44 protein-coding genes (2 of these 44 cut by a window edge) are annotated in these 57671 nt (G+C 47.8%); 10 read left to right on the top strand and 34 right to left on the bottom strand.

Going from position 1 to position 57671, the window contains the following annotated elements; translation table 11 throughout:
* From AC3Y23_RS13820 to AC3Y23_RS13795, 6 genes are all read right to left on the bottom strand, one after another.
* Positions 1–753, bottom strand: the 5' portion of a protein-coding gene (locus AC3Y23_RS13820; RefSeq protein ID WP_379199775.1) for an MBL fold metallo-hydrolase. 99 nt of this gene lie to the left of the window's left edge; the window shows 753 of its 852 coding nt (coding positions 1–753); the start codon lies at positions 751–753; the stop codon falls past the left edge of the window.
* Positions 754–825: 72 nt separating this feature from the next.
* Positions 826–2076 carry a stalk domain-containing protein gene (locus AC3Y23_RS13815; RefSeq protein WP_379199773.1) on the bottom strand — a complete coding sequence of 417 codons (1251 nt, stop codon included), beginning with the start codon at positions 2074–2076 and terminating at the stop codon, positions 826–828.
* A 112-nt stretch (positions 2077–2188) separates the two neighbouring features.
* The gene (locus tag AC3Y23_RS13810; RefSeq protein ID WP_379199771.1) at positions 2189–3139 is read right to left on the bottom strand and encodes a nucleoside hydrolase; all 951 of its coding nucleotides are present in this window, start codon (positions 3137–3139) and stop codon (positions 2189–2191) included.
* Positions 3140–3168: 29 nt separating this feature from the next.
* The gene (locus tag AC3Y23_RS13805) at positions 3169–4350 is read right to left on the bottom strand and encodes a MalY/PatB family protein (protein ID WP_379199770.1); all 1182 of its coding nucleotides are present in this window, start codon (positions 4348–4350) and stop codon (positions 3169–3171) included.
* 120 nt (positions 4351–4470) lie between these two features.
* Positions 4471–5124 carry a deoxynucleoside kinase gene (locus AC3Y23_RS13800; protein ID WP_379199768.1) on the bottom strand — a complete coding sequence of 218 codons (654 nt, stop codon included), beginning with the start codon at positions 5122–5124 and terminating at the stop codon, positions 4471–4473.
* Entirely contained in the window at positions 5121–5744 is a 624-nt protein-coding gene (locus AC3Y23_RS13795; protein ID WP_379199766.1) for a deoxynucleoside kinase, read from the bottom strand. Before AC3Y23_RS13795 ends, AC3Y23_RS13800 begins: the two co-directional genes overlap by 4 nt.
* A 260-nt stretch (positions 5745–6004) precedes the next feature.
* On the opposite strand from AC3Y23_RS13795, the gene AC3Y23_RS13790 reads away from it, so the two are divergent.
* Positions 6005–7486 carry a stalk domain-containing protein gene (locus AC3Y23_RS13790; RefSeq protein ID WP_379199763.1) on the top strand — a complete coding sequence of 494 codons (1482 nt, stop codon included), beginning with the start codon at positions 6005–6007 and terminating at the stop codon, positions 7484–7486.
* A gap of 98 nt (positions 7487–7584) precedes the next feature.
* Here AC3Y23_RS13790 and nspC read toward each other — a convergent pair whose 3' ends face one another.
* The 8 genes from nspC to AC3Y23_RS13750 form a co-directional block, all read right to left on the bottom strand.
* Positions 7585–8721 carry a carboxynorspermidine decarboxylase gene (nspC, locus tag AC3Y23_RS13785; RefSeq protein ID WP_379199995.1) on the bottom strand — a complete coding sequence of 379 codons (1137 nt, stop codon included), beginning with the start codon at positions 8719–8721 and terminating at the stop codon, positions 7585–7587.
* A 14-nt stretch (positions 8722–8735) separates the two neighbouring features.
* Complete coding sequence (locus tag AC3Y23_RS13780) at positions 8736–9935, bottom strand: saccharopine dehydrogenase family protein (protein WP_175370424.1); 1200 nt, start codon at positions 9933–9935, stop codon at positions 8736–8738.
* A gap of 292 nt (positions 9936–10227) precedes the next feature.
* The gene (locus AC3Y23_RS13775; RefSeq protein ID WP_379199760.1) at positions 10228–11592 is read right to left on the bottom strand and encodes a DUF5808 domain-containing protein; all 1365 of its coding nucleotides are present in this window, start codon (positions 11590–11592) and stop codon (positions 10228–10230) included.
* 11 nt (positions 11593–11603) lie between these two features.
* Positions 11604–11999, bottom strand: coding sequence for a GntR family transcriptional regulator (locus AC3Y23_RS13770; protein ID WP_379199758.1), 396 nt, complete (start codon positions 11997–11999; stop codon positions 11604–11606).
* A gap of 637 nt (positions 12000–12636) precedes the next feature.
* Entirely contained in the window at positions 12637–16209 is a 3573-nt protein-coding gene (locus AC3Y23_RS13765; RefSeq protein WP_379199756.1) for a M14 family metallopeptidase, read from the bottom strand.
* A gap of 369 nt (positions 16210–16578) precedes the next feature.
* Positions 16579–16851, bottom strand: coding sequence for a hypothetical protein (locus AC3Y23_RS13760; protein ID WP_379199754.1), 273 nt, complete (start codon positions 16849–16851; stop codon positions 16579–16581).
* A 783-nt stretch (positions 16852–17634) separates the two neighbouring features.
* Positions 17635–22023, bottom strand: coding sequence for an S-layer homology domain-containing protein (locus AC3Y23_RS13755; protein WP_483874849.1), 4389 nt, complete (start codon positions 22021–22023; stop codon positions 17635–17637).
* Positions 22024–22257: 234 nt separating this feature from the next.
* On the bottom strand, positions 22258–24009 hold the full coding sequence (locus tag AC3Y23_RS13750) for a glycoside hydrolase family 13 protein (protein WP_379199752.1): 1752 nt from the start codon (positions 24007–24009) through the stop codon (positions 22258–22260).
* Positions 24010–24289: 280 nt separating this feature from the next.
* Between AC3Y23_RS13750 and AC3Y23_RS13745 the strand changes: the two genes are divergently transcribed.
* Positions 24290–25285, top strand: coding sequence for a LacI family DNA-binding transcriptional regulator (locus AC3Y23_RS13745; protein ID WP_379199750.1), 996 nt, complete (start codon positions 24290–24292; stop codon positions 25283–25285).
* A gap of 43 nt (positions 25286–25328) precedes the next feature.
* Here AC3Y23_RS13745 and AC3Y23_RS13740 read toward each other — a convergent pair whose 3' ends face one another.
* Both AC3Y23_RS13740 and clpP read right to left on the bottom strand, forming a co-directional pair.
* On the bottom strand, positions 25329–25535 hold the full coding sequence (locus AC3Y23_RS13740) for a hypothetical protein (protein WP_379199748.1): 207 nt from the start codon (positions 25533–25535) through the stop codon (positions 25329–25331).
* A 30-nt stretch (positions 25536–25565) separates the two neighbouring features.
* On the bottom strand, positions 25566–26147 hold the full coding sequence (gene clpP / locus AC3Y23_RS13735; RefSeq protein ID WP_379199745.1) for an ATP-dependent Clp endopeptidase proteolytic subunit ClpP: 582 nt from the start codon (positions 26145–26147) through the stop codon (positions 25566–25568).
* 185 nt (positions 26148–26332) lie between these two features.
* Between clpP and AC3Y23_RS13730 the strand changes: the two genes are divergently transcribed.
* Positions 26333–27064 (top strand): RNA polymerase sigma factor, encoded by a 732-nt coding sequence (locus tag AC3Y23_RS13730; protein ID WP_379199744.1) that lies wholly within the window; start codon positions 26333–26335, stop codon positions 27062–27064.
* Between the two features lie 35 nt (positions 27065–27099).
* Entirely contained in the window at positions 27100–27981 is an 882-nt protein-coding gene (locus AC3Y23_RS13725) for an NAD-dependent epimerase/dehydratase family protein (RefSeq protein ID WP_379199743.1), read from the top strand.
* Between the two features lie 221 nt (positions 27982–28202).
* Here the strand turns inward: AC3Y23_RS13725 and AC3Y23_RS13720 are convergent, their stop codons facing one another.
* The 9 genes from AC3Y23_RS13720 to AC3Y23_RS13680 form a co-directional block, all read right to left on the bottom strand.
* The gene (locus tag AC3Y23_RS13720) at positions 28203–30044 is read right to left on the bottom strand and encodes a methyl-accepting chemotaxis protein (RefSeq protein WP_379199741.1); all 1842 of its coding nucleotides are present in this window, start codon (positions 30042–30044) and stop codon (positions 28203–28205) included.
* Between the two features lie 580 nt (positions 30045–30624).
* Complete coding sequence (locus AC3Y23_RS13715) at positions 30625–31374, bottom strand: NADPH-dependent oxidoreductase (protein WP_379199739.1); 750 nt, start codon at positions 31372–31374, stop codon at positions 30625–30627.
* 40 nt (positions 31375–31414) lie between these two features.
* Positions 31415–32131 carry a trehalose operon repressor gene (treR, locus tag AC3Y23_RS13710; RefSeq protein WP_379199991.1) on the bottom strand — a complete coding sequence of 239 codons (717 nt, stop codon included), beginning with the start codon at positions 32129–32131 and terminating at the stop codon, positions 31415–31417.
* Positions 32132–32239: 108 nt separating this feature from the next.
* Entirely contained in the window at positions 32240–34330 is a 2091-nt protein-coding gene (treP, locus tag AC3Y23_RS13705; protein ID WP_379199736.1) for a PTS system trehalose-specific EIIBC component, read from the bottom strand.
* 39 nt (positions 34331–34369) lie between these two features.
* Positions 34370–36073, bottom strand: coding sequence for an alpha,alpha-phosphotrehalase (gene treC / locus AC3Y23_RS13700; RefSeq protein WP_379199733.1), 1704 nt, complete (start codon positions 36071–36073; stop codon positions 34370–34372).
* Between the two features lie 221 nt (positions 36074–36294).
* Positions 36295–37197 carry a LysR family transcriptional regulator gene (locus tag AC3Y23_RS13695; protein WP_175371320.1) on the bottom strand — a complete coding sequence of 301 codons (903 nt, stop codon included), beginning with the start codon at positions 37195–37197 and terminating at the stop codon, positions 36295–36297.
* A gap of 85 nt (positions 37198–37282) precedes the next feature.
* Positions 37283–38080 carry a helix-turn-helix domain-containing protein gene (locus tag AC3Y23_RS13690; RefSeq protein ID WP_379199730.1) on the bottom strand — a complete coding sequence of 266 codons (798 nt, stop codon included), beginning with the start codon at positions 38078–38080 and terminating at the stop codon, positions 37283–37285.
* Positions 38081–38201: 121 nt separating this feature from the next.
* Positions 38202–38768 (bottom strand): dihydrofolate reductase family protein, encoded by a 567-nt coding sequence (locus AC3Y23_RS13685; RefSeq protein ID WP_379199728.1) that lies wholly within the window; start codon positions 38766–38768, stop codon positions 38202–38204.
* 100 nt (positions 38769–38868) lie between these two features.
* Positions 38869–40098 carry a multidrug effflux MFS transporter gene (locus tag AC3Y23_RS13680; protein ID WP_379199726.1) on the bottom strand — a complete coding sequence of 410 codons (1230 nt, stop codon included), beginning with the start codon at positions 40096–40098 and terminating at the stop codon, positions 38869–38871.
* A 224-nt stretch (positions 40099–40322) separates the two neighbouring features.
* Here AC3Y23_RS13680 and AC3Y23_RS13675 point away from each other — a divergent pair, with 224 nt between their 5' ends.
* From AC3Y23_RS13675 to AC3Y23_RS13660, 4 genes are all read left to right on the top strand, one after another.
* A complete protein-coding gene (locus AC3Y23_RS13675; RefSeq protein WP_379199724.1) occupies positions 40323–40976 on the top strand; it encodes a helix-turn-helix transcriptional regulator in 654 nt (217 codons plus the stop codon).
* Between the two features lie 159 nt (positions 40977–41135).
* Positions 41136–42482 (top strand): spore germination protein, encoded by a 1347-nt coding sequence (locus AC3Y23_RS13670; protein ID WP_379199721.1) that lies wholly within the window; start codon positions 41136–41138, stop codon positions 42480–42482.
* The gene (locus AC3Y23_RS13665) at positions 42475–43539 is read left to right on the top strand and encodes a GerAB/ArcD/ProY family transporter (protein WP_379199719.1); all 1065 of its coding nucleotides are present in this window, start codon (positions 42475–42477) and stop codon (positions 43537–43539) included. The genes AC3Y23_RS13670 and AC3Y23_RS13665 overlap by 8 nt, the downstream gene beginning before the upstream one ends.
* Positions 43536–44615, top strand: a complete 1080-nt coding sequence (locus AC3Y23_RS13660; protein WP_379199717.1) for a Ger(x)C family spore germination protein — start codon at positions 43536–43538, stop codon at positions 44613–44615. The genes AC3Y23_RS13665 and AC3Y23_RS13660 overlap by 4 nt, the downstream gene beginning before the upstream one ends.
* Before the next feature lie 103 nt (positions 44616–44718).
* Here AC3Y23_RS13660 and AC3Y23_RS13655 read toward each other — a convergent pair whose 3' ends face one another.
* The 6 genes from AC3Y23_RS13655 to AC3Y23_RS13630 form a co-directional block, all read right to left on the bottom strand.
* Positions 44719–46599 (bottom strand): amidase family protein, encoded by a 1881-nt coding sequence (locus AC3Y23_RS13655; RefSeq protein ID WP_379199715.1) that lies wholly within the window; start codon positions 46597–46599, stop codon positions 44719–44721.
* Positions 46600–46964: 365 nt separating this feature from the next.
* Positions 46965–47861, bottom strand: a complete 897-nt coding sequence (locus AC3Y23_RS13650; protein WP_379199714.1) for an NAD-dependent epimerase/dehydratase family protein — start codon at positions 47859–47861, stop codon at positions 46965–46967.
* A 204-nt stretch (positions 47862–48065) separates the two neighbouring features.
* A complete protein-coding gene (locus AC3Y23_RS13645) occupies positions 48066–48935 on the bottom strand; it encodes a LysR family transcriptional regulator (protein ID WP_379199711.1) in 870 nt (289 codons plus the stop codon).
* Positions 48936–49004: 69 nt separating this feature from the next.
* A complete protein-coding gene (locus tag AC3Y23_RS13640) occupies positions 49005–49418 on the bottom strand; it encodes a VOC family protein (protein WP_379199709.1) in 414 nt (137 codons plus the stop codon).
* Between the two features lie 479 nt (positions 49419–49897).
* Entirely contained in the window at positions 49898–50590 is a 693-nt protein-coding gene (locus tag AC3Y23_RS13635) for an MBL fold metallo-hydrolase (RefSeq protein ID WP_379199707.1), read from the bottom strand.
* Positions 50591–50687: 97 nt separating this feature from the next.
* The gene (locus AC3Y23_RS13630) at positions 50688–51125 is read right to left on the bottom strand and encodes a MarR family winged helix-turn-helix transcriptional regulator (protein WP_379199705.1); all 438 of its coding nucleotides are present in this window, start codon (positions 51123–51125) and stop codon (positions 50688–50690) included.
* A 258-nt stretch (positions 51126–51383) separates the two neighbouring features.
* Between AC3Y23_RS13630 and AC3Y23_RS13625 the strand changes: the two genes are divergently transcribed.
* A complete protein-coding gene (locus AC3Y23_RS13625; RefSeq protein WP_379199703.1) occupies positions 51384–52265 on the top strand; it encodes a glycosyltransferase family 2 protein in 882 nt (293 codons plus the stop codon).
* A 211-nt stretch (positions 52266–52476) separates the two neighbouring features.
* On the opposite strand, the gene AC3Y23_RS13620 is transcribed toward AC3Y23_RS13625, so the two are convergent.
* Positions 52477–54318, bottom strand: coding sequence for a UbiD family decarboxylase (locus tag AC3Y23_RS13620; protein ID WP_379199701.1), 1842 nt, complete (start codon positions 54316–54318; stop codon positions 52477–52479).
* 384 nt (positions 54319–54702) lie between these two features.
* On the opposite strand from AC3Y23_RS13620, the gene AC3Y23_RS13615 reads away from it, so the two are divergent.
* Entirely contained in the window at positions 54703–55905 is a 1203-nt protein-coding gene (locus tag AC3Y23_RS13615) for an MFS transporter (protein WP_379199699.1), read from the top strand.
* A gap of 135 nt (positions 55906–56040) precedes the next feature.
* Here the strand turns inward: AC3Y23_RS13615 and AC3Y23_RS13610 are convergent, their stop codons facing one another.
* On the bottom strand, positions 56041–57300 hold the full coding sequence (locus AC3Y23_RS13610) for an MFS transporter (RefSeq protein WP_379199697.1): 1260 nt from the start codon (positions 57298–57300) through the stop codon (positions 56041–56043).
* A 120-nt stretch (positions 57301–57420) separates the two neighbouring features.
* Positions 57421–57671, bottom strand: partial view of a response regulator gene (locus AC3Y23_RS13605; protein ID WP_379199695.1) — the 3' end only. 427 nt of this gene lie beyond the right edge of the window; only the last 251 of its 678 coding nucleotides appear in the window; its start codon lies off the right edge, out of view — the gene reads right to left on this strand; the stop codon is at positions 57421–57423.

The raw sequence follows: 57671 nt of genomic DNA, 5'->3' as shown, positions 1-57671 counted from the left end.
ATCCACAAAGTAACCTGGATTCTCGGCATTTCCCGCAAAAATATCATAGTGCAGCGGAATAACCGTCTCGAATCCCGCTACGGCCGCAAACTCCGCAGCCTCCCGGTAATCCATATTTCCGGCAATGTCGCGCTGGTTGCGGAAATAATCACGCCCGTTGATCGGCAGCATCGCTAGATCAATCGACTGGCGGCTAACTGTCTCAATTAACTCTGGGAACAATACGGTGTCCCCTGCATGATAGAGTGTGACCCCGTTCAGCTGAAGAATGTATCCGACATAATGCGGAAGGCCTTCGCTGTCTCTGTCCAGCTGCTCATGCGAGGCTGTAACAGGCAATACCTTCAGCTTGGGTCCCATACTGATCCAGTTCTCCGGCTTCGCGGTCAACAACTGATCTTCCTTCACACCCAGTTCGTGCAATTGTGCTGCGCATACGGCCGGAGCCATAAAGCGGACATCACTATTGTTCTTCACAATAGAAGGAATCGAACCCGTATCCAGGTGGTCCAGATGATCATGTGTGATCAGGCAGATATCGGCATTCGTGATATCTTCAGGCCCGATCGGCGCGGGATAGGTACGATGCGGATTCTCGGAAACATAGGGATCTATGTAGACGGTAACCCCGTCCCCTTTGACAATGACGCTCTCCTGCCCAAGAAACCATACCGCCAGAGTACCGTAAGGAACCTCTGTTTCATTTACTTCCTGGATAATGCTTTGACCTTTACGCGAATTCTGTGTACTCATAGCTGTCTCCTGCCTTTCTGCTTCAAGCCTGCTGTGATCCTGTTCAACAGGGCGATTGTCGGATGCATATCCTTAGAATTCCACGGATTTGCTCATTTCAGCCAAGGCCGGCTGCCCGATAATGCCGATCCGCCAAATGGCAATGCCTTTGAGACCATATCGTTTGGCCAGCCCGATCTTGGCATTAACAGAGCTCTCATTCTCACTATATACGGAAATGCCGAGAATGAGTTTTTCTTTACTGACCTGCTGCAGGGCCAACCGGATGCCCTCATCGACCTTGTTAATTGGTTCAGGCCGGGATTCATCCTCATAGGCATAAGCCATGATGATCAGGTCATCCGCCAAGCTTCCGAGTGTCTTGTAATCATAACCTTTATAAGAGCTGTTAAGCGGGTGAAGAATAACGGTAAGCTTCAAGTCTGCTGCCTTGGCTTTGGCCGATAGGTTCTTGACAAAAGCATTGTACTCTCCTTGCACCTTCGCCTTGTCCCCGGTAAGTCCGAGTCCCTCTAAATCGAGTGCAATTCCTTTAAAACCTTTTTGGGACGCAGTATCCACAATCCCGTTAATAGTCTGCTCCTGAAGCACCTTGTCCTCCAGGTTCTTGGTCAACTCAAGCTTCCCATCCACGGAATAGACCATCAGGTAAGGTTCGGTTCCTCCGGCAGCCGCATTCAGAACAAGAGATTCCGGTGTCACATCTCCCGCTGGCTTCGGCCATCTGAAGTCATCACCTGAAGTTGTAAAGTTCCCACTGCGGTCAATCCGACTCCAGCCGAAAGCTACGGCGTCAAAGCTCGGGATCAGCGATACCTCTCCATAAGCCCCTTGCGCATAGAAGCCGAGCTTATACATGTCCGTCTTCGGCGAAGTGATAGAGACGGTCTTGGTGGCCTGATCCCAGGTCACCGCCGCACCGAACTGCCCACTGAAAAAGCTCAGCGGAATCATCGTGGTACCACGTACATTTTGCGGAGCGACGGCCAGTTTGACCGTTCCGCCATTCACGGTGGCATCCTTGCTACCGAGTGTAAGAACAACTACCTTGGCGTCAGCAGCACCCGCCTTGGTGGCTGTGATCTGCTTGGCACCTTGATTCCACTCCACCTTGATACCTAGCGCCTCAGATATCGCCCGGAAGGGCACCATAGTCGTTCCGTTCATCATAGCTGGTTCCACCGGAAAGGGTAACGGATATCCGTCCAGAATGATCTTAACCCCATCGGATACTGGGGCGGCCTCGGTAGTACTTGCCTGCAAGGCGGAGGCACTGCCCAAGGTGATAGCGAGGGATAATAAGAGTTTGCTGAACCGTTTCATAATGAGTCTCCAATCTAAGAGAATATGAATTTCAGTTTGCTATTCTATTTTTCTCCCTATCATTTTACCAAATATGATATATATAGCAAATTAAAGAAGACAATGTGGATATTTATATGAAGGCGCTGAGGAATACACCCACCGCACGCTCCGTATCAACCTCGACTGCTACCTCGATAAACTCCCCAACTTTAGGCTGTGGACGCAGGTCAGCAACGACCATTCCAGCCGTATGTTCACCCTTGCATTCCACCCGTACCTTCATCTGCCGAGTTGTGACTAGATCTGGTTGCAGAGCCACCATCAATGCCAAAGGATCATGCAGCGGCGCGCTTTCGATGAAATAGTTCACTTCTTGGTAGAATTTGAAGTAGTGAGTTAGCGACTCTTCCATGAACGCAATGATTTCCCGATTCTCTTCCCGTCCCTGGCGCTGTAGCAGGTTGAGGTGCTCCCGCGTAATAACTGTCTTCTGAGTGACATCCAGTCCTACCATCGTCAGCGGCAGACCCGAAGTGAAGACATGGTCGGCTGCTTCAGGATCACCCCAGATATTAGCTTCCGCCACTGGCGTTTTATTCCCCGGTCTGAAGACCGTTCCCCCCATCACAACAACCTTCTTCAACAGATTCTTCAGATTCGGTTCCAGCTCCAGCGCCTGGGACAGATTAGTCAGATGGGCCAGTGTGACCAGTACGATCTCGCCCGGATTCTCCTTGGCGATGCGAACAATAAACTCCGCTGCTGTTTCTTGGACTGGTTGCTGACTGGAGGAAGCCAGTTCCACCCCGCCGATCCCGTTCTCGCCATGAACACTAGTGGCATACCCTGCGGTTTTCTTCGCTAATGCTGTGCCTGCACCAACGGCCACCGGAATCTCATAACCAGGCTGTGCCAGTGACAGCAATCGAAGCGTATTCTCGGTAGCCTGCTCCACATCTACATTACCAAAAATCGTCGTAATCCCTTCAATCACCACATTCGGTGCTTTCAAGGCATATAAAATCGCGAGTGCATCGTCTATCCCTGTGTCTACATCTAAAATAAGTCTAGTTTGATCCATCTCTGTTTCCTCCTGTTAAATACATAATGTTATTGTGCGTTTATGGTTCCGACAGCTCTGACGAAGCGCTCCAGTGCTTCACGCAGCGTAGAACGCGGACAGGCCAGATTGATTCGCAGATAACCTTGGCCCTCGGTGCCGAAGATTGAGCCTTCATTGAAAGCTATTTTGGCTTCCTTGTACATTAGCTTCTTGAGGCCCGGAACATCAAGTCCAAGTGCACGGCAATCAATCCATAGCAGATATGTCCCATCCGAGCGGGTAATGACGATCTGCGGCAGATGACGTTCCAAATATTCGGTAGCATAGTGTACATTGCCGGCAATGTATTGAATTAGCTCTTCCAGCCAATCTTCACTTTCATTGTAAGCAGCCTTAACGACCTCTGCGACAAAATACCCAAGATTGTGCAGACCCAGCGCATCCAGTCTACGCTTGAATTTTCGCCGCAGCACCGGGTTGGAAGCCACGATAAAGGAGGTTTGCAGTCCTGGCAGATTGAAGGTCTTCGTCACAGACAATGCTGTCACCGTGATGTCCGCCAGCTCCGGAGACAAACCGGCAAACGAAAGGTATTTATGACCTTGAAACTCCATATCGCAATGAATGCCGTCCGAGATGACCGTCACTCCATACTGCAGGCACAACTCACCTAGACGCAGCAATTCATCACGTTCCCATATCCGGCCGACAGGATTATGCGGGCTGCACAGAATCATCAATTTTGCCCCGTCCTGCATTAGTCTTTCCAGACCTTCATAATCCATCTCATAACGGCCATCACGCTGCAACAACGGATTCTTGACAACCGTTCGGCCATTCATTTCTATCACATCATAGAATGGACCATAGACAGGAGTCTGTATAATCACTCCATCCCCCGGCTGACTGAACAGCTCCACGCATAACCCCAGGCTGACTACGACACCAGGCGAATTAACAATCCACTCCGGCTTCAATGCCCAATCATGCCTTCTCCCAAACCAGGAGATAATCGCTTCCTGATAGGAGTCATCACTGACGCTATATCCATAAAGTCCCTGCTCTGCACGGCGCAACAGCGCTTTTTTCACGGCAGGCGGGCTTTCAAAGTCCATATCAGCTACCCACAAGGGCAGAATATCTTCATTCCCAAACAGCTTTCCGCATTCGTCCCATTTGACGGAACCCGTATTGCGGCGGTTAATTACACGGTCAAAATCATATTTCAACTATCGTCACCTCATCATCTTGTTGTTCAAATATTGTACCATGGGCCGGGCAAATTAAACACGCATCCCTCTGCAGACAGCAAAAAGACGGCATCTGAAGCATGCCGCCTTTTCCAGAAATTATATTTTTGCTTTCGAGCCCGCTATGGTCCGGGCCACCTGCTCCAGAATATCCGACAGGGACGCCGGATTATGCACATCATAGTCGTCAATATTCAGACGCAGTACCGGACAAGCCTTAAACTCATCGATCCACACGGAATACCGGCGGTGCATCTGCTCCCAGTACGAAACATCCGTCTGAATCTCCATCTCGCGGCCGCGCTCATTAATCCGGGATAGGATGGATGGCAGACTGCCCTCAATGTAGATCAGCACATCTGGGTGCGGGAAATACGGCGTCATTACCATGGCTTCATAAAGACTGGTATAGGTCTCATAATCCGTCTTGGACATCGTCCCTTGATCCGCATGCATTTTGGCAAAAATACCAGTGTCCTCATAGATGGAACGATCCTGCACGAACCCTCCGCCCAGCTCGAACATCTTCTTCTGCTCCTTGAAGCGTTCCGCCAAGAAATAGATTTGCAGGTGGAAGCTCCACCGTTCAAAATCATGATAGAACTTCTCCAGGTAAGGATTATGATCCACCTGCTCCAGTGAGGTCTGGAAGCCAAGTCGGCTCGCGAGCGCACCTGTCAGTGTCGATTTACCTACACCCACGGTTCCGGCCACCGTTATGATTGCGTTCTCCGGGATTTGATATTGGTTCATTCTATAAGCTCCTTTACTTTTGCGGCAATTTCTTCATAATGGGTACGATTCTCCACAAAATCAACCGTATTACCATCTATGGTCATAATGATCGTGGACGGCTCACGAGCAGCCAGGGAACTCATCGCATCATCGTAATCCTCGATCAGCTGCTGCAGATAGGCCTTGTCCATGCCCTCTTCAAAAGAGCGGCCGCGCTTTGCAATTCTAGCCAGCAGGGTGTCGAGATCTGCTCTTATATATAGAATGATATCCGGCTTCGGCAGATCATCGGTAAGCACATGGTAGATTTGGCGGTACTTATCCCGCTTCGTCCCCTTCAATGTCCGCTCGCTAAAAATCAGATTCTTATAAATATGATAATCCGAAATCACCGGCTTGCCCTTCTCTATATACTGGGTAATCGTATCCTCCAACTGCTTGTACCGATTGCAGAGAAAGAACATCTCCAGCTGAAAGCTCCAATCGTCCATGTTCTGATAGAACTTGTCTAGGAACGGATTCTCTTCAACGATTTCCTTAATAATAGGAAGGTGCAAAGTCTCTGCCAGCATCGAAGACAACGTAGTTTTCCCTGCTCCGATCGGCCCTTCCACAGCAATAAATGGCGCTTTTCTCATTGATGCTGAATTCCTCCTCCAAATACGGACCCCTGCTCTAAAAACAGACTGAATTATTGTATCACAGCGGCGTCTATTTTCGCATAATAAAAATTTTAAATGATAACGGTAAACTGGATCTGCCCCGCACCGCTATTTGAGAGATGTACGACTTTCATACCGTTATATCCTAGAAGGAAACTTTTTGAAAAAAGATGCGTCTAACCTTGGAGTGATACATTCTATATTTTACCAATTAAAATATCCGAGGTGCAAAGTTAATGAAGACAAAATTCTTCCTTCTCAGTCTGATGTTGAGCCTTTCGCTGGCAGCGAGTGCTTCTATCGTCAGTGCAGATCCTGCTTCCACCGGTAAAATTACTTCCTACAGTCAAGAATCCCTGATCAAAAGCGATGGCAGTCTGTGGGTATGGAGCTACAATCAGCCTGTTCCTACCCAAATCTCTGGTTTATCGGATGTGCAGGCCATCTTTGACAACGGTTATGTTCTGAAGAAGGACGGCTCACTCTGGCTGTGGGAACGGAAAGGCCGTGATCTGATCATTGAACTGGTCCCTGTCAAAGGATTGGAACGGATTGTTGATGTCTTCCGCTATGGACACACCACACTGGCCCTGAATGAACAGGGCGATGTATTCGCCTCTATTCCGAATGAGGAGGTCTCAGACCCTGCCGCGTTCACTCCAGTAACTGGCATCGATAATGTCGCGGCTATACAGGGCTACTATGCATTTGAAGAGGAACAATATCTCTTTCTGAAGAAAGACGGGTCTGTCTGGAAGGATAATAATAGATTACAGTCCTTTGAGCCGGTTCAGGGGTTAAACGATGTCGTACAGATTGCCCACAATATGGCCCTTAAGGGGGACGGTACCGTCTGGACCTGGCCCGCCACCTTTGAACGAAAGAGCGCAAAACCAAAGGCCATGATCCCGGTGCAGCTTCAATCGCTAGCCAACATCAAAGCGATCAGGCATAATAGCTACTCCAACATTGCGATTGACGGCGAATCCCGTCTTTGGTTCTGGGGGGCGACCATCACGGGAGTCTCGGATGGAACTACATGGAATGATAATCCGGTACCTGTCCTCCTGAGCGGGATCAAGCATGTGCAGGATGCTTTTGTCGTGGAGAACTCTCTTCTTGCCCTGACCACGGACGGCAAGCTCTTCGCTGCCTCCACCTACCGCACCTCCATGCCTGCGGATGCCGAATTTGAACAGATTGTCTCGGAAGTACAATCCATCCGCAGCGGTCCGCGCCATATCATTATGCAGAAGCAGGACGGCACACTCTGGGGCTGGGGTGTGAACAAGCATGCTGAATTGGGTTATGGTGACTATGATTTCAGCCATTATAAGCCAGTACCTGTACAGAATCCGATCTCGGTCTCGCTAAACGGTGAGAATGTAGCGCTGACCAGCGGAGTCATTACAAAGAACGGACAGAATTTCATTCCCCTCCGTTCCGTGTTTGAGAAGCTGGGTGCTAAAGTGACCTATGATCAAATGAATAAGTTAGCAACTGTGGCCCGCACCGATGAAGGTAAACCTACCATTACCATCAATGTCAGTGCTACGAGTGGACAGACTAGGGTCAATAATGAGCTGGTTACACTCCAGAATAAACCGTTCAATACCAATGGAATCCTGTATCTGCCGCTGCGGTTTATCAGTGAAAAGCTGGGTGCAACCGTAGAATGGCTGCCGCAGGAGGATCGGATTGCCATCACCATGAAGTAAGCAGAGAAACACAGACGATTCATACGAGATAAAAACAACAAAGGAGCTTCCAAAAGCCGTAAACGGCTATTGGAAGCTCCTTTTAATGATGTATAAGATTAGGACAGACGACCACTGAAATCCTCGAATTGGAATTCGCGGATAACCTTGAGGCCCTCTTCTTCGTTGTAGGAAGCAATCGCTGGCAGATTCACACCGTTGAACATGTGATTCTTCACCATGGAGTAGTGCGCCATATCCAGGAACACGAGCTTATCGCCGTACTTCAGAGGCTCCTTGAAGGAGTAGTCGCCAATGACGTCTCCTGCGAGACAGGTCATGCCGCCCAATCTGTACGTGTACGGATGTTCACCCGGCTCACCGGCTCCGATAATACCAGGGCGGTAAGGCATAGCCAGAACGTCTGGCATATGACACTCTGCAGAGGTATCCAGAATGGCAATATCCATTCCGTTGTGCATCACGTCGAGAACAGTAGCTACCAGATATCCGGTGTTCAGAGCAACAGCTTCGCCCGGCTCCAGATAAATCTCGAGATCGTACTTCTCTTTCATGTACACAATACAGCGAACCAGAGTATCCAGATCATAATCCGGACGGGTAATATGATGTCCCCCGCCGAAGTTCAGCCATTTCATACCATGCAGGTATTCACCGAACTTCTCTTCAACGACCTTCAGCGTCCGCTCCAAGGTATCGGAGTTCTGCTCACACATCGTGTGGAAGTGTAGTCCATCAATGCCTTCCAGCTCTTCTGGACGGAAGTTAGGTAGCGTTACGCCCATTCTGGAGAAAGCGTAGCACGGATCATACAGCGGAATCTCAAGCTCTGAATATTCCGGGTTAACGCGGATACCGCAGCTGATCTTCTTCGGTGCACTCTGTACCCGATCCTTGAACCGGTTCCATTGATCGAAGGAGTTAAACACAATATGATCACTGTAGCTCATGATTTCGTCGAATTCACGGTCCATGTAGGCCGGAGCGTAGACATGAACTTCTTTGCCCATTTTCTCATAGCCAAGTCTGGCTTCGAACAAGGAGCTGGAAGTCACACCATGCAGGTACTTACCAACGAGCGGATACATGGAGTGCATGGAGAAACCTTTCTGGGCCAAGAGAATCTTGGCGCCAGAGCGTTCCTGCACAGAATTCAGAACTTCAAGGTTGCGAACCAGCAATCTCTCATCCACAAGATAGCTGGGCGACGGCAGGCTGCTGATATCAATACCGATTTCCTTCATTGGCCTTAGTCAAGCAGCGTTGGCGAGAAATCTTCTTGCCAAGGCAATCCTTGTTTGTTCAGTTGCTCCATGAATGGATCTGGATCGAACTCTTCAACGTTGTATACGCCCGGTTTGTTCCAGATGCCTTTCAGGATCATCATCGCACCGATCATCGCCGGAACGCCTGTTGTGTAAGAGATCGCTTGGGAGCCTACTTCTGCGTAGCACTCTTGGTGATCACACACGTTGTATACATAGTAAGTCTTAGGTTGGCCGTCTTTGGTACCTTGGATGATACAGCCAATGTTTGTTTTACCCTTAGTTCTTGGTCCCAGGGAAGCTGGATCTGGCAGAATCGCCTTCAGGAATTGCAAAGGAATGATTTCTTTGCCTTCGTAGACAATCGGCTCGATGGAAGTCATACCTACATTCTCAAGCACCTTCAGGTGGTTCAGGTAGTTCTGGGAGAAGGTCATCCAGAAGCGGATTTTCTTCACTCCCTTGATGTTAACCGCAAGGGATTCCAGTTCCTCATGGTACAACAGGTAAATGTCCTTCGGACCGATTTCCGGAAGGTCATATACTTTTTTCTCGGACAACGGTGGTGTTTCGATCCATTTGCCATCCTCGAAGTAACGTCCATTAGCAGTAATTTCACGAATATTTATTTCAGGATTGAAGTTGGTTGCGAACGGGTAACCGTGATCACCTGCATTGGCATCCACAATATCAATCGTATGAATTTCATCAAAATAGTGTTTTTGCGCATAAGCAGTGAACACGCCAGTCACACCTGGGTCAAAGCCGCTGCCCAGCAGCGCAGTAAGACCTGCTTTTTCGAATCTTTCCTTGTAAGCCCACTGCCAGGAGTACTCGAACTTCGCAGTATCCTGTGGTTCATAGTTTGCAGTATCCACATAGTGAACACCGGTTGCCAGACAGGCATCCATAATGGTCAGGTCCTGATAAGGGAGAGCCACATTAATGACAACATCCGGTCCGAAGCTCTTGATAAGCTCGATAACTTCCTCCGTATTGTCCGCATCAACTTGTGCCGTCTGAATCTTCGTACGGCCACCATCTAATTTATCTTTCAGCGCGTCGCACTTCGCAACCGTTCTGCTTGCAATACAAATCTCTTCGAACACATCCGGATTCTGGCAGCATTTATGAACAACAACACTGGAAACACCGCCAGCGCCAATAATTAACGCTTTTCCCAAATTAATAACCTCCTAAATTCCATATGCAAAATCAACAAGGCTGATTATACAGAATAGTTCCCAAATAATCAATAAAAACCGACAAAAAATGATATCTTTTGAGTAAAATCTTTGATTTTCTCCGTTAATACTCTGCAATTCACCGAAATACACTGAAATGCTCTGTTTTCCTGTGAATTATTCTTTTAATTTCAAAAAATCCATACGGAGAGAACTAAAATTAGACAACTAGATTATTGTATCACAGCAACCCCTCAGTGGATACAAATTTTTCACAAATCAATGATATAACTCACCTTCCCTGCAACTCGGCAAAAATCCTTTCCGTTTCGGACGGATTCTTAGTGTTGTACACCACATAGATATCTGGCAATTTGATCACAATATACGGCGGAGAATTTCTGTAGGTATACAGTTTGGTCTTCCCGTAGGTATCCAGCTTGAAGTTGCCTATAGCTACTGTATCCATTGAGATCCCATTTGTGCGCCTTGCGCGCGGCAAAAAGTTCACAAGTGTTATCTCCTCAGCATCCTTTAGATTGAACTTGTAGTTGTACAGCGGATATTCTATACTTACCCCTCCATTCCCGCCCACCGTAAGATGTGGAGTTGCAAATTCCGCCTGCACAGTCATCCAGCCCGTTCCGATAAGGACAACTGGCACAAATACAAAAAGACTGCGATATATACTTTTACCCACTTTTGTCCCGATGTTAATCGTTGTGCCAATCCCAACCCGCTTCGGTACCATAAGTGAGCTGTCGCTCGGGTTATTATATGTAGTCCCATTAATCCAATACTCATCATCATCGGTAAAAAAGACCTCTCCCAGCCGAGTGATGTTCGCCGATACTGTCTGCACTTTGTGGTGCACCAGCAGAATACCAAGCACAGCAAGAACGCTAACGATAATAACACCCGCTATCCATAGTGTATTCCCCGGGAAGCTCTCGCTCTGAATAACATAGACGAGCAAGACAGCACTGACACTGTTCAGAACGGCGAGCCCAAGCCAGAGCAGCGACCAGTACCGCAGGCTGATCCGGTTAAGCCTCACATTAAGTTCACTGTCTGTGCTGTACACCTTCGGCTTCATTTTGCCAAAAGCCCGGAATATGACAAGCATCAGCACTACCATCGCCAAGGCAGCCGCTCCGATCACCTGATTCTCTCCGTCTCCCTGATCCATCATGAATGGGATAGCTCCAATGATCGCAGGCATAATAAACCAATAAGGGGAGATCAGCATCCGCTCCTTGAGCAGGGAAAGCTTGGTATCCGCCCGGACAACCCTTTTCTCTCCTACAAACCATTCATTCCTCGCTTTGATCTCCTTGGCGGCATGGTGTGCTTTCAGGAAGGGGATTCGAAGTACATACATCATGACGGCTGTCCAGACCATCATGTAGATAAAGGACAATGAGAAATATTTCATTAGAAATAGAAGAGGAAGTAAAGCAAGTAGTACCCATACAGTGTAGACAGAGAACCTTTTTTTACTTGTCACCCGCAAGCGCGTCAGTTCTTCATCCTCCATCGCTTCAGGCGGCAGACTCACACCAAACCACAGGCTTTCCCTGGGCTTCAACGCAGCCAGATATACCCCGAGCACGATGGCACAGATAATAAGTGACAAGAACAAAAAAAACAGAGTCATTAAACTACCTCCTATTCGGAAATGGGTTTTGACCTAAAGGTTACAGCTTTAAAAATCCCTTCACACATCTGCATGAACTCATCGCGGGGAATTCCCTTCAAACTTGCTTCTGAGATGACCAGACGCAGCTCATTCTCAAGCTTCGTTTTAAACTCCACCTCTCCCTCCGCCAGCGGCATGACCGTAGCCCCGTGCCTGCGATCAATGGAGATAAATCCCTCATTCTTCAAAATGGCATAAGCCTTGTTCACAGTCATCGCGTTCACACCGAGGTCTTGTGCCATTTGCCTGACGGTTGGCAATTTCTCACCGTAAGCCAGTGCTCCCGAACCAATACCGATTACGATTTCGTTGCGGAGCTGGACATAGATCGGAAGCTCACTTTTAAAATCCAGAGTAATGATCATAGAGCCTCCTGTATAGCTGTTATTTGGGCATTTGTATTACATATACTAATACAGATAATACTTAAAGTAAAATTTTTCTATTATGTCAAGTGAAAATTAAGATTCAGACATAGAGACAGAACTCAGCGTTATTTTATTGAAGTTAGAGCTATAGCTCGCCAATCGCCAATCTCCCAATCCCTATACTTGTCTTGATAACGGCCAAAATGATGCATCTCCCCCAACTAAGAGCATTTTTGTACCTTAAATTTCTTGAAAAGAGGATAAAAAGGAAAATAAGATCATTTTTGTATCCTATTTCTCTAAAAATAACCTCAATAGTACTTATTCAGAAAATTTAATGTACAATATTGCCCTTAATTCCCACTAACCCTTGGCTACAGAATATTTAGGGTACAAAAATGCACTTAATTACACTTCGGTAATCACGATATCCTTCGTGAAGACTTGTTTCAGCAGCAACGCAGGAGCTTCCCAGGTCAGGTCTAACATTCTTACTACCCATTGTTCTAGTACTTCCCTTCCAGTTCGCCAACATTAGAGAGATTTCCTTACCAGGTAGCTTATACAAAAAAAAGGATGCCCCTCAGCCATAACTGGCCCCGGGACATCCCTTCGTTCGTATCTGTAGATGCTATTACTTCAGGTTAATCAGATTGCTGATGATAACCGCTGCCTGAGCGCGGTTGGCAACACCTTTCGGTCCGAACGTGTCGGCTGTTAAACCTTGTACAACACCTTCTTGGGCAAGCAGCGCTACCGCTTCTTTACCGTAGGAAGCAATACTTCCTTTATCCTTAAAGGTTGCAAGTGTCGCGTCAACGTCGCTTACAGACTTGCCTTTGAATTTCTTCAGGGCATTAGCGGCAATGATCGCCATTTCCTCACGTGTAATCGCACGCTTCGGATCGAATTTGCCTCCGCCTACACCGTTGATCAAGCCGTTGTTGACCCCGGACGCGATGTAGCTGTAAGACCAATCCGTTGCTTTCACATCGCTGAAGGAAGCCTCTGCCTTCTCGTCAAACAAATCAAAGGCACGCACGATCATAGTGATGAATTCAGCACGTGTAACTTCTTTCAGCGGCGCAAATGAATTCTCACTTACACCTTTAATAATACCTTTTTCCGTCAGTTCCTTAATGGCATCAGCTGCCCAAACCACTTTACCCAGGTCTGTGAAACTTGCCACAGGAGCAGACGGTTGAACTGTTGGAGCTGGTGTCGCTGTCGGTGCTGGGGTTGCAGTTGGTGCAGGAGTTACAACAGGTCCGCTGCCACCCGATGACACCGACGGTGGAGTCTCCAGGACACCATTATCCATACCGTCTGCTTCAGTCGCAGCCGGAGAAGAAGCATAGATCGCATTAGCCAACAAACGGAACTGGTTCTGCGGATGATATTTGTTCAACAGGTCATTTGCAAACAACGTTACATTCAAGTTCTTCTGCTTGTAGCTCAGAGCCAATACTTGGTCCTTAGCAGCACTACTATTCGGCCACCAGCCGGCTTTGAAGAAATCATCGCCGTTGCCGTATTTAGCCAGCACTTCTGCACCCTCTGGAACGGAAGTAATATAAGCCGCCGACACAGTATACAGGTATTCAGAAGCTGCGTAAGGTGCTGTGATTACGTTGTCCTGGGAGATAACGGCCTTGAACAATCCTTCATGAGCGTCAGATTTTCCAGCTGCATTGACTGGGTTAGAATAATCCAGACCAGGCAGAACCTTAAGATTTTTGACTGTGCTCAGCATACTTCTTCCGTATCCGATAAACGGTTTACCAGAAGTAATCAGATTGGTTCCCGAGTTCACAAGAACGTCCGCTGCTGCTGTATCTGTTGTTACTTTAAATCCAAGATCAGCCACAATGAAGCCAGGTGCACCGCCAATGGCGACACTTGGAGCCTTCAAGAGCTTGCCTGTCTTATCTCCATCCGGATTGAATGGTACAAGATCCAGCAGATATTTGGAAGCAACGGTTCTTAAGTTCGATCTGGAGACGAGGAAGCTTCCTTTTTCATATCCATATCCGTCTTTTTCGAGCAGAGTTACAGCTTTTTTGTTCGCCAGCAGCTCATTCACTGCTTTGATCGCATCATTGTTGCTGTTACGGATTACGTAGTTTTGCTCGAATGGATAACGATCCAGGTTGGTGCTAGGAATTGCAATACTTGTAACTTGCTTTGTTGCTCCCTTAAAAGCATCAGCAGTGCGGATAATGTGACGGTCGAAACCGCGCATGTCCGCGAAGTTCTGTACAGTATCGGAATACATTTCATTGAAGTCGGATACGTTGAGTCCATCATACAGGACCAGGTTCGCAAATCCGCGTTTGGCCTGATGCATGTTCACGACATAGGTTCCTGCTGGGTAAGTGACAGAACCCACAGTAACACTAGTGGTAGTCTGTTCTACTTTGATATTGTTACGGAGCAGGTACTGTACCATTTTGTACGTTTCCAGCTCATTTTTTTGCAGGTTCTTGTCAACTGGCAGCACGTAATACTCAGGGAAGAAGTTTGCATTCTCGCCCCGCGGACGGCCAATCGGCTCGTACTTCGCATTAATCAGGTTCTTATCAACAGCTCTGTTGTCTTCATTGGTGATGCCGCGTTTGAAAATTTCCAGCTGATTAAGGAACAGCTCTTCCTTGTTATCCACTACAAAGCTAGTAGCTCCAAGGGCTGCATAATAGAAAGCATCCAAAGAGTCTTCGTTCAGCTCAGGAACCTCGATCGTATGTCCCATTGCGCCTTGGTGCATGGCGTATACAGCCGTGTAAGCTGGGGAAGCGTCATCCCATCCTGTAGCATACGTGCCGGATTTATCTTTGTAATTCGGATCATTCTTTTTATCTTCACTTTCCAAGTAAGGAATATGATAGGAATCATATTTAGTATTCGAAATCGCTGCGTTACCCATTGCTTTGGCTTGCTTAACCATGTTGTCCAAGACCAGGTCATACTCGATGTTAGGATCATGTGGCGGAGTGCAAGGCTCGATCAAGAAACCACTGACAAATCCGTGCATATCCAGGAAGCTAAGCGGCGTCCATTTGGCGATTTGCGCCGTTACCGCTTGAGTCTCGGGTTGAGTCTGGTAAGAGTTGTCCCGGTTAGGGTCCAGCAATGTAGCAGTAGCACGTGTGTTCAGCGCACGGCCATCCGGATTTTCTACATAATCGAGCAGGAAAATCACATTATCCAATGCCGAATCAATATCTAGTGATACTTTTTTAGCATTGCCTTTATCGTCAGTTGTGTCATAAGTTACTACTTTTTGTGTCATCAGCGTATCCAGGAACTTGATGATCACGTCTACCCCATTGGCTTCATCAGCGTGAATGTTGTTCAACCAGATAGGTACTTTATAGTCCTTCAGTTGACCGCTTCTGATCTTCGCTTGCAATGCAGCAGGGTCATTCATCATCAGTGGCAAGGTTTCATTCAAATATTGGTCTACCGAAGCCTTGTCTTTACCCACGATGGAGAAGTGGATTGCACGACCCTGAGTAGAAGTACCAATTTGCTGATATTCTACGTAGCGGTTGTACTTATTGTTGCTCGGCGCAGTGATGCGGTCAATCGCCGGCTTGATCTCATCGTATGTATGATAAGTGTCATACGGGTTCAACTTCACTGGCTGCTCTGCAACAACATATCCGGACGGAATGGAAGCTACCAGGTTGTATATCCCTGCACGCTTCACATACTCTGCACGGATACCGGAGAGCGACAGATTCTCGCCATACAAAAGGTCAAAATGAACGAGTGCTTTGACTTTAGAGCCAGAGACAGGCTCATAAGTCACCTTAATGAATGGATCGCCCGTATAATCTCTTACTTTCGAATCATTATTCCATTTCTTCCAAGCCGCCAGCGGCTTCATCTCTTCTGCATTTCTGCCGAAGTTCCAGATGATCTGGTCAGTAGTTGTGCCTTGCGGAAGGTCGAAGATGATTTCCAGTGTTCTGGCTTCCGTCATGGAAGCTTGGTATACCACAGTAGATACTGTAGGTGGTGCATAGACATTCGATGTTACCGATGGCTGGGATGTCCCTTCGGAAGACCCTGCTACATCAGTTGTAGGCGCTGTTACGTCTTGAGGTGCAATCTCGGTTACTGCTGGTGCGGCATAGGCGGCTGGAAGCAGTCCTGACATCACCAGGGTAAATGCAATTAACAAAGATAATAATCTTTTAGACATGGTAAACCCCCTGTATGTTCGTGTTGATAGATTTCTGACCGATACATCATGTCGGCTCTCTATAAAGCTATATTTCTAGCATTCCTCCATTCCAGCATATCTTTGAACCTCTCCGGAAAACTAACACTCCCATGTAAGAACCGGATTAATATGCAGAATAAACTATTATTATTCATATGAGATACTATAATATAGCATTTGTTTCAATTTCGGAAGCACTTTTATTAAAATATATTAAAAAAAATTAATATATTTTCTTCAGATGAACTGAAATTAGATAAAACCTATGCTTACGTACCCTCAAAAAATAGCCCTCCATTGAATGGAAGACTATTTTCCGGATTTCAATAATTACATTTTTGTAATATTTTACACTCTATTTTTGTTGCCTTTTTTCCAACTGAAAAGGATACGCCCAATATTGATAACTGACACAATTACAAGTAATGTTGTATTCCAAGTCCACGCCCCGGCACCATATAATAATGCCTGAGTCACTAACATAGCAATTGCTACCATAAACCCTATGATTATAACCACATCCGGTGCTTTACTGCCTTCTCCTTGCTTTTTCTTGTAAATGTTAAATAATAGACTGCACACAATAATAAATATCAGAATAGCAACTAGATAAACATTCATTTGAATCCCCCTCTCATATAAGACTAGCATGTACTATCCAAAATCTGTATGAGTCATTGAATCTGGATCTTCGACTATTTTCGACATGTAAAGTCACAAAAAGCGAGAAGGAATGAAAGGAATGGGCTGGAGCTGGGTTTGGGTTTGGGTTTGGGTTTGGGTTTGGGTTTGGGTTTGGGTTTGGGTTTGGGTTTGGGTTTGGGTTTGAGTCTGGGGCTGGAACTGTAAGAGCGAAGCGTTCGCTTGGAAGCTTTCCATAGGAAAGCTTCCACCTATATGCCTAAGCTATCGCTAGATTTCAAGCGCTAATTTATGAAGCCAACCTAAAACTCTAACAGAAGAACAGGCGTATTCTGATGAAGTTAGGGCTTTAGGGCCCAAATTCCCACTCCCCTATCCCCCTTTACCCGTCTTAACAGTAAAAAAAGCTTCCCCTTCCCAACTAGCGGCATTTTTGCACCTTATATTCATCAAAAGGATGTGAATAAGGAAAATAAGGGTGTTTTTGCATCTTATTTTCCGAAAAAGTATGCCCCAAGGGGTAATTCGGAAGATTTAAGGTGCAAAATCGCCCTTAATCACCGCTCTCCCTTAGATGCAGCGTATTTAAGGTACAAAATTGCCCTTAATTCCACTTAGGGAATTCTTATATTCATTATAGAGGATCTTTCATAAGTCATACACAAGAATAGCTCACTTTCAAGACGCAGCTACATACATAAAAAACAAGCTGCCCCTGAGTATCAGGAACAGCTTGTTAATATCATACTCTCACAGCGCAGACTACTCCGCTTTTTTATCAAGCAAATTCATAATGATTGTAACTGCCTCTGCGCGTGTTGCTGTCCGGTTAGGAGCGAACTGGTTCTGGCCGACGCCACCTACCAGTCCTTCGCTCGCAGCAGCTGCGATATAAGGAACAGCCCATGCCGGTACATCTTTGGCATCTGCAAAGGTTAATTTGGCTTTAGGATCAAGAGTGATTCCCAGGGAACGTACGATCATAACCGTCAATTCTGCACGGGTCAGCTTCTGTTCTGGACGGAAAGATCCATCGTTGTATCCGCTGATGATACCTTTAGATACAGCCTGTGCCACATAGGATTTCGCCCATGCCGGAATTTTGTCCAGGTCCTTGAAGGTTGCACTGTCACTGCTCTCTGGCAATTGCAGTGCGCGAGCCAGCATCGTGGTGAACTCAGCACGGTTCACTTCCTTGTTCGGACGGAACGTGTTGTCGTCATAACCATTAACGAATCCAGCTGCAACAGCCTTTTGAATAGCTGCTGCTGCCCAGTGGCTGCCGGCATCCGTCAACACAGGCTTCGCAGGCGCATCCGTGCTTCCACCATTGGTTGCAGGTGCAGTTGTTGGTGCAGGCGTCTGTGTTGGTGCTGCCGACGGGGTAGCCGATGGCTTAGCCGAAGGTGTAGGCGTTGGTACAGACGGTGCCGAATTACCTGTTGTCGGAGTCGGTGTCGGTGTTGGTACCACTGGTGTAGGCGTTGGCACTCCCGGTGTTGGCACTTCCGGCGTTGGTACTTCTGGTGTTGGTACTTCCGGCGTTGGTACTTCCGGCGTTGGTACTTCCGGTGTTGGCACTTCTACTTCTTTTTCTTTCTTGATGATACCAAACTGATCAATGATAAATGGTTCTGCACCATTCTTGTTCTGGTCGATCTCATACGTCACAGCAGTCAGTTTGTCACCATCTACAGTGATACCGACAAAGTTCTGAACCTGACCGCGTTTAGGGCGAGTATTGTCGCTAGGGTCTGGACCGTATGGAGCAGCATGGTTCTCATCAGCCACTTCAAAGAGGTTGTAATAAGCCTCTCCCAGCGCTGGCTTTTGGTTCTTGTAATAGACCTTTGCTCCTGCTGTTGCCGGAATAAGGTAGATTGAACCATCAGGATTAACCGTGTATTCTACGGTATTCCCGTTGAGTGTTTCTGTAATCTTTTCGGTAGCTGCAGCAGTTCCGTCAGCCTTGATTGGCTTGGTGCGGGCATAGATATGGTCATGTCCTTGCAGGACAAAGTCAATGCCAAGCTCTGCCATAATCGGAGCAATTTTAGCTCTTACGCCATTCGAGCCCATGATATCTTTATCAGTTGCGTGATTGGATGTCGTGTACGGACCTTTATGGATATTCACAATAATCCAGCGTTTACCGGCTTTATGAGCCTCTTGAACATCTTTCTTCAACCACTCTACTTGCTCGTTGCTGAAGTTAGCATATTGATCGGAATTTTCGTTACTGTTCAGGACCACGAAATGAGCGTTGCTGTAATCATAGGAGTAGTAAGCACCAGTCACAGTCGCTGAACCGGCTGCTTCCTGAATATTGAAATGCTCATAGAAAGCATTTGCTTTATCTTCATGATTACCTGCCGCCGGTGCAATGGTTGTGTTAAGCAGACTATCCTGCGAATGGCCAAGCAGCCAATTCCATTGCGTCTCATTGGTTCCTGTGTCCACAATGTCCCCGTTATGAAGCACGAATTCAGCATTCGGTACTGTCTTCAGTGCTTTAGCCAGCGTCTCGGCGGAGAGAATCGCTTCATCCTCTGTCTTCGCTTGAGTATCTGCTAGGTCAACGAAGGTAAATGCCCCCGATTTAGCTGCAGTACGGAAGGTTCCAGTCGTACTCCAGATACCTAATGCCTCATCACCTACACGGAAGTAGTAAGATGTATTGTCTTTAAGTCCAGTCGCTTCCGCTTTATGCACCAGTTCTCCCTTAGAATTCGTGGAGACAGACGAGCGGCCAGCAAATTTGGTTGCTTGAGTAAAGTCTGGGGTAGTTCCAGTGTTCTCAACTACTTGCAGATCATTTCCCTTGGACACCAGCGGTGTATACCAAGTGAATCCTTTAGCACTGGTAGGGTCACCATAAACGGTTACCGTCACTTTGCTCACGGAAGGTTGAGCTGCGATCACGCCCGCGGAGTTGGTTCTTCCGCTAACCGCTTTAATTACAAACTGATAGTTCTTCGATGCATCCAGATTATCTACTGTATAACTGTAAGAGGTTACTCCGTCCTGAGCCGGAACCAGTGTACTCCAGTTAGGGGACACCAGATCATTCTTCTCATAGATGCGGTAGCCAGTTACCGGTGAACCGGAAGCTGGAGCATTCCATGTCAATGTCGTCTTGCCATCTGCACTAGTAAGCGCTTGGGCTTGCTGTACAGGAGCAACCGTCACATCCGACTTTTGAATGCTGTATTGATCGTAAAGATCCGTTGTTCCCCCGGTCGTAGTCGTAAAAGCTTGGAAATTCAACTTGTCATTGGTGATCGTTACACCCGTGAACATTTCCTTGCCAGGCTGTTCGTATTTAGCTGCAAAAGGGAATGTCCCTGCAGAAACATTGTATTTCTTGTTACCTGCAGCATTCGTAATCAGATAAAGCGTACCTGCCGGATCTTTAACAAGACCGTTATCATCCGGTACGATATCCGTCAATGGTACATTGTTCAACATTTGATAGCTACGTGTATAGGTGTGATCGTGTCCGCCAATGACCATATCAATGCCCAGTTCGTCGAACACCTTCGTTAATTCAGCCCGGTAGAACTTAACATCTGTGTCATTCGTGTGCTTGGCCACAGAATATGGCGATTTATGCAACAACACAATTTTCCATTTTTTATCTGTTTTAGCTACTTCATTACGCAGCCATTCTACTTGCTTGTAGTAGATTTCATTATTGGCAGCATTGGTGCTCTTGCCATAATACTCGGTGTTGATGATCATAAAGTGTGCAGAGCCGTAGTCCAGCGCATATACCGAACCGTCCGGCTTAGCGCCTGTGTTCGATACATTCGGCAGATTAAAGTGTCCTGCATAGTTGCTGTAGTTCATGCTCTCATGGTTACCGACCAGTGGAACGAGCGGTGTATTCTGTAAAATGTCCTTTGGCTTATCAAAGAACCATCCCCATTGATCTTCCAGGTCACCATTATCTACCAAATCACCGGAGTTCAGGATGAATTCCGCGCCTGGGAATTTGCCAAGACCCTCTTGTAGCGTATGATTCCAGATATCAAAATCAGCTTCAGTGGTACCTTGAGAGTCCGTAGTATAAAGGAACTGGAATGCCTTATTGTCGGCTTTTTCTGTTGTGAATGTTCCGATATCACTCCAGTTACCCGCTTGTCCATCACCTACACGGTAAGCATAGGTTGTTCCTGGCTGCAAGCCTTCAGCAATCGCTTTATGGCTAGTGATTACTTTGGTTTTGTTAGCAGCTTTGTCTGTCTTGGACTGGTACACGCTGGCAGGTGTGGTTGTCCCCTCGAAGCTCAGGACACCGGCTGCCGGTAGCTTACCGTCAACTAATTTCGAGGCCTCCACTACCTCCAGCTTCGTGCCTGTTATCGTCTCCGATGCATACCAGGCAAACCCCATGCTCGTCTGCGGATTTCCGTTGAATGTCAGAGCAATCGACTCTGGCTTTCCTGCACCTGGAACCACAGGGTCCGCTGGAGGATATGCAATCAGGCTCATCGCCCAATAAAGATCAGAGCTGTTTCCTCTTCCCTGATGAACTTCAGCTGAAAGCTCATTGTTTCCGTTATTCAGATTCGCTTTAATAATCTCCGTAAGATCGACTTTCGCCGTATTGGGATTACCATTGTTAAGTGTGCTCTTCGTTAAATAATTGACAGGGCCTGCCGGCATACCTTCACGGTAAATTTCTGTGCCGTTCAAGTACAGGATTACGCCATCATCGAATCCGAAAGATCCCATGATCCGGTTATACGCACCAAGCTGAGCTTTATTTACGTTCAGATTAGTACGGAAATAGGATGTCATATATTTATTGGCTTTATCTCCGCCGTAACTAATTTCTGTTTTCAGCGGGCCAAATTCGGAGGTGCTAACTCCGCTGCCATCATCTTTGTACCCTAGTGGAGCTTGTCCCGATTTCCAAGTGGAATCATCATAGACAGCCTGCCAGACTGTACCTTGATCGGTACCGTTATCAAGATACTTCCATGGAGCATTGCCTGCCAATAGTGTCAGTGGTTGAGGTGCCAATGCCCGCAGGTCTGTACCTTCGTCATCATTCGCTGCATAAACGGTAAATCCGTTTACTGCAACCCCCAATACCATAATGAGGGCCAGTGTCATCGATATTGCTTTTTTAAACAACCTACTCATTTGTGCCTCCCGTATTCGTGGTGTTTTTATTTATGTACCGATTTATGGTAACAACCCAATGTCTTCCCTATGTGAGCAGCAGCTTAAAAGAACGTTAAAAAAAGCTTAAAATTAAGCCTAAATTTACACACTCCTTGAACAAGCACACTAATAAATGGAATAGCGCACCCTTTTTAACAGAAAAAAATCCTTCGACGCAAACTAGAGCATGGTCGAAGGATTTTGAATTATTTATCACACAGGTTCAGTTAAGAAAGGAGAATCACTTTGCTGTAATGGAGCGATGGCATCTCCCTGACTTTCCTCATCAGCAGGCACACCCACCAACAGATAGACACGGGACTCGTAAGGCCGCAAGGCTACCGTTTCGATAGATTCGCCTGAATCCACAGCATAATTATGCAGCATCAGTTGATGTGAATCGAAGTATAGTTCTGTCGGCAAATCGAACAGCGCTTCCTTAGCGGTCAGATTCGACATCACGAGCAGCTTCTCAGCGCCAAGCGTACGAGTATAGGCGTAGATGCTTTCATTATCAGCCAGCAGCAGATCATAGGCCCCATAGATCGCGACCGGATTCTGCGCCCGCAGGGCAATAAGTTTTTTATAATGATGATAGATGGAATTCGGGTCCTGCTGTGCACGTTCGACGTTGATCTCCACATAGTTCGGATTGACCTTCATCCATGGCTTGCCGCTGGTGAAACCGCCATTCTCGCTGCCATCCCACTGCATCGGCGTTCTGGAGTTGTCACGTCCATTCTTCCAGATCACTTCCATGATCTCCTCATGACTACGACCGGCTGCGGTCTCAATACGGTACATGTTCTTCATCGCCACATCGTCGTAATCATCCATGGAGTCGAATCGCACATTCGTCATCCCTATTTCCTGTCCTTGATAAATAAATGGAGTCCCTTGCATAAGGAAGTACATCGTTGCCAGTGACTTGGCCGATTCCAGCCAGTATTCGCCGTCATTTCCCCAAGTGGAAACGGAGCGCGGCTGATCATGATTTTCTATAAATAGCGCGTTCCAGCCCCGACCCTCCAGCCCTTTCTGCCAACGGGACAAAGCAGATTTCAGCGCAATGATATCAAGACCGCCAGTAACACTCTTGTTCCACAAGGCCAAATGCTCAAACTGGAAAATCATATTGAATTTGCCCTGGTTCTCACCGACCCATTGCTCGGCCTGCTCGACGCTTACTCCACTTGCTTCGCCAACCGTCATAATATCATAGCGGTCAAAGGTCTCCTGCTTTAGTTCCAGCAGAAACTCGTGAATCCCTTCTCGGTTCATATGACCATCTGTCGACGGAACATAGCGAAGATTCTGCGGGTTCGGAAGATCCGGGAAGCCTGCTACTTTTTTGATATGCGAAATGGCGTCCACCCGGAAGCCGTCGATCCCCTTGTCCAGCCACCAGTTGACCATGCCATACAATTCCTGACGTACCTCCGGATTCTCCCAATTGAGGTCAGGCTGTCTCCGAGAGAAAACGTGCATAAAATATTGTCCGGTCCCCTCGTCCAGTTCCCACGCAGAGCCGCTAAAAATACTCTCCCAGTTGTTCGGCTCATGGCCGTCGACGGGATCGCTCCAGATATAATAATCCCGTTTCGGATTATCCTTGCCTGAACGCGCCTCAACAAACCACGGATGCTCGTCCGAGGTATGGTTAATGACCAGATCCAGAATCAGCTTCATGCCCCGCGCGTGCACCTCACGTAGCAGATGATCGAAGTCTTCCATGCTGCCGAACTCTTCCATAATGTCCTGATAGTCAGAGATGTCATATCCGTTGTCATCATTAGGAGATTTATAAATCGGACAAATCCAGATGACATTAATTCCAAGGTCCTGCAAATAATCCAGTCTGGAAATGACCCCTTGCAAATCGCCGATACCATCTCCATTGCTGTCCATAAAGCTTCTCGGGTAGATCTGGTAGGCTGCAGCCTCTTTCCACCATGTTTTATTCATGTGTATGCTCCTTTATATAACTGCGATTTAAGTGTGATCAGGAAAATATTTTCCTAAATAACATTCAAAACATCTTATAAACTTATAAATCAGATCAAAATTCAATATTTTTGCTAAAAATTCATAAAAACAAAGGGAAATTATTTTCCCATAGCGATCATTATAGGATTTTTTATTTTCCCGGTCAACACATATCTTTGGATTCTAACGGGATTCCATGATATGCTGGTGTCGCATAAAAGTATTGGATAACAAGCCTGGAAAGTTATGGTGATTCGAAGTGAAAGTAACGATTAAAGATATCGCCAAAATGGCCGATGTCTCTATCTCCACCGTATCGCGAGTGGTCAATAATAGTAAGCCTGTCAATGATGAGGTACGCAAGCGCGTGCTCGACGCCATTAAGCAAACCAATTACCGGCCTGATCTCACTGGTGGTGGCGCTGGAGGCAGCAATGACAATCTGATCGGTGTTATTATTCCGCAGAGTAACAATACGGTACTGGACGATTTCAATCTCGGGATTCGCAATCTCGCGGAGTTATATGGATATGAAGTGATCGTCGGATTGACAGACAGTAGTATGGAGAGTGAGCTGCACTATCTGGATTTGTTCAGACGTCTCGGGACCCGGGGAAATATTCTCGTAGGGTCGGTGCCGCAGCAGGAGCATCTGGAGCTAATCGCCGCTTCAGCCGTACCGTGTGTTCTGGCCGGGCAAGCTTCACAAATTCCCTCCTTACCTTCAGTGCATCTGGACAACATCACTGCTTCCTATGAAGCGGTAACCTATCTGATCCAGAAGGGACACCGCAGCATTGCCATGATTCGTGCGGCTGGTGAAAGTTCAGTTGGAGGCGATCGTTACTTAGGTTACCGACAGGCGCTTGAAGATGCGGGGATACCCGTTAAAGAGAGCTGGGTTGTGGAAAGCGGGTTCTCGGTGGAAGACGGGCGGCTGGCAATGAGCAACATTCTGAACAGCGGGGAGCAACCGACAGCCGTATTCTGCTCGACAGACTGGATGGCGGTGGGGGCGATGAATTATCTCATCGACAGCGGCCTGCGCATTCCGGAGGATGTGGCCGTTTTTGGTTTTGACAACAGCTATGTAGCCTCTCTTGTCCGCCCGAAGCTGTCCTCCGTGGAATATTCGGGTACAGAAATAGGGAGAACCGCGACGCGAACCCTGATCAAGCTGATCAAGGGCGAGGCGGTCTCCCCCAGCCATACCAATGTAGCGCATCATTTGAAGATTCGGGAAAGTACGGGTTAGAGAGGTTAACTTCTCTGGCCCGTTTTTTTAGATCACATGAACATTATTGAGCAAAACCTATCCGTGGATGCACATGTTCCTTAATATCGAGCGTGACGGCCTGAATGGATGTGATAGGAATGTACATCTCCTGATATTCTGTGAGGTATTTGAGATATTTGTCTCCAGCTTCCTTCAGCACTCCGCCTCTGACACTAGTGCCGTCAAGAAAATGTATCGCGACTTCTTTTCCCTGTAATGCTTCCATCATAATTCTTCCTCCTTCTATTACATAAGTTATTTACAGACGGGTAATAATCTTGTCGATAATCCCATACTCCAACGCTTCCTCGGCGGTCATGAAGTAATCACGATCCATATCCTTCTCGACCTTTTCCACGGACTGCCCCGTTCTCTCTGCTGTAATCTGAACCACTTTGGACCGCAGTTGCAAAATGCGCTTCGCGCTGATCGCGATATCACTGGCTTGCCCTTGCGCACCACCACTCGGCTGATGAATCATAATCTCACTGTTAGGAAGCGCACACCGCTTGCCCTTCGCCCCGGATAGCAGCAACAAGGAACCGAAGGACATGGCCATCCCTGTGCAAATCGTGTTCACCTGCGGCTTGATTAACTGCATCGTATCGTAAATACTGAAGCCAGCGGTAGTAACACCTCCCGGACTGTTAATGTACATATGGATGTCTTTGTCCGGGTCTTCGGCCGCGAGATAAAGTAGCTGGGCTACGATACTATTGGCCATTCCATCTTCAATCTGTGATCCCACGAATATAATCCGGTCCTTCAGCAGCCGGGAATAAATATCATATGATCGTTCTCCTTGACCGGTCTGTTCGATAACATATGGAACATAGCTCATTGTATTTTGCCTCCATCCGTCAATTGTGTTTTGTGTTCTGACCCGTAAACGACTTAGGGAAGCGAAAGGATACGCCGACCGCACCAACAATTTTTTTGCCAACTGCGTATCTTCATCTATACTTTATTCGTTTATTATTAAGAAGGAACGGAATTCCACCTTGCTGTAAAAAGGAGATGGCCCACATGATGACCTTTAATGATCAACCTGCCGGAATGCTGCCGGATGAACATACGACCACACTGATGCAAGCTGCCCTGAAGCGTTATTGTCTCTCATTGACCCAATCATCCTGGGATGCGGAAGATCTCGCGCAGGATACCTGGATCAAGGTACTGGGCTATCTACAGAATGCAGGGCACAGAAATATCGAGGCGCTACTCCTGCGGACTGCCCGAAATACATGGATAGATACCGTACGACGTAAAAAGACTTTCGCTCGAATTCTGGGACTTCAGCCCCTAGCGGCAGAAGGTACGGAAGACAGCGGAACCGCCGGTATCGAGGCTGCTTTCCAGGCTCTGCTGGAGCATTTGTCGCCGCTGCAGCGAACCGTCTTCCTGCTGCGCGATGTGCTTGGGCATTCCGCCCTGGAAGCGGCGGAGCTGCTGGACACCACGGAAGGTGCGGTCAAAGCTGCGCTACACCGGGCGCGCCAGGCCCTGCCAGACGTGCGACAGGAACTGGCAGATGAAGGACCACGTTGGCGAGAGGATACAGACTATCTGCTTCACCTTCAGCGGCTTGCCGCCGCCTACGAGAAAGGACAGGTTGCAGAGCTGATCCGACTTGCGATGCTCGATACGGTACGCGATACCGTCGTAGCTGTGGCTGTAACATCTGTCCAATCCATTACCGCTGGAGGTTATGGAGCGACTGGCTGGACAGGACAGCCTGAGATGAGAATGATCGCTTAATTTAATTCAAATACGGAACTGCAAGGAGAGCGATGATGAGAAATATATTGGTACTTGGAGGAACACGTTTTTTTGGAAAAAGACTAGTGGAACGTCTCCTGGAGGATAAATATTGCGAAGTGACAATCGTGACGCGCGGGGAAACTGCGGACTCCTTCGGAGACCGTGTTCACAGAGTTCACGTCAACCGCAGGGATCAAGCTGCTCTGGCAGACGCGGTAGGAGACCGGGAATGGGATGTCGTCTATGACAACATCTGCTTTTCGCCTAATGATGCCGCAGCAGCCTGTGACATTTTTGACGGCAAAGCCAAGCGTTACATCCTGACCTCAAGTCTGTCGGTCTATGATTTCAGCGACCAGACCATCACTGAAGGGGATTTTGATGCGGCAACCTACCCGCTGCAATATGGCGAAGCGGAGGACTTCAGCTATAAAGAAGGCAAAAGACTGGCAGAAGCAGTTCTGATCCAACGCGCCACATTTCCTGTAGCAGCTGTCCGAATTCCAATTGTACTTGGCACGGATGACTATACACGTCGGCTGCATTTTCATATTGAACACATCCGCAAAGGTATACCCATCGCGATTGATCCGGAGCCGCGCATGTCCTTTATCCGTTCCAATGAAGCCGCAGATTTTCTATATTGGCTAGGAGGTTCCGATATCACCGGACCGGTTAACGCCTGCTCGAATGGCACCCTTAGGATGGGCGAACTACTCGGTATGATTGAAACTGTCGTCGGGCAAAAGGCTGTGATTGTGGAAGAGGCTCAGCCAGAGCATAGTTCCCCGTTCTATATCCCGAAGCCGTGGTTTATGGACACAACAAAAGCCAGGTCGGCAGGATACTCCTTCCTCGACCTGGCTACATGGATGCCAGAGCTGATCGCTATGCTAAACCGTTCATACGAGTAGAACAATTAGCTTACTTGAAGCTTATAGAGAACTTAAGCTGGGATACAGACTGGACTGGGGAGCTGACCTCCAGAAACAGATTGACTGGAAAGTTAACCTCTATTCCACGTTTAAAATAACGGCATTTTTGTACCTTAAATTCATCGATTTGGAGTAAAAAAGCATTCATAAGGCAAAACCGAGAGACCAGATAACATCTTAACAAACAAGCAAGCTCAGCTTTAAGCCGAACTTGCTTTGGGGTAAGAAACAACGGTTTCCGTAGCGGAGGATGCAGTATTGCTGCTCTCCGTCTTCACCCGTTTCTCTAGCGGGAGTGATTCGGCAGAAATGGCCGAATTACTCCCGCTATTGATTTTGAACACATTGATCTCCTGGAACAGCTTCTGCGAGATTTCATGAATATCAACAGCCTGCCTTGCAATTGCAGCGATGGATTGATCCTGCTGTATGCTGGAGGCATTCACTTCTTGTACCCCTGCAGCAGTCTCCTCGGCAATAGCGGCAACAGAGTGCACAGACTCAGCAAGCCGGGTATTCATCCCACGCGTCTCGTCCACTTTGTCATGAATATGACCGATTTGTCTGCTGATCTCAGCAATTGACTGGTCAATCGCTTCAAAAGAAGCCAACGTCTCCTCAACCTTCTCTTCTTGCTCCTCCAGATTTCCCCGTGTCTCCAGCATATCTTTCTGGAAGTCTTCCATCCCCTGTTGAAGTTCAGTGATAATCTCACGAATATGCCCAGAGGACGCCTTCGTCTGATCGGCCAGTTGTCTGACCTCATCTGCAATTACGGCAAAACCTTTGCCATGCACCCCGGCTCTGGCAGCTTCAATCGCAGCATTCAGTGACAGAATGTTGGTCTGGCTGGAAATATCCGTAATGGTTTGAGTTATCCGCGAAATATCCCGTGACTGTTCAGCAAGCTTGTCCAGCGTATGGTACACTTTGCCCACCGATTGACGGGACTGCCCGGATACTTCCCGCAGGGCGGTTACGGCTGCTGAACCACTGCGTGTATTTAGATTGGCCGTTTCACTGGTCGTCAACATGACCTCTGTATACTCCGTAATCTCTTGGATGCCACGCTCCAATTCCTGAATCAGTCCGGCACTCTGCTCAGATTGCCCAGCCTGCTGGTCTGCACCGGAAGAGATTTCCTGAATTGTTCTGACGATATCCTGGTTAGTGTGAGCAGTAATAGCCGACGACTGCTGGAAAGAATGTGAATAATCCGCCAGCGTAGAAGCTACCGTCTGTGTCTGCTGCAGCATTTCTCTAACCCGGCCCACCATATGGTCAAAATGATGACTCAAGCGCCCAAGCTCATCATTATATGGAGAATTGATCTGCTCCCGCAGGTCTCCTTCGGATATTTTCCGTAATGCCACTTGCAGTTTATGAACAGGATTCAGGAACGAACGAATCAGCACCACAGCAATCACAAGGGTGAAGATCAGGACGAATATAGCAGCATATAGCACTACTGCATTGGTATTCTTCAGCAGATCAAACGACTCTCCTTGGGCTAGCCCGGCATTTTCTGCCGCTGCTGTGTACAGCTTCCCGTTGCCCTCCAGCATAGTCGCATTCAGTGCCTGCGCCTTCGTATGTAATTCATCGATTTTATCCAGAACGGTCATCGGGTCAAGACTGCTGTCATTTAAGGTCTGAACCAACTCGTCGACAACGCCCGTATATTCCTTGGCCTGGCTCTGCAATTGCTGCAGACCCTCTAGTGCAGGAGTACCCGCTCCAAACTCTACTTTGCCCATTTCCGTGTGAAATTTATTTTCCTTCTCCTTGAATGCATCGGCCCATTCCAGATCGCTTGTACCGGACAGCGAGGCTTCCACGCTCTTCATTTCCTGCAGTAGCTGCGTAAGCGTAGAGACTGTGATTCTATTTTCCATCTCCGTTTTTTGCGTTTCCATGGATTTTTCGATCTGATTAATTTTGTACCCTTGATAAACAGCCACCCCTAAAAAGATCATTGCAACAGCCGAAAAGCTCAGGATCAGCTTCCATTTCATCGAAAGGTGCATACGGGTTACCTTCAAAAGAATCATCCCTCCATCAAAAGCCTCAAGTGCCAGTAGGTACATTCTACCAACACATATTGATTGTAGGAGCCAGATATTAATTGTTCCGCACAGTTTTGTTCGGTGAACGTAAAGATTGTTTTAAGAAAGTGTGAAGGCATTACGCAAATGAAGTCCAGATTGTGTCCTCGGCCGAGGGGATGTTCCTGCTGAATTTTGGATCAGAAAGGTTACGTGCTTATAATGAAACAAGAGATCTTATCCTGTTCCTGACGTGGACGCGGGGCATTTCCAGTGCATTTGTTGTTCCCTGAATGAGTGAAATCTTTGTAAATCAAGCGTAAATTTTGTAACTTAGGATACGAGAAAGTGATTTTCAGACACCCAAGTCGTTTATAAATACGTTCTATATAACGTGTAAATCTTATTGATTATTTATTATTCGTTATTAGCAAATTCCCGCTCTCAGCACAATACGCCTCCAACTTGAACCATCTGTTGATACTAATCGTTACGAAAAAAACAACAAAAGAAGCATTCCTGCCAAACACGGCTTTGGAATGCTTCTTCTTGCATAAACGTGCAAAGCGGAATGAAGTTACTCCCCCCGCTCCTTATCATACATAAACCCTTGTTCTTTGAGGGTATTCCGTGCATCTCCGTACACAGCATTATTGGCATAGAAATGAGCGACCCAACTGGTCCAGCTGCGCTCAGGAAGACCTTGCTGCTGCAAGGATTGGCGGTGCGTCTCATTGTAAGCCTGTAGTAACCCGGTCTGATCAGTGTTGTACTGCTCTTCGTGGTAGACGGCCTCCATCGGCAGACGGGATTTCTTCGGGCTTTCCGCGCCGGGATATCCGACACACAGACCTGCGATAGGAAAAACATACTTCGGCAGCTGCAGCAGCTCAATCACAGCCTTCGTATTGCGGCGAACCCCGCCGATCGGAATTGTTCCCAGGCCCAGCGATTCTGCAGCCGTGATTGCACCAGCCATAGCTAGCCCCACATCAGCCGCTCCAACCAACAGAGCATCCACATCAGAAGCCGCTTCAAAAGGCTGGCCTTCCATCTCGCTTGCCAATCCCGCCCGGTAAAAGTCCATGCAGAACACGAGAAACACCGGTGCCTCGGCCACATGTTTTTGATTGCCGGACAGTTCTGCCAGCCGCTGTTTTCGCTCTTGGTTATGAACCGCGATGATCGTAAACTGCTGACCATGTACCCAGGAAGGTGCGGCCTGAGCCGAAGCAATAATGTTCTGCAAATCCTCTGTACTCACTGCCCGGTCAGAATAGCTCCGGTAAGAGCGGTGGTTCGTTAATGTTCGTATGATTTCATTCACTAAGGTTCATCCTTTCTGTCTTTACCGACTACAACAAATTCTAAGGAATCCGCCGGGCAAAATCCACGAACTGAAACTTGTCCAAGCGGTGCCTCGATTCCGTATACTGAAACAACGTAGTGTCTTCCAGAAAAACAAAGTTGCGGACAAGCACCACATGAGCCAGTCCGTTCAGATCGAGCAGCGCCCGATCCTCGTCCGTAGCCTCTTCGACAGAAATCTCTTTTTTGGCATAACTGATCACCAGATTCAGTGTGTGCTCCAAATATTCATAGATAGAGCCCGCGGCCAGCTCCTCTGTCAGCAGAACAACTTTGTCCGGCCGAAAATAATCCTTGTCCAGAATGACACGCTCGCCTTCAATCTCGCGGACACGGATGACCTCCCACACTGGAGACCCCGGTTCGATCTGTAAATAGTCTGCGATAGATGGCGAAGCCTCAACACAGCCAGTTCTCTGTACAAGTGTACGCGTGGAACGGCCTATTTTCCCCGACATTTCTTTGAAGCTGGTAAGCCCTGTGACCGGAAAGTTCATGCGTCCGATATCCAGCACAAAAGATCCCTTACCTCTGATTTTCTGGATAAACCCGTGCTGTACTAGTAAATTAAGCGCTTTGCGGACGGTTTCCCGCGAGGTAGAGTACGAACTCATTAGTTCATTCTCCGAAGGCAGTTTGGTCCCCGGGGGAATCTTGCCTGACCGAATTTGTTTTGCATACGTATTAAAAATGCTCTGATATATATTTTCCTTCAATTCCATCACCGTTTTTCATTTTACCATAATTCTATGTTAAAAAAAGAAACGGGCACTGTCCTTGACTGGACGATGCCCGTTTCTGTTCACGTAATGATTGATTTTCACTTACTCCGCGTTCAAGCGAATTTTCAAGCTGACGTTCCGTCCAGCCGCTACTGCACCTGGCGCAGCTTCTTCCACGCCTGCAATGATATCCTGGCCGTCCGGAATAATGATCGGCGTAATCAGCGGTAATCCTGCCGCAGCAATCGCCTCCATATCAAATTCCAGCAGGAGCTGTCCAACCTTGACCTGATCCCCGATGCTCACATGGCTTGTAAAAGCACTGCCTTTCAGAGACACCGTGTTGATCCCGACATGGATCAGTACCTGTACGCCAGAGCTATGCTCCAGAATGACAGCATGCTTGCTCTTGATAATATGTGCCACGGTCCCATCGAATGGTGCGGTTACCCGTCCATCTTCCGGCTCAATGGCGATCCCTTGTCCCATCTGTCTTTCGGCAAAAGCCGGATCGGGAACGTTCTCCAGCGATACTGCTTTACCCGTCAATGGTGCAAAAATATTCAATACCCGGGTACCATCTTCCTCTGTAACAATATCAGAAGATGAAGTACCGGAGTCGTTAGCTACAGAGGTAGTCGAACCAGCAGCAACCTTATCGGTAGCGCTACCGGAAGCTTGCACGCCTTGTGCAGAAGTCTCTGTACGCACTGCGTGATTCTCGGAGGCTGCTGGAGTTGTTACTGCGGCTGTACCCGTTGATCCTGTGGCAACTGCAGCCTCCTTGCGCCCAACAATTTTGCCATACAATACCGTTAGGCCAAATGGCACAATCAGCACGATGCCCATTCCAATGAAGAACACGCCCCATTGTTTCGGGAAGATCGACAGGAAGCCAGGAATACCCCCGACCCCGATCGAGGACGCCAGCACATGATTTATGGTTAACAGAACGCCGCCAATAGCCGATCCGATCATTCCGAAGATAAATGGATATTTATAGCGGATGTTCACCCCGAAGATCGCCGGTTCCGTTACCCCCAGAAATGCCGAGATCGAAGAAGTGGCTGCGAGCCCCTTCGCTTTTTGCTCTCTCAGCACAAGCATCATCGCGAGTGCCGCTGCACCTTGAGCGATATTGGAGAGAGCCAGCATCGGCCAGAGGAACGTTCCGCCTTCGCTACCGATCAATTGTACATCGACCGCAAGGAAGGTATGGTGCATCCCCGTGACCACGAGCAAGGCATACAATCCACCATAGAGCAGTCCACCGAGTGCCGGTAATGTATTAAATACATGTACAAGACCAGAGGTAATGGCATTACCCAAGGCAAAAGTAATCGGACCAATCAACACAAACGCCAGGAAGCTGGTAATCAGCAGGGTGAGTGGGGCCACAACAAGCAGCTTGATGGAATCGGCCACTCGTTTATTTAGGAAGCCCTCAATCCTCGCCAAAATGTAAGCTGAGACCAGAACGGGCAGCACCTGTCCCTGATATCCGATTTTCTCAATATGCCAGCCAAAGAGATTCCAAACCGGTATCGTTCCTTTAGTAGAAGCCTCTGCATAGCCATAGGCACTGAGCAGATCCGGGTGAACCAGAATCAGACCGAGTACAATCCCTAACAGCGGGCTGCCACCGAATCGGTTCACTGCCGACCAACCGATCAGCGCAGGCAGGAAGATAAAGGCTGTATTAGCAATCAGGTTAATAATAGAAGCAATGTCCGTCCACTGAGGATAGACCTGCACCAGTGACTGGCCTGCGAAGAAAATCCCCGGACCAGTCAGAATATTGTTGATCCCCAGCAGGAGACCGGAAGTTACGATAGCCGGGAGGATCGGAATGAAGATATCCGACAGCGTTTTGACTGCACGCTGAAGCGGATTCTGCTTCTTCCCGGCTGCGTTCTTGACATCATCCTTGGATGAGCGTGGCCCGCCTGTAATTGCGATCATTTCATCATATACTTTATCCACGAGTCCTGGTCCAATGACGACCTGGAACTGGCCCTGGGAGGAGAAATGGCCTTTAACAAGATCGTTACTCTCCAGAAGGGCATGATCTACCTTGTCTTCATCCACTAGCGAAAAGCGAAGCCGGGTGACACAGTGAGTAGCCACTTCAATATTGTCTTTGCCGCCGACGGCTTGGACGATCTCTTCTACACTTTTTTTATCAACAGCCATGGGATTCACTCCTTTATCACTTTGTTTCCGTATTCATTCTTAGTTAATAACCCACATAAAGGAGGCATAAGGTGTCAGCTTCATCTCTGTTCCCAGTTCCGGCACCGCCTCTGTATTGGCAATGAGCAGTTCAGAAGACTTGCCCGCCAGTGCAGTTTCCGCAAAAGACTCCGGCAGTGTAAATGTCGCCGGCTGATCACTGAAATTGGAGACCACGACCAACGTCTCTTTGTCAGTGACCCGTGCATAAGCAAATATTTGTGGATGACCTTCATCCAGACGCTTAAATCGGCCATCCGTGAGAACCGCCAGTGATTTGCGCAAGGCAATCAGCTTGCGATAATGATGGAGAATCGAATCCGGGTCATTCAGCTGCTGTTGTACATTGATCTCCTGATAACGCTCATCTACCTTAATCCACGGTGTACCCGTAGTAAATCCGGCTTGCGGACTGTCATCCCACTGCATCGGCGTGCGGGAATTGTCGCGGGAGCGCTCCCGGATAATGTCCATAGCTTCCTCTGGTGTTTTTCCCCGTTCCAGCAGAATGCCGTACATGTTCCGAGACTCAATATCCCGCAGCTCGCTCATGTCTTGCCAATGGGGATTAGGCATACCAATCTCTTCCCCTTGGTAGACATACGGCGTTCCTTGCAGACCATGTAGGGTGGTCGCCAGCATCTTAGCGCTTTCTACACGGTAACGTCCGTCATCGGCAAAACGGGACAACGCCCGCGGCTGGTCATGGTTGTTGAAGAATAGCGCGTTCCAACCGCCACCTTCTTGCATACCCTGCTGCCAGTTGGACATTAGACTTTTCAGCGCTTCAAAATCATACGGCATTAGCTCCCACTTCTGTCCGTTCGGATAATCCACCTTCAGATGGTGGAAATTGAAGGTCATGGAGAATTCCTTCTCATCCGGATTGGAATAGCGCAGACAGTGCTCCAGCGTGGTCGAGGACATCTCTCCTACCGTGATCACGTTGTAAGGACCATATACCTGCTCATACAATCCCTTTACGTACTCATGCACCCGAGGACCATCGGTATAATAACGTCGTCCATCGCCGGGAAGGATGCTGCCATCATCGTCCGGGAACGCTTGATCCTTGGAGATGAGATTGATCACATCCATTCTGAAACCGCTAACGCCTTTGTCCGCCCAAAATGTCATCAGCTTGACGACCTCTTTGCGTACCGCCGGATTCTCCCAGTTGAGATCAGCTTGCGTCTTGTCAAACAGGGTCAAGAAATATTGTCCAGTGCCTTCATCATACTGCCAGGCTGAACCTCCGAACTTGGACTGCCAGTTATTCGGTGGACCGCCATCCGGCTTCGGGTCCTTCCAGATATAATAATCCCGGTACGGATTATCCTTGGAGCTTTTGGATGCCTGGAACCAGACATGTTCTGTCGAAGAATGGTTAACCACGATATCCAGCATAAGGTGCATACCTCGGCTTTGGACACCCTCCATCAGCTCATCAAAATCCGCCATCGTACCGAACTCCGGGTTGATTTGGCAGTAATCCGCCACATCGTATCCGTTGTCATTTTGCGGGGATACATAAACTGGCTGAAGCCAGATAATATCAATACCAAGCTGCTGCAAATAGTCGAGCTTGCTTGTCAGACCCCGGATATCGCCTTCACCGCTGCCTGTTGAATCCATAAAGCTTTTGGGATATACCTGATAAACTGTAGAACGCCGCCACCAATCCTGCGTTTTTGAAATAATCACAGTTTAGTCCTCCTTGCCAAGCAAAATAATTTAATCTTGTATATACAAGTTCATTAGCCTTATCATATTATTACTTGTATATACATGTTGTCAATCGGAAGAATTTATTCCCTGTCTTGTTATATAAAAAAACGGTTATTGCTCCCGGGAGCAATAACCGTTACTTAACCTATTCCCTGTAATCTAAACCAATATTCACACATAACAGAACGATCTATGCGTTACTCAGCAATCGCCTGCTGAAGCGCCTCAACATAGGCAAGCGCAAGCTTGGACAACGCCGCATTCTTATGGCTAATCCAGCCAACATTAATGGTCTCATCACAATCCAGAGGCACCGGAATGATCTCGTTGCCGTTCAGGTCCGCGCTAAGCACCCCGGTAGAAATGGTGTAGCCGTTCAGGCCTATCAGCAGATTGAACAGCGTCGCTCTGTCATTCACCCGAATGCTTTTCTGATGGGACAAGGTGCTGAGTATCTCCTCGGAGAAGTGAAAAGAGTTGTATTCCCCCTGCTCAAAAGACAGATAAGGATAATGCTGCAGCTGGTCAACCGTTACGATGGACTGCTTGGCCAGCGGATTATTGATGCTGATAAAGATATGCGGCTTGGCCAGAAACAGGCTGTGGAATTCCAGGTTCGCCGATTGCAGCAGCTTGTTGATAACCTTGGCATTGAACTCGTTCAGGTACAGGATACCGATCTCGCTGCGCAGACTTTTGACATCCTCAATAATTTCATGCGTCTTGGTCTCACGCAGTGCCAATTCATATTCATCATGACCATATTCACGGACGAGATTCACGAACGCATTGACCGCAAAGGCATAGTGCTGTGTGGACACGGAAAAATGCTGTGGAGACGGCTTCGCATCAAGATACCGATTCTCCAACAGTTCTGCCTGTTCCACCACCTGTCTGGCGTACCCCAGAAATTCGGCTCCCTCCAGAGAGAGTGATATGCCCTTGTTCGTGCGTTCAAAAATCGTAATCCCCAATTCTTTCTCAAGCTCTCTGATCGCATTGGACAGGCTCGGCTGGGAAATAAACAAGCGCTTGGCCGCCTCGTTCATAGAGCCCCGACTCGCCACTTCAATGACATATTTCAACTGTTGTAAGGTCAATAGAATAATCCTCTCTATATTTCAATAGCTTAGAGGGGATGTGTCCCGCCTCTCTTCCCTCTATTATATAATATATTTCAAGTTTTTACTTCCTGGCATACATTATTCTGCTAAGAAAATGGTTCATCAAGAGCGGTAACGAAATCAGAATTGGCGGGTCACCCAGCAGGGGAGGATGCAAGGTAATTTCCTGATAAGGGACCGGTGAATGGGGAGTAACAACCAGCGGTTCGTCCGTACGGCCCCGCAAGGTCGCGTACGGCAGCAAAAAATCAAGAGCCTGCGTCCCCCAGGAGACAGAGGTAATCATCAAATAATAGCTGCCTGGACTTACATTCGTAAAGCGAAAATCGCCCATATTGTGCAGCAGCATTCCGTACAGCGGCAGACCTTCAGGGATGGGTTTGGCGAACAATCCCACCAGCGTGACCCCCTGAAATGGAACCTCTGTCCGCACCGTCCCCTCGATTGTCCCTATTCGAGCGGCCTCAGGCTGCCATTCCCTCCAACCTCCAAGGCTTTGCAAGGACTTCAAATTTTCCTCCGCCTGAAGCCGTGAATGCCTGAATTCAGACGGTGTCACGCCGACCCGTTCGACAAAGCGGGTCGTGAAGGTGCCCTGGCTTTGCTGACCAATCTCAAGGGAGATATCACGGACACTCAGGCTCGTGCGCAGTAGGAGATCCTTTGCCTTTTGCAGCCGAAGAGAAGAAACATAATAGAGGGGTGGCAGACCGAACCTTTGTTTAAATATACGTGTAAAATGAAAAGGACTGTAGCCCGCGTATCTGGCCAGCCGGGACAGTGGCAGAGGTTCATAGAGATGGCGGTGAATATAGGCAATGACCCCGTCGATTTCTGCATACCGGTTGGACAAAGGCATGGCGCACCCCTTCAGGAATATTTTATGAGGTAAAGAACGTAAGTTCGCCATTAGTTTATCATATTTCGGATCCATAATAAACCAAAAAACCTCCACATCGCTGTGGAGGTCTTATTTCTGCTCAATGATGATATTTCAGACTGTTTGCTGGTTGGTATACATGAAGTACTGCCCCAGCATCAAATACCCGCGTGTCCAACAGCTTAAGAGGCTGCGCTTGGTGCATGTCCTTAAAGAGCGGAATTCCTTCTCCCAGCACTACAGGATGAATCATCAGCTGATACTCATCAACCAACCCCAGCCTCATCAGGGATTGCGCAAAGCCAGCACCCCCATGAGCTAGAATCATCTTGCCAGGCTGCCGTTTCAGGAAGGCAAGCTCCTCTTCCAGATCACCTTGTACAAGCCGTGAATTTTGCCAGCTCGCTTCTTTCAGGGTTCTGGAGAACACCACCTTAGGAATTTCATTCATTGGCGCAGCATAGCCTTCTGTAGAATCTTGCCAATGTTCAGACATCATATTATAGGTTATTCTGCCCATAATATGGGTATCGGCCTGCCAGAACAGGTTTACTAAATACTGCTCCAGCCCACTATCGAAGCTATTGAAGATCCAATCTACCCCGCCGCTTGGCGTGCTGATATATCCATCCAGAGAGACATTCATTTTCAGAACTACTTTTCGCATGAACTCCCTCCATCACCATCCCGACTGACTTAGCACATCTATTGAAAGGAATATGCTCTAAGTATACCATGGGACAACGTGCAGGACTTCTTATCAATTGCTATTTTCCGACTCTCTTCCCTGACCGCTGAATCATTAGCACATAACAGAGAACGGCGCCTACATCAGCCGCCGCGATGACAATCCCCATCGGCAGCGCCGTCCCGCTGCCGCCAAGCCCAACCAGAGGGGCGACCAGCGCTCCACCTATCAACGACAACAGACCTTGAAGAGCGGATGCACTGCCCGCAGATTGTCCCTGCTGCTGCATCGCCAGGGAGAAGGCCGCCGTGCTAACAATCCCTACGCTGGACACCACCATGAACAGTGGAATCAGAATAGCGATTAGCCCGGCTCCAAGCAAGGTCATTATTAGTAGTAGTAGACCACCGACTGCGGCGTAGATCAGTCCGGTCACCAGCAGCTTTGTCTCACCGAACCGTTCCGCCAATTTGCCCGTAACCTGTCCGGTGATAATAATTCCGAGACCATTCACGGCAAAGATCACGCTGAATATTTGAGGGGTCGCTCCGAACAAATCCTGAATCACAAACGGTGAACCCGCAATATAAGCAAACATAGCTGCAAACACCAGTCCCTGGGAAAGAGCATATCCCATGAACATTCGGTCACTCAGCAGACGGCCAAAGGTGGCCAGCGTACTTTTCAGCCCTCCTCCTGACCGCTGCGCCTCTGGCAGGGTCTCACGCAGACCGAACAGGACAGAGGCCAACATTACAAGTCCAATCACACCAAGCACGATGAACACCCCCGGCCAAGAGGTGAATCTCAATAATTGGCCGCCAGCAATGGGTGCCGCAATAGGAGCCACTCCATTGACAAGCATTAACAAGGCAAAGAACCGGGTCAACTCCGTCCCGGAATACATATCCCGAGCTATCGCTCTGGCTACGACAACCCCCGCCGAGCCACCCAGACCCTGAATGAATCGGAGAACAATGAGCGCTTCAATCGATGTGCTCATGGAGCAGAGAAACGAAGTAATCACATAGAGCGACAAACCAACGATCAGAGGCATCCGTCGACCGCGTACATCACTAAGCGGTCCGGCGACCAGTTGCCCTACTGCAAGACCCACCAGACATGCCGTCAGGCTCAGTTGAGCCAGCGAGGGACTGGAATGCAGATCCCTAGCTAGATCCGGCAGAGAAGGTAGATACATGTCAAGGGACAGCGGCCCAAATGCCGTGAGCGCCCCCAGAATCAAAGCAATCCACAGACGACCAGCTTTGCCTAACGTCCGGGTGTTTACATTGGAGCTAGAATTCATAGTTCCCACTTCACAACCTGTCTTTAAGAGATAACGTTGTTATAATTTTATTACAACATTTATAACAAATTTATAAGACATATCTTACCCTGTCAATCTTTAATTGAACACTGGTAAGTTTATGCTTATCTCCTTTCCAATGAATAAACAGCACGAGTTTCGCCTGCTTCCTTGCTATATGTTATAATTTTTTTACAAATCCAATGGAATCAGGAGTCATTCAAATGCAGAATAACATCGATGTTGCTGGATTGCTGAAGAGCATTTCGGTTATGATCGCAGCCCTGATGGGGCCTTCTACGGAAGTGGTTGTGCATGACATGGAGAACGCAGAAATCATTCATATCGAAAACGGCCATATCACCGAAAGACAGGTAGGTGATTTGGAGGATTCCAACACCATCGCCCTACTCTCGCAAAGCGCCGAGCAAAATAGCACACTGATCGGTTACTTAAGCACTGCCAAGAGCAACAAGCCACTTAAATCATCCACCCTTTTCATCAAAGATCAGGATGGCAACCTCAAATACACACTTTGTGTCAACCAAGACATCTCTGCCTATAAAAGCGCTATGGATCTGTTGACCCACCTCACCAGCACTGTCACTTATGAGGTGGAAGAACAACCAGGCGGCGAAACCATCAAACAAATCACGACAAAGCTCATTATGGAGGAGATTTTCAAAGCCAAGCCATTCTCCATGGACTCCAAGGAAGCCAAGCTGAAGATTATCCAGCAATTGGACGACAAGGGCGTCTTCGACGTTAAGGACGCGGTCCCCAAAGTCTGTGAGCTGCTCTCTATCTCCCAGGCCACACTCTACAACTACCAGCGGGAGCTGCGAGTACGCAAAGAAAAAGAGTCCTCGCGCAGGTAACGCCATCAGCTTTCCCACTCTTTTAACTCAGTTGAATATTAATAATAACAGGCGCCGTGGAACTCATTTTCCGGCGTCCTTTTTTTGTGCTGAACTCTCAGTTCTCACGAATGGATAAAAAAATGGAAACCATCACAGAATATGTGCGAGGTGGTTATTATGAGCAGCCTGATCGAACAAGATTGGGAAACGGATTTGATTCAAACTTTCGAGCTGAACAGCGATTTTTCCATGAAGACAGTCACGTTATCCGGTCAATCGGCAAAAGTATATTATTTCAGCTCGCTCGTGGATCTTTCGAGTACGCTGATTACATTGGATCAGATCATATCGGGTACCGGGGACGATAATCCCTCCCTGGAGAGAGATCTACTTCCACTGGAGTTTAAGCCGGATGTCTCCTATCAGGAAGTAGCCGACTCCCTCATCAAAGGCAAACTGATTGCTAAGGACCCGGATTCTGGAAAGCCGCTCGTGCTGAACGCAGATATGCGGTCGCTTAATCGCTCCATCACGGCCGCGGAGAACGAGAATCCGATTCAGTCCTCCATCGATGGATTTACAGAGAAATTGGATACTAACATTGGCCTGGTCCGCAGAAGGCTTAGCAATAAAGAGCTCGTCATCGAAACATATATTCTGGGTACCAATTCCCACAGGGAAATCGCACTGATTTATATGAAAAATGCAGCCAACCCCAAGGTTGTTCAATCTGTCAAAGAACGACTCTTCAGAAACAAGCATAAAGATGTCATCCATGTGAACGGCTTACTGCAGGTGCTGGAGCAGCCTAAATATTCACTGATTCCCACCTATTTATCTTCAGAGCTGCCCGGAGAGGCCGCACAGAACCTGCTGGATGGAAAAGTGGTGATTCTGATGGATCTGTTTCCTTACGCCTTCTCTTTTCCAGCCATCGTCAAAGATTTGTGGACTTTTAAGCTGGACCTAAACTATCCTTACTTGTATCTCCTGTTCTTCCGCTGTATCCGTATTGCAGGCATAGCCTTCGCGATCATTATGCCCGGGTTGTATGTTGTGCTTAATTCTGTAAATCCAGAACTTCTACGAATTCAGCTGGCGATTTCTGTCGCGAAGAGCAGGGAGGGCGTCCCCTATCCCTCCTTCGTAGAGGTCATGCTGATGCTGCTCCTCATGGAGATGGTTATTGAAGCTACCATCCGACTGCCGAAGAACATCGGCCCCACCATCACGATGGTTGGTGGCATTATCCTTGGGCAGGCGATTGTACAAGCCCGATTGGTGAGCAATCTGCTGATTATCATTCTGGCCGCAACGACCATTTCCAATTTTTCGATGGCTGGATACCTCAACACGATTGGAATTCGCATCTTCAAGTACGTCGTCCTGATCCTTAGTTCTATTTATGGCATCTTGGGATTAGAGGTAGCAATGGTTTGGCTGTTCATCTATTTTGCCGCACTCAAGACGTTCTCAGTGCCTTACTTAAGCCTTAGCACGAAAGGAAAAAGTCCGGATGACTAAACCCATGGTTGTCATGCTGTTTATCCAACTGCATCTGACAGCGATGCTGTCCATTTTTACCGTGAGAATCATGGAAGTCACCTCGTTAGCTCATTGGGAAGCCATCCTGCTTAACTGTGTGGTGGAAATGCTGCTAGTCTGGATCTACCTGAAGGGTTTATCCCGATTCCCGGGGAAAAATATGATTGAAATCATCTCCGAAGCAACAAGTATATGGCTGGCCCGGCTAATTCTTCTTCCCTTCGCCGTCTTCCTGTTCTTCCACCTTACCTTGTTAAACCGTTACCAAATTTTCAAAATCAACGTGGTCTTGCTTCAGGAAACTCCGCTTTGGGCCATCACTTTGCTATACATGGCTCTCCCCTTGTATGCAGCGTGCAAAGGATTCTCTGTCATCCTCCGCATCAGCGCGGCGCTATTCATTTTCTACATTCCTTTTGTGCTATTCTCACTATTTATCAGTGTTCATAATTTCGATTTTCATAATCTCTTCCCGCTCTGGGACCCGAAAATGTCTTTTCTGGCCCATCCGTCTTATTATTCCAGCCTCATCTCTTTCTCAGGCTTTCTGTTTCTTGGCATGTTATCCCTCGACAAACCTTTTAAGCCTAGCAGATTAATGTTGGTTATGATTATCCTTGCCTTCTTCTACCTCTCCGTCGTCTATGTCCCATTGCTTATTTTCAGCGAAGAGGTTGCCGTCACCTTTCAATACCCTAACGTAATGGCCTCAGACACGATTGATCTGGAATGGGTCGTTTTCGATTGGTTGCCTACGTTCTCGGTGGTCTCCTCCACCGGTCTAGGGATTCTCGAAGCAGCTACAACACTCTGGACAGCTACGACTCTGATCAAGAAGCTATTTCTGCCCATCAACAAAGTATGGATCGCTTCAGGTTTGACTGTAGGCATGTTTTTGCTCAGCATGCTGGTTAGAAATAATTATGATTTGAATCAATTTTTAGTATGGAACAGCATCCCGGGAATTTATAGCATGCTCATCCTCCCGCTCGCCGTGGCTTTGTCCGGTTTAAGGAAAAGGAGGGCCTCCGCTTGAAGCGCAGAATTATTCCCCTGCTACTGCTCGCACTCTGCCTCCCTTGGCTGCTGAGCGGCTGCTGGGATATCAAAGATATCAACAAACGTTATCTTCCAGTGGTGATGGGCATCTGTGATGGCAAAAGTGATGTTTACCATGTAACCCTTCAGGTTCCCACTGTAACCGGGACGACGCAAATTCTGGAACAGGAAGCCAAGTCCATCAGCAAAGCCCTCGATTTGATCCGGACCAAATCCGAAAAGCATGTCGATCTGCTCCATTTGCGGTTGATCCTCATTAGTGAAAAAATGGCCGAAAAAGGAATCGACGACATTATAGACTACGCCATTCGGGCCGATGATATTTCCATCAAAGGCATGGTGGCCATTGTAACCGGAGACTTCCAGAAGGCACTGCACCATCAAGTCGGACCAACGCCAGAGGTGTCCTCCTACGATTACTTCAGTGAAGAAGCTGGCTGGACGCCTAATGTATCCCTTGTCCGCTTGTGGGAGGCTTATAACGTTAGCCGTTCCTATACACAAGATACAGCCATTCCACTGGTAGAGACCGGAACTGACACATTATATGAATTCAGGGGCTCAGCCATTATGAGGGGTTCCAAGATGGTAGGCAAACTATCGCCAGACGAGACACTAATCAACAATATTTTTTCTGAAAAATATACCGGAGGAACCATTGAGACAGCTGAGGATACCAGCATCCTGATTAAAAAAGCCTCAGTTCGTCATCGAATAAAATGGGGAGATTCCGGCCCGCAGCTAAACAGCCGACTCCATCTGGATATCGAGGTCTCCGAGAACAAGCAAAAACTCTCCAATCAGGAAATCACTCAGAAGATCAAAACATCCATCGAGAAACGCGGCACCGATATCATGAACAAGCTGCATACGCTCAAAGCAGACGTACTTGGGATTGGACAGTTGTTCAAGCCGAAGATGACGGTAGGACAGTTGAAAGAATGGAAGGAAAGATGGTACCCGCAGTTGCAGTCCAAAATTGAGGTTGAGATTAATGTCCGAAACAACATCTATCTTAAGGATAAAATCAGACAAAACGATCTCCGGATGTGATGCACTGTAGATGATCTGTCGATCACAAAGCAGCGAGCCTCCCATGACAAGAGACTCGCTGCTTTGCTGTAACTTTAATAGACTTGCTTATAGAGGTAACTTCTTAAGGTAAAAGTGCAGGTGCCTTGCGGTTATGTGTTCCTTGCTCATAAGCGTAAGCCAGCTTGATCAGTGTAGCCTCGTCAAACGGACGGCCCAGGAACTCCATGCCTGCCGGCAGACCTTCCGATGTAAATCCGGCTGGAACCGAGATCGCAGGGAAGCCGCTGAAAGGGCTAAGTCGGTTATTGTTACCGGCTTTAGAGGATTCGCCAATCGGTACAGTGGTTTGTACAGTGGATGGATAGATGATGGCATCCAGATGATTGTCCGCCATTACCTTCAAGAGCGCATCGCGTGTCAGCTTGGTGCGTTTCAGGACGATATCCTTATACTCCTGGGATTCCAGATCACGTGTATCGCGCAGCTTGTAGGTACTTTCGTTCCCTTTTAAGAATTGTCCGGAGTTGATAATCTCTGTAAGCGTATGGTAAGGCGCATCCGGCTGGTAATTCGCCAGATATTCATTCAGCTGAGATTTGAATTCATATCCACTGAGACTTGGATATTTCATGATTTCTGCCAGGTTCGGGATGGTGATCGGGGTTGTAATCGCCCCTAGCTTCTTCATGTCGGCAACAGCAGCATTCATCAGATTAGTAGTCGGCATTTCTTCCGGCTTCGTACCAAATAACTCAGTAGCTACCCCGATGCGGGCACCTCTTAGACCATTGACATCCAGATCCTTTGTATAATCGGTCTTGGAGTGACCAACACTATAGGCCGTTGCCACATCATCAGCGTCATAGCCAGAGGAGGTTCCCAGAAGAATTGCTGCATCCGTTACGGTGCGCGCTATCGGGCCGCCTACGTCCTGGGTCAGCGCCAGTGGAATGATGCCATCCCGGCTCGTCAAGCCCACCGTTGGGCGAATACCAACCAAGCTGTTATACGAAGATGGAATGCGGATCGAACCACCGGTATCCGTTCCAAGGCCGGCCAAAGCGAAGTTAGCCGCTACAGATGCACCGGTGCCTGCGCTGGACCCACCAGGAGAGCGGTCAAGAGCATAAGGGTTCAAGGTCTGTCCACCCAGTGAGCTGGCTCCCGTAATACCCGAGGCGAATTCGTCCAGATTGGTTTTGCCGATGATGATAGCACCAGCATCCTTGAGCTTCTTAACCATCTCCGCATCATGCGTCGGGATGGCATCCTTCAGGCAAAGACAGCCTGCGGTGGTAGGCAGATCAGCAGTAGCATAGTTATCTTTTACGACAATAGGAATCCCGTGCAGCGGCCCACGAATGCCTTGGGTCTCTCTTTCTTTATCCATCGCTTCAGCGGTCTTAAGAGCATCGGAATTCACAGTAATTACTGCATTTAGCTTAACCCCTTGGTGATCGTACTTATTGATCCGATCCAGGTACATTTGGGTCAACTGTTTATAAGTCAGCTTCCCTTGACCGACAGCTTTTTGAATATCAGCAATCGTCGCTTCTACCAATTCAAAGGGCTTCAGATAATCATAGAGACGGTCAGCCAGCACCTGAGCCTGCTTCTCTGTCAAAAGCGCTTTAGGTTCAAATCGGCCCGGACTCGTTCCTTGCATAAGCTGTTTCTCATTCAGAGCTCCAATCGCCCCTGCGGACGCTGAATGATCAGGCACGTCGACGAACGGCTCCTTGGCATCTGCCAGCTTCAATGAAGTTCCCAGCATAACAGCTAACTCTTCGCGGGACACGCTTGGGGCCTCTTTCATATGAAAGGAAACGGTGCTTCCAGCCCGTGAACTGGCATCGTTCATCAGGGAGACTAATTCCTGTGAAGTAACCGGTTTGATAGGAGCTGCCACCGTCGGTGCTGCAAAAGCAGACAACGGAACGGACAACAATAAGGCGCCTGTTACTAGACCGGAGATGATAGTAAATCTGGATTTTCTGAACATGATGACTCCCCCGCTTTCAAGTTATGTAATCTGGTTGACTAGTAATTCCCCCTCATTATATTCCGTGTTATATTTCCTTACAAACATAAAATTCTGAATAAAAAGCGATTTCATAGTTTATTATCTTAAATTATCTACTATTCTCGACTTAATACTATCTTTTTCAAGTTATAATATATAATTTTTATATAAAATTTGATTGTACTAATATGACGATGAATACAAAAATAATAATAAATACCATGTTATATGTAATATTATCTAACATTAATATCGTATATTATCGCTTTATCCTTTCGTTGCGATAGATTATTGCACACAAAAAAAACGGCATTTCTGCCGTCTTGCAAGGGACGAATTCATACTTATGAGATGCTTGTTATCCAGCTTAGCATAGGTTCTGCAGAAGGCTGCCAGCCCAACAGATTTCTAGCATGTATCGCCCGCACACGACTGTTGGAAGCGATGGCAAAGCGAGCCCAGTCGCCCAGCTCTGCAATGGCCTCGTCGGCCGGCCAACTCAATGTTGTGCCCCCAAAACCCAGTGCTTCACTGACCGCTTTCGCGATATCCTGAAAGGACTCTTCCCCATTCTCAGCGAAAAAGTACGAAGCAGAAGGAGCTTTTTCCAGAGCCAATCGATATAATTCCGCCAAATCCTTGATGTGAACGTTGGACCAGCGGTTCACACCTTTGCCCACATGAACGCCTGCTCCCACCGCCTTTGATTTACGGATCATCTGCGGCAACTGGTCGCTTTCTGTCGGTAAGCCTAGGGAATCGCCGTAGATCATGGTAGGCACAATAACGACGCTTCTCACCCACTCATCGATTCCGGCTTGGCGCACCAAATTGTTAATAGCTACCCGGTCAACCCGGATATCCATTGGAACAAACGGCGTCTCCTCGTCATATATATTGTCGCTTTGGGTATCCCCCCGAGCATCATCTCCCACCACACTGGAACCGGATGTATGCAGAAAAGCTTTGCCTGTACCACGCAAGGCGGTGATAAAGGTCTCCACTGCCCCTCTATGATCCGAATCGGCGGTATGAATAACTGCGTCGCTTAGCCTAGCATATTTGGTCAACACTTCGTTGTCTTCCAATGTCCCCAGTACAGGCTCAATGCCAATGTCCATAAGAGCATCCACCTTCTTCGGATCACGCACAAGCCCATAGACTACATGTCCAGCATCAATCAGCACCTTAGCCACAGATCCGCCTATATAACCTGTTGCACCTGTTACGAATACTTTCATTGGTTCTCTCCTCCTATATATTTAGTATAAATAGCGGATTAGCCTAGTTGTTCAATCACCGCTTTGGTGAGTGTTGAATTTGAATTGCTCCCCTATTGTAGTTCTACCCAATACATAAAACAAATTATTAATTATAGAGTTAACCATAAATATATTTATAATTAAGAATATAAAAAAGACCGCCCAGCAAACACTGGACGATCTCTATTCCTCTTCACGAATGACCGCCATAATCTCGCGGATCTGCGGCAAATGCTTGTGCTTAAGCTTATAAGCAAAGAACAATTCATTCTTCACTTTTAAATCTTCATAAATCTCTTTCGTGTTGACTCTGGCCGCTTCATTAGTCAAATAAGTAGTGATAACACTAAGACCTGTGCCGTTACCAATCGCAGTTAGGATCATATGTAAATTCGGAATAACATGAACCGGCCTGATCTGAGGGCGTTTGTTAAAATGCTCTCTCCATATCCGCCGGATGATTGGCAGCTCCAGTCCATAGCTCAACCATGGCTGTGCAGACAGCCATTGCTCCCTCTCCTCAAGATCATCCGTATCCGGTATCTCATAATAACTCGGCGCCACAATAGCGAATTCCTCGTCCATTAATTTCAGGTACTCAATCCCCGGTGTCTGTACCTTCTGTGAGGTAATGATGATATCCACCTTATCCTCTTTCAGCATCTCCAGCAATTCACTGGCCGTCCCGAACTGGGTAATGGTGCGAAAATCGTATTGATGGAGCCGTGGAAGTATTTTTTCCATATAGAACTCGTGCGCTGTCCCTATCTTAATCACCGTAAGCGTTGGCAGCGAAGCCGCTCTGAAATTCATCGTCGCCTCCTCCAGCGATTCGATTAGCGGGGCCAGCTGAGAGTACAGCTCCTTCCCCCGTTCAGTCGGCAGCATCTTCCGGGCCGTTCGGATAAAGAGCGCTTCCCCCACTTCAGCCTCCAGAGAAGCCAGATGCTGGCTCATCGCCGGCTGTGTCATCATGCGGGTCTTAGCAGCTTCGGACACCGAGTTGTGTTTATAGATGTTGCAGAAGCTTCTGTACCACTCGAAATCTGCCATATTGCCTCCAGTCTCCTTATTATACAAACACCAGAATTCACCTATCATTTAGACCGCTCACGAAAAATCTCATCCCTGCGGCATTTGGCTCATGTCCATATACAACACATTCCAGCGGTGGCCATCCGGATCAGCAAATCCGGCACCGTACATCCAGCCCTCGCCTCCGGGCTTTTTGTAGACCGTGCCGCCAGCCTCCAGCACCTTGCTCACCAGTTCATCGACTTCTTCGCGGCTCTCTGCGTCAATGGACAATAAGACCTCTGTCCCCTGCTGCGTATCTGCAAGCTCATGGCCTGTAAAGCTCTTAAAAGTATCCACAGGGAACAGCATCACTAGCACATTCTTGTCCCCAATGATCAGTCCGGCCGCTTCATCACTGTTCTCATGCCGTGGATGAAACGAAAAACCAAGCTTGCCGAAAAACTCCCGTGACTTCTGAAGATCCTTTACCGGAAGGTTAATCCACAACTCTTTTGTCAATGCAATCGCTCCTTTTGAAGTTAAAATATGTCCATAGCTCCCATATTAACACGTCTGAGTCGGACATGATTACTTATGGATTGCGGTTTGGTTATTATGACACAGGCAATCCATCAACATACAATCGATAAAACTAGAGCAATTAATCTAATTTGATAATACTTATACTTAAGAATAAGTTTCTCCGTTCTTTCAGTTTATTTCTTTCTCCGCTTTATGCCTTTCCTCCAACAAAACAACCCCACTGCAATGATAACGACGATAAACAAGATGGGGAGTAGTCCCTCTGCATGCCACACTATAAAATATGTGTCTCTATACTGATAATCTTCTTCTGCTAACAGCATATATTCTCCCCAAGCCTCCTAGTGGTTTATGACCATAGACAATATTTTAATGATATCTAGAATATACGTAAACAGCAGCCTCTCCACGCGGAGGGCTGCTGTGCGTTAATTAGTCAGGTACTATCGTAACCATTACCGCAACATATTCTGAAACCGGCGTGAAGCTTCCCACATGATTGGTCTACCATGACCGAAGCAGGCGATTTCGAAATCGTATTGACCCAATTTTCGAATACTTTGCTTCCCAACCTCTAAATCCTCATACCCCATACTGAAACCAAGACCCGTCATATTAGTTGCCACATCTGCTACGAACATAATTCCGCCATGACCAGAATGCAAGAAACCAAGCTGACCCAAACAGTGGCCTGGGAGATGAACAGCCATTAAGTCATCAGAAAAATCAGGATGCTCACCATCTGCTAATCTAACATCAATCTGAACAGGTTCGATGGGAGTCCCCTTGCCAAAGAGACGGAACAACAGCTTGTTTAGCAGACCCGGAGCCGGAGACATCGGCCGCATCTGCAACCCCTTCTCTATAATGTCCGCATCCATGGCATTGGCATAGATTTTAACATGTGGAAGCATCCGTTTTAGTGCTGCTGCACTTCCAGCATGATCGGTATGGCAATGCGTAAGCAAAATAGACTGCAACATCTCACGCTTGTGACCCAGCGATTCAATGGCTGTTATAATTATATGTTCACTCCCGGGTAATCCCGTATCTATAAGTACAAGCCCATGCTCCATTTCCAGCAGGTAGGCATTTACATTTTTCAGAGGCAGTAAATAGATTCCATCAGCTACAGGTTTGATCTTCATCACTCTCTTCCTTTCTATGTTAGAATGGGCTAGCCAGAAATATATTTAGTTAGACTAAATATGTTCTCAAAAAAAACCTCCTCTCTCTCTATTGTTTTTATTCCTCGTCGGAAACATTATTATGAATTTTCTGCAGCCACACCATCATCAGGGAGAGTTCTTCCGGGGCCATCCCCTGCCGGGCCACACTTTCCAGCTCCGTGATGATCTCCATACAGATTTTGCTCTGAGCCAGTCCTGCATCCGTCAGATAAATCCGTTTGGACCGCGCATCCTGCGGATCAGACTTACGAACTACCCAATTCCCTTCTACAAGAGCATTAAGTAGATTGGTAAGTGAGGCCGGACGAATACCAAGCCGCTCATGCAATTCCTTCTGCGTCATACCATCTCCCAAGGTCCACAATTGCTCCAGTACATTCACCTGTCCTGAAGTAAGACCGTAGGCTGCCAACTTCCTGTCATACATGGCGTTAAGTTCGCGGTAAATCCGTTTATTCCAATATACGATATATCCACTGAATGGATGCCCCATTTACTTAGCCTCCCTAAATAATTATTAATCTTTTTCACTTCACTGTCAAGCAGCACGTTCCTTTCAGCTTATCACACACCTTGTATTCAGTGTTGATAGGTTAATGCCTTCATAGATTGATTACAATTGCAAGTGATGCTCGAATAGATGCAGGCAGTTTACTACCTGAAATATGCCCTTTTTCATTCCTCTTGTCGCGCATTAGTGTATCTCATCATATTTTGTTAATGAGAGACAAGTGTTTAGGAGGAATGCCTGGTGCCAAGAGTATCTGTAATTATGCCCGTCTACAATAACGCAATCTATTTGCAGGAAGCCGTTAATTCAATCTTGTTGCAAACATTAAGTGACCTAGAATTGATAATAATTGATGACGGATCAACCGACGGATCAGCAGGAATCATACATGAAATACAAGACACTAGAGTAAAAAAGATATTTCATGCCGAGAATATGGGTATTGTCACTTCACTGAATCAAGGGCTCGATCTAGCCCAAGGCCAGTACATCGCCCGTATAGACAGTGATGACATTGCAGCACTAAACCGCTTGGATGTGCAGGCTTATTTTATGGACCAGAATCCCACCATAGATATTTGCGGAACAGGATATACAACGAACTATCTCGGGCCTGTCAAATTAAATCCTATGTATCATGAAGAAATTAAGGTCTGGTTGTTATTTAATTGTTGCATTCTGCATCCTTCAGTTATGATGCGCAGTAGTTCAATAGATCGTCTCGGGATTCGTTATGATCATAATTACCCTCATGCAGAGGATTATGAACTGTGGAACAGACTAACCTCAAGCGCGCAATTGGCCAATATCCCTCATAATTTAATGTATTATCGACCACATCCAGGACAAATATCCAATACACATCGACCAATACAAGATAATACTGCACGAAGAATCCGTGAAAGACAGCTTTCTCAACTAGGCATTCAATTATCGGATGAGGAATACGCAATAATGACTAGATTAGCTGAGTTTAGGGTTAATGCTGATGATATTGAGGACTATCGAACAGCAACAGGTTTTGCGAATTGGATAATTGATCAAAATCAACAACACCATGTATTCGATCAGGATATTTTAAGAATGGCTTTCTCCAGATGTATATCAAGAATTCCATATTAATCTATAAGCAACCAACGTCCAATCGTTGATGCATGCATTGAGTAAAGGATGTGAAACAACCCGTCAGGCGCTTTTTGCACTCGGCGGGTTGTTTTATGTATGCAACGCATTTCCTCAGGATCGGCAGATGATTCAGGGGCGTTATATAAGCAAATCCCCCCGGCCACTGCCGGGAGGTTTTCAAGGTTGCTCTTTCAATACATAAAATAGCTTATTTTCCTGTCCCAATTCCGCCCAGGCTTGCACCTTTCACGAACACTCGTTCAATATTCTTCTGCACCACAGGGTCTTCAATCAATGGCGGTGCTTGATGTGGCTTGGTACGGGCGTCGATAATAACATTGTCACAGGCCCAATGCTTGTGCTCATACCCGCTGTTCACGCCGTAGATGTCATGTGACGGATTGCTGCGCGTAAAGGTAGCCCACAAGAAATTGTCCAGCTTTGCACTCATGAACTCACTGTCATCACAGAGAATAATCATCGGACAAGATGGCAGTGCACCTCTTTGCTCAATGGCCTTGCTTAACTCACCAATTTCCCGCTGCGCTTCATCGTAGCTGCCAAATGGGGATGCTTGGAGCGCCACAATGCCGGGCATGATCAGTCGAGCTTGTCCGGCTCCCGGGAGATCCTTCAGGATGCCTGGCACTTCACGGCACAGCTCTCTTTTGACCTCTCCAACCGCCGCAAAAACAACCTTACTCCCGGTGTTTAACCCCGTCCCAGAATAATCAAGCGTATCTATTGTCGTGTTAGTCTGAAAATGAATATCCCGGCGCAGATTAATCCGCTCCAGCACATAGGCCAGGAAATCCTCAATATCATGCGTGCTGACCTGCTTGTCCTCTTCCGCCGTAATGAACAGGAATTTCGCCAGGCTGAGCTGCCCTGTGCCCAAAATCCGGTTGGCAATGGTCAGAATCTCCGCAGGCTGCTTGATTTTCTGATATGGAGTGTAACGCTCGCTTCCTATTGCAAACAACAGCGGGTGTACACCCGCAGCGTCGATGGCGTGAACCTCTTTTACCCCGGGAACCTCCTGTCGGATCGCCCCTCCGGTCAATTCATGAATCAGCGCACCAAAGGCAGTATCTTCTTGTGGAGGTCTGCCTACAACTGTGAATGGATAGATGGCATTCTGTTTGGCATACACCTTGTGCACTCTCATCACTGGAAAAGGGTGAATCAAGCTATAATATCCCAAGTGGTCGCCAAAAGGCCCCTCCGGCTTCGTCTCACCCGGATAGATCTCACCTGTGATCACAAAATCTGCATCATTGCTGATGCAGTAGCCATCCACATAGCTGTAGCGGAAATGACGCCCGGACAGCAGCCCGGCAAAGGTCAGCTCGCTCATCCCTTCCGGCAATGGCATCACTGCCGATAACGTATGTGCCGGAGGACCGCCGATAAAGACGCTTACCTTAAGCGGCTTGCCCTGCTTATTGGCCTTATCCTGATGGATGCCGATCCCGCGGTGTATCTGGTAGTGGATACCAACCTCTTTGTTCAACTCATATTCATTCCCGGTGAGCTGGACACGGTACATTCCCAGATTGGAGTTCATAATGCCTGGCTTGTCCGGGTCCTCCGAATACACCTGGGGCAATGTGACAAAAGCTCCACCATCCCCTTGCCAGTGCTTAACCAGCGGAAGATCGGAGATCTGAACTTCCTGGAAGCCGGACGGCAGACTGCCGGATTTCTTCAGAGGCAGCGCTCTTCTTGCCGCAAGTCCGGTGCCGATATATTTGAACGGATTCTTCAGTGCTTTCACTGGATCATTGCGCAAGGCAATGACATTCTGAGTCGAATCCCACGTATCGCGAAAAATAAATTTGCTGCGCTCCACCGTTCCGAACAGGTTGGACACCGCACGGAACTTCGAGCCTTTCACTTTTTCGAAAAGCAATGCCGGCCCACCCGCTTCAAACACCTTCATATGAATGGCCGCCATCTCCAGATGCGGATCAACTTCTTCGGTAATACGAACCAAATGTCCGTTTTTCTCCAGATCAATGATGCATTCTTCCAAATTGCGATAGCTCATGTAATTGCTCCAATCTATTAGGTTAAAATGATAAACTACCGTTTACCTCTTCTTCCTGTAAAAATTCATATAGTTATAGTTTACGATATATTCCGCAAAAACACATCTCTTCTAACACTCCCCTTTGTCACAGTTCAGTTACATGCCAAAAAGCAGTCTCGGGAATTCAACGAACACCCAAGACTGCATCTGCTTTCTTATTCCCACTAACTCTCATAAGACAGAAGAACCCCTGCCAGACCACAAAGGGTACTTCCAGGTACCTATAGCACTTAAAAGTACGTACTTATATTTTCAATTCCTATGGCTATATAATAACTCTCGTTCGCAGGGCATCATCAATACTCTGCTTCGGTTATCATATCAACACTTAGGAGGATTATCATGAGTCAGTCTATTTCACAGTCTCATCAGAATACATCGTCAATCTCGGGAAGCTGGGCCCTTTTTGCCCTCGCCATCAGCGCGTTTGGGATCGGCACCACTGAATTTGTACCTGTAGGCCTTCTTGCTTCCATCGCTGACGATTTGAATATTGCCCTTACGCTGGCCGGTCTGCTCATCTCCGGTTATGCACTTGGAGTCGCCATTGGCGCACCGATTCTGACCGCACTTACGAACCGGATGAGCCGCAAAACGCTGCTGATGTCCCTGATGGTAGTGTTCATAGTCGGCAATGCTATAGCAGGCTTAGCACCTAATTTCACCGTGCTGCTCATCGCGCGTTTCATAACGGCTTTCTCGCACGGTGTTTTCTTTTCCATTGGTGCAACCATCGCTGTTCAGCTCGTCTCTCCCGAGAAAAAAGCCAGTGCTATCGCGCTAATGTTCACGGGTCTGACCATCGCTATTGTTACGGGCGTTCCGCTGGGAACCTATATCGGCCAAGCCTTCGGCTGGAGGGCAACATTCTGGGGTGTGGCTGCGTTTGGCGTGATTGCCATCATTGCTAGTAGTATCTTGATCCCCAACAATCTGAAGCAATCCCCGCCTGCCAAATTCAGCGACATGTTCCGACTGATAACTAATGGGCGTCTGCTGCTTGGTTTTCTGATCACCGCACTTGGGTATGGCGGCACATTCGTAGCCTTCACTTATCTAACGCCACTTCTGCATGATGTGACCGGCATTAGCCAAGGAGCCATTAACATTATTCTGATCGCCTATGGTATTGCCGTTGCCTTCGGCAACTCGCTTGGCGGCAAGCTGGCTAACAAAAATCCCATCCGCGCCTTGTTCTGGATGTTCGTGATTCAAGCCGTGGTATTGGTCCTGCTGACTTTCCTTGCCCCATTAAAAATTGCTGGCATCATTGGTGTCATTCTGATGGGTCTGTTCGCCTTCATGAACGTACCTGGTCTTCAATTGTATATTGTCCAGCTTGCGGAGAAGTATGTCCCTTCAGCGGTGGATGTTGCCTCTGCGCTTAACATTGGAGCATTCAATGTAGGTATTGCACTTGGCTCCGTCGTCGGTAGCGTCGTCATCGACCATCTGGGTCTCGTTCATACACCTTGGGTCGGTGCCATTATGGTCTTCGCGGCAATTATTCTGACAGGGATTTCAGCCAAACTTGAACGAAATTAATCTATATTGGGGGAAGTATCTCCATAACCCCATCCAAAACAGGCTGCTTTCATCCCTCCCCCTACTAATCTTAAGGAGGAGCAGAATGAAAGCGGCCCTTGTTTATCTACGACATGATCAACGACATTAAATCCCTTACTGCTGCGGCACAGCTTGTAAGTTCTCCGGTGCTCTCTGTTTCAGGATCGGGATCATCAGCAGTGCGCCAAGCAGGAACAGAACACCGGCTCCGGCATAAATGGTTACCAGCGGATAGGCATGCTTCAATGTGCCGGCCAGAGACATGGAAATTACCATCATCCCTGTGAACATAGGCATCAGCACCCCGTTCACTCGGCCCACGATGGATTCATGCGACCATTTCAAGATCATCGTGCTGATCCCAATCTGGATGCTAGGGAAGGCCAGACCGTTCACGAATTGTGCGAGCAAGGTGAGGCTGACACTTGTTGAGAGCCCAATAACGGCCGTACATGCGGCACTAACCAGCATGCCAAAGCCCAGCAAAGCCTGCGGGGGCACACGTTTTGAGAAAGCAGCAATAATTCCACCGCCAATTAGCATAGCCGCCCCATTCACAATTAGCATGTATTGCAGAAAATTCTCAGGCTTCCCCAGCCGCTCCGTTACGATAAACAAGCTCAAGGCCTGAGCTACACCAACGGCCAGCCCGGCAAGAATAAAAGCCGCGCCAAGCATGCGTAAGACCGGACTCTGCCATACATAACGAAAGCCCTCACTCAGTTCCTTACGGAATTGTCCCTTGGTCTCAGTCGTCCGTGGCTCGACTTTATCTTTCGGTAGCCTGAACAGTACAAGCGCAGAGAGCAGAAACACAACTCCCATCACCGCTATCGAATACTCCAGACCTAAATTGCTGTAAGCAAAGGTACCCAGCATCGGTCCAAGCACCATGAAGATCGCCATCAGCGACTGAAATAGCGCCATCCCCTGCTGTAGCTGCTCTTCAGGTACATGCTGCTTGAACAGGCGCATCCCCGAAGGCTGTGAGAATTGAGACAGAATCGCCGAGATGAACGTCACAAAGTACACAGAGTGCCAGCTGCCAAAATGAATAGTCAGGAGCACAGCAAATACGGATACCGCTGACAGCAAATCACACCAGATCATGGTCCGCTTGGGCCGCCAACGGTCTGCGAACGTTCCGCCAATAAAGGAGAACACAAAGATCGGGGCGAATTCGGCCAGGCTGATCAATGAGATCGCATACGGATCCTTGTTTGTCTTCTCCGCAACGTACAGCAAAATGGCAAAATTACGGACCCAGATTCCGATCTGTAGCAGAACATTAGAAAATATGATCGTCTGGATGAAGCGGTTGCTGAGAAGGCTTGGTGATTTCGGTGCGTTAGGCACTGCACTCAACGTTTTCAACTCTCCTTTGTTAGGGAATCTCTCTGTAATAATTGAAATATATGGATGAGTATAATCAGAGCGCGCATATTTGTAAATGAGTTCCTGTAAAAAAAAGACCCTCCTTTTGTAAAAGGAGGGCTACTTGACGATTCGATTGCGAATAGCAAATACGACAGCTTGAGTACGATCTTCCGCGCCGAATTTTTGCAGGATACGGTGGACATGGGTCTTCACCGTACTCTCGCCGATATAGAGCGCGGCCGCAATCTCTTCATTGCGTAGTCCGTATGCCATTTGCTGGAGGACGTCCAGCTCCCGCTCAGTCAGTGGATCGAAGGACGGTAACAGGCCCGGCACGGGGTCCTCCAGAGGGGCTGGCAATCTGGAGG

The organism is Paenibacillus sp. MAHUQ-45, assembly GCF_058133325.1.
The sequence above is the reverse complement of the archived record's forward strand: the minus strand, read 5'-3'. Positions and strand labels throughout refer to the sequence as shown.

What these genes read in the sequence shown, in the direction of transcription:
- AC3Y23_RS13815 (WP_379199773.1), bottom strand. Translation starts at nt 2,076, where the DNA reads ATGAAACGGTTCAGCAAACTCTTATTATCCCTCGCTATCACCTTGGGC.
- AC3Y23_RS13810 (WP_379199771.1), bottom strand. Translation starts at nt 3,139, where the DNA reads ATGGATCAAACTAGACTTATTTTAGATGTAGACACAGGGATAGACGAT.
- AC3Y23_RS13800 (WP_379199768.1), bottom strand. Translation starts at nt 5,124, where the DNA reads ATGAACCAATATCAAATCCCGGAGAACGCAATCATAACGGTGGCCGGA.
- AC3Y23_RS13795 (WP_379199766.1), bottom strand. Translation starts at nt 5,744, where the DNA reads ATGAGAAAAGCGCCATTTATTGCTGTGGAAGGGCCGATCGGAGCAGGG.
- AC3Y23_RS13790 (WP_379199763.1), top strand. Translation starts at nt 6,005, where the DNA reads ATGAAGACAAAATTCTTCCTTCTCAGTCTGATGTTGAGCCTTTCGCTG.
- AC3Y23_RS13775 (WP_379199760.1), bottom strand. Translation starts at nt 11,592, where the DNA reads ATGACTCTGTTTTTTTTGTTCTTGTCACTTATTATCTGTGCCATCGTG.
- AC3Y23_RS13770 (WP_379199758.1), bottom strand. Translation starts at nt 11,999, where the DNA reads ATGATCATTACTCTGGATTTTAAAAGTGAGCTTCCGATCTATGTCCAG.
- AC3Y23_RS13765 (WP_379199756.1), bottom strand. Translation starts at nt 16,209, where the DNA reads ATGTCTAAAAGATTATTATCTTTGTTAATTGCATTTACCCTGGTGATG.
- AC3Y23_RS13760 (WP_379199754.1), bottom strand. Translation starts at nt 16,851, where the DNA reads ATGAATGTTTATCTAGTTGCTATTCTGATATTTATTATTGTGTGCAGT.
- AC3Y23_RS13755 (WP_483874849.1), bottom strand. Translation starts at nt 22,023, where the DNA reads ATGAGTAGGTTGTTTAAAAAAGCAATATCGATGACACTGGCCCTCATT.
- AC3Y23_RS13750 (WP_379199752.1), bottom strand. Translation starts at nt 24,009, where the DNA reads ATGAATAAAACATGGTGGAAAGAGGCTGCAGCCTACCAGATCTACCCG.
- AC3Y23_RS13740 (WP_379199748.1), bottom strand. Translation starts at nt 25,535, where the DNA reads ATGATGGAAGCATTACAGGGAAAAGAAGTCGCGATACATTTTCTTGAC.
- clpP (WP_379199745.1), bottom strand. Translation starts at nt 26,147, where the DNA reads ATGAGCTATGTTCCATATGTTATCGAACAGACCGGTCAAGGAGAACGA.
- AC3Y23_RS13730 (WP_379199744.1), top strand. Translation starts at nt 26,333, where the DNA reads ATGATGACCTTTAATGATCAACCTGCCGGAATGCTGCCGGATGAACAT.
- AC3Y23_RS13725 (WP_379199743.1), top strand. Translation starts at nt 27,100, where the DNA reads ATGAGAAATATATTGGTACTTGGAGGAACACGTTTTTTTGGAAAAAGA.
- treP (WP_379199736.1), bottom strand. Translation starts at nt 34,330, where the DNA reads ATGGCTGTTGATAAAAAAAGTGTAGAAGAGATCGTCCAAGCCGTCGGC.
- AC3Y23_RS13690 (WP_379199730.1), bottom strand. Translation starts at nt 38,080, where the DNA reads ATGCCTTTGTCCAACCGGTATGCAGAAATCGACGGGGTCATTGCCTAT.
- AC3Y23_RS13685 (WP_379199728.1), bottom strand. Translation starts at nt 38,768, where the DNA reads ATGCGAAAAGTAGTTCTGAAAATGAATGTCTCTCTGGATGGATATATC.
- AC3Y23_RS13680 (WP_379199726.1), bottom strand. Translation starts at nt 40,098, where the DNA reads ATGAATTCTAGCTCCAATGTAAACACCCGGACGTTAGGCAAAGCTGGT.
- AC3Y23_RS13675 (WP_379199724.1), top strand. Translation starts at nt 40,323, where the DNA reads ATGCAGAATAACATCGATGTTGCTGGATTGCTGAAGAGCATTTCGGTT.
- AC3Y23_RS13670 (WP_379199721.1), top strand. Translation starts at nt 41,136, where the DNA reads ATGAGCAGCCTGATCGAACAAGATTGGGAAACGGATTTGATTCAAACT.
- AC3Y23_RS13665 (WP_379199719.1), top strand. Translation starts at nt 42,475, where the DNA reads ATGACTAAACCCATGGTTGTCATGCTGTTTATCCAACTGCATCTGACA.
- AC3Y23_RS13655 (WP_379199715.1), bottom strand. Translation starts at nt 46,599, where the DNA reads ATGTTCAGAAAATCCAGATTTACTATCATCTCCGGTCTAGTAACAGGC.
- AC3Y23_RS13650 (WP_379199714.1), bottom strand. Translation starts at nt 47,861, where the DNA reads ATGAAAGTATTCGTAACAGGTGCAACAGGTTATATAGGCGGATCTGTG.
- AC3Y23_RS13645 (WP_379199711.1), bottom strand. Translation starts at nt 48,935, where the DNA reads ATGGCAGATTTCGAGTGGTACAGAAGCTTCTGCAACATCTATAAACAC.
- AC3Y23_RS13635 (WP_379199707.1), bottom strand. Translation starts at nt 50,590, where the DNA reads ATGAAGATCAAACCTGTAGCTGATGGAATCTATTTACTGCCTCTGAAA.
- AC3Y23_RS13630 (WP_379199705.1), bottom strand. Translation starts at nt 51,125, where the DNA reads ATGGGGCATCCATTCAGTGGATATATCGTATATTGGAATAAACGGATT.
- AC3Y23_RS13620 (WP_379199701.1), bottom strand. Translation starts at nt 54,318, where the DNA reads ATGAGCTATCGCAATTTGGAAGAATGCATCATTGATCTGGAGAAAAAC.
- AC3Y23_RS13615 (WP_379199699.1), top strand. Translation starts at nt 54,703, where the DNA reads ATGAGTCAGTCTATTTCACAGTCTCATCAGAATACATCGTCAATCTCG.